Below are 56,103 nucleotides of genomic sequence, written 5' to 3' on the forward strand. Positions count from 1 at the left end.
TCGGCAGATATGGTCACAGACCGGTAACTTAGCCCCATGCGGCCTCGGCTGCCGGTCACCATCGTCAGTAGGGGCCGTTGCTGCGGCCGTGGCTGCGCACAGCGAGGAGGCGGCGTGACCGAGCTGTGGAATTGGAAGATCGACGACCGTATGACGGTCGCGGAGGTCAGTACCGCGCTTGCCGACGTACTCGGCCTGGCGGTGGTGTCGATGGGCGCGGCCGATCCGGCCCGGTTGCCACTCGACGCGGTGGTGTGCGACGTCTGGCTCCGGCCCGGCGAGTTCCCCACCTCGGTGGACTGTTACGGGATCCCGGACGGGGTGCCCGAGGTCGGGGTGATCGCGGCGTTCGCCCGACGGCTCGGTCGGCCGTGTCTGTTCGTGGACGACACGCTCGACCCCGGGCGGCACCTGCTGGTCGGATCGGACGGCACCATCCGTCCGGTGCACCTCGACGTGACTGAGGACGACGACGGGGACGTCCTGAGCAACCTGCGACTGTGCAGCACGCACAGCCCTCGGTGCCGGGCCTGGTCGCAGTGTCACCAGTCGCAGTGGGCACCGGATTCGGTCGTGCCGGCGCTCGCCGCGGCCTGATCAGCCGCCCTGGCGAGCGCCGGGGGCGCCGTCGGGCCGTGCCGAGGGATGGCGGCGGGCCCGCGCCAACCGGCGTGGGCGGGTGCGTCGACCGGTGGTGGTCGGTGCGCGCCGGGCCGGTTGCCGGCCGGCGGCAGCTGCCCGACCGGCGTCGGATGGCGGCCGGGGTTGGAAACCGGCCGGGGTCAGCTGGCGGCCGGGGCAATCCCGGCACTGCGGTCGCCGACCGCGGGTGAAGCGCCGGCCGCGGCCGAAGCCGGGCCACCGCCCCGGACCACGAGCTGATCCAACAGGGTCTGGGTAGCCTCCGCCACGGCTGCGACCGCGGCGTGGAAGGCCGCCGAGTTGTGCGCCGCAGGCGTACGGAATCCGGAGATCTTCCGTACGTACTGCAACGCGGCCGCCTCGACATCGGCCGGCGTCACCTCCTCGGCGTACGGCTCACGAAGGGTCTTGATGCTGCGGCACATGATTCCTCCTGGTCCGGGCGCTGGCAGCCGGTAGACGACCGCCGCTTCGGCGCCTACTCTGCCACCGGGTCGGCGCTGTCGCCGTCCCCACACGGTCGATCGCTGACGGGTCGACCCGGCCCCGGCTCACCGCTGGCCCACCCGGCCCGGACGGGGCTGGGCAGACGGCTACGCTTGGTGGCCGTGGGAGAGGGGCTTGCGACAGTGTCGAAGAGCTACAAGGTCGTGACCTACGGCTGCCAGATGAACGTGCACGACTCGGAGCGGATCTCCGGCCTGCTGGAGCAGGCCGGTTACGTACGCGCCGCCGAGGTCGACGATCCGGACGTGGTGGTCTTCAACACCTGTGCCGTACGCGAAAACGCCGACAACCGGCTCTACGGGAATCTCGGTCATCTCCGCCCGGTCAAGGACAAGCGTCCCGGCATGCAGATCGCGGTCGGCGGGTGCCTGGCGCAAAAGGACCGCAGCGAGATCGTCCGCAAGGCGCCCTGGGTCGACGTGGTCTTCGGCACCCACAACATCGGCTCGCTGCCGGTGCTGCTGGAGCGGGCCCGGCACAACTCCAGCGCCGAGGTGGAGATCCTCGAATCCCTCGACGTCTTCCCGTCCACCCTGCCGACCCGGCGCGAGTCGACCTACGCCGGCTGGGTGTCGATCTCGGTCGGCTGCAACAACACCTGCACGTTCTGCATCGTGCCCTCGCTGCGCGGCAAGGAGAAGGACCGCCGCCCCGGCGACGTGCTGGCCGAGGTGCGCGCGCTGGTCGCCGAGGGCGTCCTCGAGGTGACCCTGCTCGGGCAGAACGTCAACTCGTACGGCGTCGAGTTCGGTGACCGGCTCGCCTTCGGCAAGCTGCTGCGCGCCACCGGCGAGATCGAGGGGCTGGAACGGGTCCGTTTCACCAGCCCGCATCCGAAGGACTTCACCGACGACGTGATCGCGGCGATGGCCGAGACGCCGAACGTCTGCCACTCGCTGCACATGCCGTTGCAGTCCGGCTCGGACGACGTACTGAAGGCCATGCGCCGCTCCTACCGGTCCGACCGCTACCTGGGGATCATCGAGAAGGTCCGGGCGGCGATGCCGGACGCGGCGATCACCACCGACATCATCGTGGGCTTCCCCGGCGAGACCGACGCCGACTTCGAACGCACCCTGGACGTGGTTCGTGAGGCCCGGTTCTCCTCCGCGTTCACGTTCCAGTACTCGAAGCGTCCCGGCACCCCGGCCGCGACCATGGACGGCCAACTGCCGAAGCAGGTCGTGCAGGAGCGCTACGAGCGGCTGATCGCCGCCGTCGAGGAGATCACCTGGGCGGAGAACAAGAAGCTGGTTGGCGAACCGGTCGAGGTGCTGGTCGCGGTCGGCGAGGGGCGTAAGGACGAGCGGACCGGGCGGATGTCCGGCCGGGCCCGCGACGGCCGGCTGGTGCACTTCGACGGTGGTCCCGACGCCGGCTCGATCCGACCTGGCGACATCGTGCACACCGTGGTCACGTACGCCGCGCCGCACCACCTCAACGCCGACGGGGCGCCCCAGGCCCACCGTCGGACCCGGGCCGGCGACGCGTACGAGGCGGGGCGCGTTCCGCGTACCTCCGCCGTCTCGCTCGGCCTGCCCACCCTCGGCGCGCCCCTCTCCATCCCCACCGCCGCCGCCTGCGACCGCTGAAGCGAAAGGAAGGGCCCCTTGTTAACGCCTCGGGTTCTGGGGATCGTTGCAACGCCTGAGTGTTTCAGGGGTTGCAGTGTTCGAGAGCCGTTCGGATCGTCGGTCGCAGGGTCGTAAGCAACTCCGTGCCGAACGTCAGGCATATTTGGATCTTGTGGCGCGGGGTGTGGGTACGAGTGAGGCGTGTCGCCTGGTGGGGGTCAACCGGAGGACCGGTCACCGCTGGCGGTATGGCAGGGAAAGCCAGACGAAGGCCGGGTGGCAGAGCGATCGAGGCTCCGCCGTCCGGCCTTCGTCTGGGTCGGCCCGCTACTTGTCGCAGGACGAGAGGATCGTGATCGCGGACCGGCTTCGTGAGGGTGCGTCGCAGGCGGCGATCGCGGTGGAGTTGGGGCGTCCGGCCTGCACGATCAGCCGGGAGATACGCCGTAATCGTCATCCGGGTAGTGGTGTTTACCGGCCCTACGCCGCGCAGGAGCGTGCTGACAGTCGGCGTCCACGTCCGAAGCCCGGCAAGATCGCCGCCCACCCCGAGCTACGCGCCCTGGTGCAGGGAAGGCTGGATCTCAGACACAGTCCCGAGCAGATCAGCCGTCGGCTCCGCAGGGACTTCCCCGAGCGAAGCGAGTTGCACGTGTCTCACGAGACGATTTACCAGGCGCTCTACGTCCAGGGCCGTGGCGAGTTACGCCGAGAACTCACCGCGGCCCTGCGGACCGGACGCGCCGTGCGCCGACCCCGCCGGCAGCCAGGGCAACGTCAGACCCGCTTCGTCGCACCGATGCTCATGATCAGTGACCGGCCGGCCGAGGTCGAGGACCGGGCCGTGCCCGGACACTGGGAAGGCGACCTGATCATCGGCAAGGACAGTGCCTCCGCGATCGGCACCCTCGTCGAACGCGCCACCCGCTACGTCCTGCTCGTGCACCTGGGCCACGACCGGACCGCCGACCACGTCCGCGACGGCCTACTCGCCACGATGAACACCCTGCCCACCCACCTGAAACGCTCCCTGACCTGGGACCAGGGCGGCGAGATGGCACTACACCACGAGTTCACCATGGCCACCGACATGCCGGTCTACTTCTGTGACCCGCACTCACCCTGGCAACGCGGCTCGAACGAGAACACCAACGGACTACTCCGCCAGTACTTCCCCAAAGGCACCGACCTGTCCACCCACAGCCCGGAACACCTCGCCGCCGTCGCCGCCGAACTCAACGGCCGACCACGCAAAACGCTCGGCTGGGACACCCCAGCCGAGCGTCTCGCTAAGCTCCTAGCCGTCACCGGCTAGCCATCGTGTTGCAACGACCCCTGGAATCCGCCCGCTATGCGTTAACAAGGGGCCCTTCCTTTCCCGCGTTACGGGCTGATGCGGTCGCGCGCCCCGTCAACGGGAAGGGGCCCTGGCCACGGCGAAGGGCCTCCTGTCACCGGTGACGGTGGCAGGAGGCCCTTCGCGTTACTGCCGTTGGGTCAGCTCGCCTGCTCGGCGAGCTGGAGGAACTGACGCTTGGCGGCGAGCGCCGACTCGGCCTCGCGGATCCGCTTCGCGTCCCCGGACGCCTGCGCCCGAGCCAGTCGCTGCTCGGCCTCGGCCACCTGGTCACGCATCTGCACCAGCAGCGGGTTCGCCGACGGCTCGGTACGCCGCCAGGCCGAGTCCATCGCCTGGCGAACCTTCTCGTCGATCACCCGCATCCGGCGGTCCAGACCGGCCGCTGCCTCGCGAGGCACCCGACCCGCGTCGTGCCACTGGCCCTGGATCTCGCGCAGTTTGGCCTGTGCCGACCGGGGGTCGGCCTCCACGTCCAGCGCCTCGGCCTCGGCCAGCAGTGCCTGCTTGCGCTCCAGGTTGCCGCGCTGCTCGTTGTCCCGGGCGGAGAAGACCTCGCTCCGACGGGAGAAGAAGGCGTCCTGCGCGGCCCGGAACCGGTCCCACAGCTTCTGCTCGGCCTCCTTCGAGGCGCGCGGAGCGGCCTTCCACTCCGTCATCAGGTCCTTGAGCCGGTTCGCCGTGGCCGCCCAGTCGGTCGACTCGGCGAGCGACTCGGCCTCGGCGACCAACTCCTCCTTGGCTCCCTGCGCCTGCTTGCGCTGGGCGTCCAGAGTGGCGAAGTGGGCGCCCCGACGGCGGGTGAAGCCGTCCCGCGCCGCGGCGAACCGCTTCCAGAGTTCACCGTCGGTCTTCTTGTCGACCCCCCGGATCGTCTTCCACTCGTCGAGGATCTCCTTGAGTCGGTCACCGGCGGTCTTCCAGCCGGTCGACTCGGCGGCCAGCTTCTCGGCCTCCTCCACCAGCGCGGTCTTGCGCGCCAGTGCCTCGGTCCGAGCCGTCTCGCGGGCCGCTCGGGCCTCGCCCGCCTTCTCCTCGGCGACCCCTGCCAGCTTCTCCAGCCGGCTGGCGAGCGCGTCGATGTCACCGACCACGTGTGCCTCGGCCAGGGTGCTGCGGAGTCGCCGTACGCTCGCCAGCGAGTGTGCCGCGTCGGCGGCGCCGGAGTTGAGCCGCGCCTCGATCAGGTCCACCTCGGTGACCAGGTCGGCGAAGCGGCGGGCGAAGTGCGCCAGCCCCTCCTCCGGTGCACCAGCCTGCCAGGAACCGACCACCCGCTCGCCCTCGGCCGTCTTGACGTAGACCGTGCCGTCCGCGTCCACCCGTCCGAAGGCCGTCCAGTCGCTCATGTGCCCATCCTCGTTCTCCCGGCGCCGCCGAAGAGAAGGATCCCCCGGGGTCGCCGCCACGGCGCAGTCATATATTGCAGCGAAGTTTCTCCCGGCATTGTCACAGGTCCAACCCGGTCCGCGTCGAGCGCCTGTGGCCGACCGTGACCATACGGTGTCCTTGACCATGGCCGATCGGTGTGCAAGCGGGTGTAAGGTCCGAACCCGGCTACGGTGGTGGCGTGTCTCTGGTCGCCGCCGCCATCTGCCCGAATCCGCCGCTGATCGTGCCCGAGATCGCCGGTGCGGACGCCGCCGAACTCGACGAGATGCGGACAGCCGTCGATGCCGCGATCGTCAGGTTACTTTCCGTCAGGGCGGATGCGGTGCTGGTGGTCGGTGGCGGCACCCGGACGGAACGGTTCACCTATCCGTACGCGGGTAGTTTCTCTCCGTGGGGAGTGTCGAGCGGTTTCGTGCTCGGTCAGTTGCCGACCGGTGGCCAGCCGACCGGTGGCCAGCCGGCCGGTCGCCAGCCGGCCGGTACGCCGGTCACCCCGCTGAGCCTGCTCGTCGGTGGCTGGCTGCTGAGCCGGCACGACCTCGGTGACCGGGCCCTGATGCTGGACGCCGTCGCCACCGACGCCCCCGCCGCCGACTGCGCCGGTCACGGAGTCGAGTCGAGCGGACGCCGTCCCCGGATCGCCATGCTGGTGCTCGGCGACGGCTCGGCCTGCCGGGGCGAGAAGTCGCCCGGCTACGACGACCCGCGCGCGGACGCGTACGACGAAGGGGTTGCCTCCGCCCTGGGTGACGCGGACTCCGACGCCCTCCTCGGCCTGGATCCGTCGCTCTCGGCCGACCTGCGGGTGGCCGGCCGGGCGGCCTGGCAGGTCCTGGCCGGTGCCGCCTCGGCCGCCGGAGCCGGGTGGACCGGCGAGCTCTCGTACTGTGGGGCGCCGTACGGTGTCGGCTACTTCGTGGCCAACTGGGAGCGGGAGGGAACGCGATGAGCCTCGTGGTCGCCGTCGTCGGGCCGACCGCCGCCGGAAAGTCGGACCTGAGCATCGGCCTGGCCGAGGCGCTCGGTGGGGAGGTGGTCAACGCCGACTCGATGCAGCTCTACCGGGGGATGGACATCGGCACCGCCAAGCTCACCGTGGCCGAGCGGGCCGGGGTGCCGCACCACCTGCTGGACATCTGGGACGTCACCGAGCCGGCGAGCGTCGCGGAGTACCAGCGGCTGGCCCGGCGGGCTGTCGACGACATCCTGGCCCGGGGGCGGGTGCCGTTGCTGGTCGGCGGCTCGGGTCTGTACATCCGGGCGGTGCTGGAGGAGTTCGAGTTTCCCGGCACCGACCCGGTGCTGCGCGCCCGGCTGGAGGCCGAACTGGCCGAGGTGGGGCCGGCGCCGCTCCACGCCCGGCTGCGCGAGGTCGACCCGGAGGCGGCGGCGAGCATCCTGCCGGGCAACGGGCGGCGGATCGTCCGTGCGCTGGAGGTGATCGAACTCACCGGCGGCCCGTTCACCGCCGCGCTGCCGGACCCGAAACCCTGGTACGAATCGGTGCAACTCGGCGTGGACCGGGACAACGCGTCGCTGGATGAGCGGATCGCCACCCGGGTCGACCGGATGTGGGCGGCGGGGCTGGTCGACGAGGTACGCGGGCTGGTCACCCAGGGCCTGCGGGAGGGGCGTACGGCCGGCCTGGCCCTCGGCTACCAGCAGGTGCTGCGCATGCTCGACGGGGAGTTGACCGAGGCGGAGGCGCACGCCGAGACGGTTCGCAAGACCCGGCGGTTCGTCCGCCGCCAGCGCACCTGGTTCCGCCGCGATCCCCGCATCCAGTGGCTGGACGCGGCCCGCCCCGACCTGCTCGAGGCCGGCCTCGACGTGGTCCGGTCGGTCCGCCGCGACTGAGGCGGACCCGCGCCTACCGGCCCGCGGGATGATTCCACCGCGGATCGGGAATGATGGGTTGGTGCAGTTCACCAAGGGTCATGGCACCGGCAACGACTTTGTCATCCTCGCCGATCCGGACGGCGAGCTCCCGCTCACCCCGGCCACGGTCGCCGCGCTCTGCGACCGTCGTCGAGGGATCGGCGCGGACGGCGTGCTCCGGGTGATCCGGGCGGCGAAACACCCGGACGGTGCGGCGTACGCGGCCGAGGCCGAGTGGTTCATGGACTACTGGAACGCGGACGGCTCCATCGCCGAGATGTGCGGCAACGGGACCCGGGTCTTCACCCGCTACCTGCTGACCAGCGGACTGGCCGAGCCGGTCCAGGGCGGGCTGCCGATCGCCACCCGGTCCGGAGTGGTCCGGGCCGTGGTCGGTCCGGCCACCGCCGGACTCGCGGTCGTCGCGGACGAGGAGATCTCCGTCGACCTCGGCGCCCCCCGGCTGTACGGCGAGAGCACGGCCACCGTCGACGGGCTGGCCCTGGCCGGGACCGTGGTGGACTGCGGCAACCCGCACCTGGTCTGCCCGGTGCCGGCCGGGGTGGAGCTGTCCGGGCTGGACCTGACCCGGGCACCCGGATTCGACCCGGCGGTCTTCCCCGCCGGGGTCAACGTCGAGTTCGTCGCCCCGGCCGAGCCGGTTTCCGGCACCGACCTGCACGTGCTGATGCGGGTGTACGAGCGCGGTTCCGGGGAGACGCTCTCCTGCGGCTCCGGTGCGGTGGCGGTGGCCGCGACGGCCCTGCGCGCGGCAGGGCTGCGCGCCGGTGTGGTCGCGGTCGACGTACCGGGTGGCCGCCTCACCATCAGCGTGGACAGCGAGAGCGCCTGGCTGGGCGGGCCCGCCGTACTGGTGGCCGAGGGTGACACGCTCCGCTGACCGGAGTCCGGCCGGGGCGACCCGCCGGAGCTGATCATGAAGGTGGCGCGGATCCCGAGACCGGAATCCGCGCCAACTTCATGATCGACGCCCCCGCTGCGGCGGGGTGGGATCAGTTGCCGGCGGCGAGCGGGGCCACCGGGGCGGCGGCGGAGGCCGCGATCTCGGGCAGGTCGGCGGGACCGGGGTCGGCGGCGGGCGCCGGGGCGGGCCGCTGGGCCGCGGCACGTACGGCCGCGGCGACCGCGGTGGCCACCCGCGAGTCGAAGACGCTGGGCACGATCACCGTCGGGTTGATCTTGTCTTCGCCTACCACGTCCGCGATGGCCCGAGCCGCCGCGAGCGCCATCTCCTCGGTGAACTCCTCGGCGTGCGCGTCGAGCATGCCGCGGAACACGCCGGGGAAGGCCAGCACGTTGTTGATCTGGTTCGGCTGGTCGGAACGGCCGGTGGCGACCACGGCCGCGTACTTGCGGGCCTCCCGGGGGTCCACCTCCGGATCGGGGTTGGCCAGCGCGAAGACGATCGAGTCCGGCGCCATGGCCGCGATGTCGTCGCCGGTGAGCAGGTTCGGTGCGCTCACCCCGATGAAGACGTCCGCGCCGCGGATCGCCCCCGGCAGGTCGCCGCTGTAGTTCTCCTTGTTGGTGTTCTGGGCCAGCCACTGCCAGGCCGGGTTGGTGTCGGTCAACCCACGGTGCAGGGCACCGGCCCGGTCGTACGCGATGATGTCGCCGACGCCCTGGCGCAGCAGCAGCTTCATGATCGCCGTACCGGCGGCTCCTGCCCCGGAGACGACCACCTTGACGTCGGCGAGCCGCTTGCCCACGACGCGCAGCGCGTTGGTGAGCGCGGCGAGCACGACGATCGCGGTTCCGTGCTGGTCGTCGTGGAAGACCGGGATGTCGAGCAGGTCCCGCAGCTTCGCCTCGATCTCGAAGCAGCGTGGCGCGGCGATGTCCTCCAGATTGATTCCGCCGTACGCGGGCGCGATGGCGCGCACGATCGAGACGATCTCGTCGACGTCCTGGGTGTCGAGCACCACCGGCCAGGCGTCCACCCCGCCGAAGCGCTTGAACAGCGCTGCCTTGCCCTCCATCACCGGCAGCGACGCGGCCGGCCCGAGGTTGCCCAGCCCGAGCACGGCCGAGCCGTCGGTGACCACCGCGACGGTGTTGCGCTTGATGGTGAGCCGGCGGGCGTCGGCCGGGTTCTCCGCGATGGCGAGGCAGACCCGGGCCACCCCCGGTGTGTACGCGCGCGACAGCTCATCCCGGTTGCGCAGCGCGACCTTGGGGCTGACTTCGATCTTCCCACCCAGGTGCAGCAGGAACGTACGGTCGGAGACCTTGCGGACGTCCACGCCCTCGAGTGCGGTCAGCGACTTGACCACGTGGTCGGCGTGGTTGGCGTCGGCGGTGTCGCAGGTGAGGTCGACCAGGACCGTGGTCGGGTCGGAGTCGACCACGTCGAGTGCGGTGACGATGGCGCCGGCTTCGCCGACGCAGGTCGTGAGCCGGCCGATGGCCGAGGCGTCAGCGGTGACGCCGATCCGGATCGTTATCGAGAATCCGGCGCTCGGCAGGCGGGTGGTGGTCACGGGGTCCCTCCGTCGTTGGTGGGCACGGCCGGTCGGCCGCCGCTTCGCATTCTTACCCGCTGCGCGCCGGCCGCCTTCAGCGCATCCCCCACGGGTGCCATAACCGACGCGAATCGACGCCGGACGGCCCTCTCCGTCGAGGTGCCGGATTATGGCGGTGCGATCGGCGGCGCGGCGTGTCACGATTGAAGCCCAGGGATCAAACGGACAGGAGACCCGCTTGCGAAATCAGGAAAGCTTCGCTCCGCTGACCGACCAGGACCTCGACGCCCTGCTCGGCGCGGAGGTCACCACCGGCGAGCTGGAGCGGGAGGACCGCGCGGCACTGCGCCGGGTGGCCGGCCTCTCCACCGAGCTCACCGACGTCACCGAGGTCGAGTACCGGCAACTCCGGTTGGAGCGGGTGGTCCTGGTCGGGGTCTGGACCGAGGGCACCGCCACCGACGCCGAGAACTCCCTCACCGAGCTGGCGGCTCTCGCCGAGACCGCCGGTTCCGAGGTGCTCGAAGGGCTCATCCAGCGCCGTTCCCGGCCCGACCCGGCCACGTACATCGGTCGCGGCAAGGTCGACGATCTGGCCGCCGAGGTGCTCGCCTCCGGCGCCGACACGGTGATCTGCGACGGAGAGCTCTCTCCGTCCCAATTGCGTAACCTCGAGCAGCGCACCAAGGTCAAGGTCGTCGACCGGACCGCGCTGATCCTGGACATCTTCGCCCAGCACGCGAAGAGCAAGGAAGGTAAGGCCCAGGTCGAGCTGGCCCAGCTGGAATACCTGCTACCCCGGCTGCGTGGTTGGGGCGAGAGCCTGTCGCGGCAGGCCGGTGGCAGCGGCCGCGGCGGTGGCGCCGGTGGCGGTGTCGGCACCCGTGGCCCGGGTGAGACCAAGCTCGAGACGGACCGGCGCCGGATCCGGCACCGCATCGCCAAGCTGCGGCGCGAGATCAAGAGCATGCGGGTGGTCCGGCAGACCAAGCGCGCCCGGCGTGGCCGCAACGCCGTCCCGGCCGTTGCCATCGCGGGCTACACCAACGCGGGCAAGTCCAGCATCCTGAACCGGCTCACCGGTGCGGGCGTGCTGGTCGAGGACGCGCTCTTCGCGACCCTGGACCCGACCACCCGGCGGACGGACACCTCCGACGGTCGGATCTACACCCTCTCCGACACGGTCGGGTTCGTCCGGCACCTCCCGCACCAGATCGTCGAGGCGTTCCGCTCGACGCTCGAGGAGGTGGCCGAGGCCGACCTTGTCGTACACGTGGTGGACGGGGCACACCCGGACCCCGAGGAGCAGGTCCGAGCGGTGCACGAGGTGCTCGCCGAGGTGGGCGCCGACAAGCTGCCCGAGTTGCTGGTGGTGAACAAGACCGACGTCGCCGACGAGGAGACGTTGCTCCGGCTCAAGCGGGAGTGGCCGGACGCCGTCTTCGTCTCCGCCCACGCCGGGCGGGGCATCGACGAGTTGCGCGCCACCATCGAGCAGCGGCTGCCCCGACCGGCCGTGGAACTCCGCGCGGTGCTGCCGTACGCCCGGGGTGACCTGGTCGCCCGGGTGCATCGGCGCGGGGAGGTGCTCGGCACCACACACCTCGCCGAGGGGACCCTGCTGCACGTGCGGGTCGATGAGGCACTAGCGGCCGAATTGACCCCATATCTGGCCAACGAGGAGTAGCTTGAAACTGCCCGAACGGCAGCTTCGGGACGAAGGATCACGGCCCGCCCGGCGTCCGTCTGCGACGTGCGACACTTGGCCGATGCGGCGTGTCCTCTCCTCGGTCGTGGTTATCGGTGGTGTGGTCGGCGCGAGCCTGGGGTTGGCGGCAACCCCGGCGCTCGCTGCCCCGGCCAAGGTCTGCACCATCGACGACGACCGCACGAACGAGCTCTCCGGCTTGGTCGCCACCAAGACCGGCTACGTCGCGATCAACGACGGCACCGACGTCGAGAGCCACGATCGGGTCTTCTTCCTGAGCAGCAAGTGCAAGGTGACCAAGTCGGTGCCGTACGTCAACCGGGCGGCCGCCGACCCGGAGGACCTGGCGCTCTCGGCGGACGGCAAGACGATCTGGATCGCGGACATCGGTGACAACCCCGACGCCGCGACCCGCCGTCGCAGCGTGGTGCTCTGGAGCCTGCCGGCGGACGGCTCCGGCAAGACCACCCTGCACCGGCTGGCCTACCCGGGCAACAAGCCGCACGACGCCGAGGCGCTGCTGATGGGGGCGGACGGCACCCCGTACATCATCACCAAGACCGGCGCCGAGAAGAGCGAGATCTACCGCCCCACCGCCCCGCTGCAGAAGGACAACGCCGAGGGCGTGCCGATGGAGCTGGCCGGCGAGATCACCCTTCCCAAGAGCACGACCGAGAACCTGCTCACCGCGACCGGCCGACTGATGGTCACCGGGGCGGCGACCTCCCCGGACGGCAAGCGGATCGTGTTGCGCACCTATGCCGACGCGTTCGAGTGGGACGTACCCGACGGTGACATCGTCAAGGCGCTGACCACGAGCAAGCCCCGGATGACCCCGCTGGCGGACGCCTTCGGGGAGGCGATCGCGTACACCCCGGACGGCAAGTCGTTCGTGACCGTCTCCGATGTCGGCAGTCTCGCCGACGACACCGATGTCGTGATCCAGAGTTACGTGCCGTCGACGAAGGTCGCCGAGGTCGCCGCGGCGGCGGACGGGGACGGGGCCAAGAGCGAGAGCGGCAAATCCTGGACGGCCGACCTGACGCTGACGGACATCACGTACCTGATCGCGGCGGTGGGCGTCTTCGGCGCTCTCCTGGTCGGCCTGGGGATCTTCGGCATCGTCCGGGCCCGTAAGGCACGGGCCGGCGGCGCCGCAGAGCCCGCGAATCCGGCCGGCGACCCGGACGGGCCGCGCAATGGGGCCCAGTCGCCCGGCGAAGACTCGTTCGAGTCCCCACCGCCGCCGAGGGGCACCACCTACGGCGGGGGAGGGCAGGGCGCGGGCCCCGGTGGTTACCGTCCCGGTGGCGAGTACGAACCGCCCGGCCGCCCGCCGGCCGGGGTTTACGGAGGCCAGCCCGCCGGTGGAGCGGTCTACGGCGGTAACGCCCCGGCGGGCCCTCGCCCGCCGGCCGGCGGTGCGGGCGTGTACGGCGGTGGACCCGGTAGGCCCGGCAGTCCCGGTCAGGGCCCGGTCTACGGTGCCGGACGGGGTGGCTATCCGGCCCCCGCCGACCCGCGTGGTGCGACCGAGAACCGCCAGCACGGCCAGCCGGCGAACGGCTACGGCCCGGGTCAGCCGGCGAACGGCTACGGCCCCGGTCAGCCGGCGAACGGCTACGGCCCCGGTCAGCCGGCGAACGGCTACGGCCGACCGCAGCAGGGCGGACAGTACGGGCAGCCGCAGCCCCAGCCGCAGCCCCAGCCGCGTCCCGGCCAGAATGGCTATCCGGAGCGCGGTTATCCCGACCAGGGCTATCCCGAGCAGGGGCACCGCTGATCCGGTGACGACAAGCGCCAGCGGTGGATCCCCGAGCTGTCGGGAGGATCCACCGCTGGTGAGTCTGTGCAGCATCCGTTGCCGGTCGGGCCGGCGGCCGGGTGAGATCCGGCGGAGGGTTCAGATCCGGCGGAGGACGGCCACCACGCGACCCATGATCGACGCACTGTCGCCGGGGATGGGATCGAAGGCCGAGTTGGCCGGCATCAGCCAGACGTGACCATCGCGCTGGCGGTAGGTCTTCACCGTCGCCTCGCCGTCGAGCATCGCCGCGACGATCTCGCCCGAGTTGGCGGTCGGCTGCTGCCGGACCACGACCCAGTCGCCGTCGCAGATCGCCGCGTCGAGCATCGAGTCGCCCTTGACCTTGAGCATGAAGACCTCGCCCTCACCCACCAGCTCGCGGGGGAGCGGGAAGATGTCCTCGACGGCCTGTTCGGCCAGGATCGGCCCACCGGCCGCGATCCGGCCGAGCATCGGCACGTAGGCCGGCGCCGGGCGCTGTGCCCGTGCGGCCTCGTCGTCCAGTAGGTCGTTGGGGGGGCGTACGTCCACTGCCCGGGGGCGGTTGGGGTCGCGGCGGAGAAAGCCCTTACGTTCCAGCTCCTTGAGCTGGTAGGCGACGCTCGACGGGGAGACCAGGCCGACCGCCTCGCCGATCTCGCGCACGCTCGGCGGGTAGCCGTAGCGCTCCACCCAGTCCCGGATGAACTCGAGGATCCGCCGTTGCCGGGCGGTCAGGTCGGCGCTGACCAGATCGGGGAAGTGGCTCACCACCGGAGTGACGGACCGCAGGGTCGGCTCGCCGGTACGGGCGCGGGCGGCGCCGCGACGGCGGGCCGCGGTGGCGCCGGAATCGGCGACGGCTTTCTGCGGATGGTGCTGCCCGTTCGTCCGGTCGTCGGTCGACACGTCCGTCCTCCCTGCTCGGCGGGGGTGCCTGGGTGGCACGTGGTGCGCATGGGACCGATCCGCCGTGGCGTCGCTGCGCCGGTCGGGTTCGGTTGTTCACGACCGTATAGGTGAGATCAGACAGTTTCAAACATCTGTACGACGTGGCGTCGGCGTGTCGTGTCCGCAAGCTCGACATCCGTACGCCTGTTCTGATACACCATCGTACGTCTGTTCTATCGAACTGGCGTTCGATCTTGGAGGTCAGCGTGGGTGCACCGGAGATGTACCGGCCCTCGCGGGGCGCTCGGCTCCGCTTGACGCGGCGAGGTCGGGCGGTGCTGCTCGGCCTTTATGTGATCGTGGCGATCGGGCTGGCGCTGGTGTTGGCGCCCTCCTCTCGGGCGGCCGATCCGCCCGGTCCCACGCCGACCGCGGTGGTGTTGCCCGGGGACACGCTCTGGTCGGTTGCCGAACGGCACCGGCCGAGTCGCCAGCCGTTCCGGGTGATTGATGAGATTCGACGGCTCAACGGGATCGACGGTTACACGATCCATGCCGGGCAGCGGTTGACCCTGCCTCGCGATGAGTGACTATCCAGATTGATTCGGTCACTGGTGGTGATTGTCTGACCGTCTGTCGGGAACCGGTAACCCGGGGGCGACCGGCGATGTTGGGAAGATAACGGCGACGCGCGCGACCCGCCTGCCAACTTGACCCCGGCCGCTCTGCGGCATACGGTCGACCCCTAGATGTAGTAGTGACAAGGGTGTAAGTCGTCCACAGGTTGGGTTCGACTACCCATCGCTCCCCGCTCAGCAGCACGGCGACGGCCACCTCATGGTGGCCCCCGCCGGCTGTTCGAATGTCCGGGAGATGGCGGGCGCCCCACGTGGTGGTGAAAGGAGGTCGGCTATGCGGTGTCCATACTGCCGGCACGCCGACTCCAGGGTCGTCGACTCGCGCGAGGCCGACGACGGCCAACTGATCCGCCGTCGGCGGTCCTGCCCGGAGTGCGGAAAGCGGTTTACCACTGTCGAGGAGGCGGTGCTCGCCGTCGTCAAGCGCAGCGGTGTGACCGAGCCGTTCAGCCGTACGAAGATCATCGGTGGGGTGCGCAAGGCGTGCCAGGGCCGCCCGGTCGACGAGGATTCGATCGCACTGCTCGCGCAGCGGGTCGAGGAGACCATCCGGGCCAAGGGCGCCGCCGAGATACCGAGCAACGAGGTGGGACTGGCCATCCTCGGACCGCTGCGGGAGCTGGACGAGGTGGCGTACCTCCGCTTCGCCAGCGTCTACCGCTCGTTCGACTCCCTGGGGGACTTCGAGCGGGAGATCGAGGCCCTGCGCGCCACCGCGGCCGCCCGAACGGCGGCGCGGGACGGTGCGGCGCAGCAGCCTCCGGCACCCGGCACGGATCCGCTGACGGCGGAGCCGGCCGGCGGCCGTACCAGCTAGCTTTTCTAGTTTTTGATCATTTTGGTGGCACGGCGGCGGACCGTGCCGGTTAGGGGGCGGATGAGATGGCGGGGGAAGGCATGACAGCGAACAAGAGCCGGTCACGGGCGACCACCACGACCGGACTGAAGGTCGAGCGGGTCTGGACGACCGAGGGGGTGCACCCCTACGACGAGGTGACCTGGGAGCGTCGGGACGTCGTCATGACGAACTGGCGCGACGGCTCGATCAACTTTGAGCAGCGTGGGGTCGAGTACCCCGAGTCGTGGAGCGTCAACGCGGCCAACATCGTGACCACCAAGTACTTCCGGGGTGCCGTCGGCACGCCGGAGCGGGAGTGGTCGCTCAAGCAGATCATCGACCGGGTGGTGAAGACCTACCGCGCCGCTGGCGAGCAGCACTCCTACTTCGCCAGCCCGGCGGATGCCGAGATCTTCGAGCACGAGCTGACCTGGATGCTCCTGCACCAGGTGTTCAGCTTCAACTCGCCGGTCTGGTTCAACGTCGGCACCGCGTCGCCGCAGCAGGTCAGCGCCTGCTTCATCCTCGCCGTCGACGACTCGATGGACTCGATCCTCGACTGGTACAAGGAAGAGGGGCTGATCTTCAAGGGGGGCTCGGGCTCCGGGGTCAACCTCTCCCGGATCCGCTCCTCGCGGGAGCTGCTCTCCAGCGGCGGCACCGCCTCCGGCCCGGTCAGCTTCATGCGCGGCGCCGACGCCAGCGCCGGCACCATCAAGTCCGGTGGCGCCACCCGGCGGGCGGCCAAGATGGTCATCCTCGACGTGGACCACCCGGACATCGAGGAGTTCGTCACCACCAAGGCGCGCGAGGAGCACAAGATCCGCGCGCTCCGCGACGCCGGTTTCGACATGGACCTCGGCGGCTCCGACATCGTCAGCGTGCAGTACCAGAACGCCAACAACTCGGTCCGGGTCACCGACGAGTTCATGCGCGCGGTCGAGGAGAGCGGCACCTTCGACCTGCGCGGCCGGCTCGACGGTGCCGTGATCGACACCGTCGACGCCAAGGGGCTGTTCCGGACCATCGCCCAGGCTGCCTGGGAGTGCGCCGACCCCGGCCTGCAGTACGACGACACGATCAACGACTGGCACACCAGCCCGGAGACCGGGCGGATCACCGCGTCGAACCCGTGCTCGGAGTACCTGCACCTGGACAACTCCTCGTGCAACCTGGCCTCGCTCAACCTGATGAAGTTCCTCCGCGCCGACGGTGGCTTCGAGGTGGAGAAGTTCGTCCGCTCGGTCGAGTTCGTGATCACCGCGATGGACATCTCGATCTGCTTCGCCGACTTCCCGACCGAGAAGATCGGTGAGACCACCCGGGCCTACCGGCAGCTCGGCATCGGCTACGCCAACCTCGGCGCGCTGCTGATGGCGACCGGTCACCCGTACGACTCGGAGACCGGGCGCTCGGTTGCCGCCGCGATCACCTCGCTGATGACCGGCACCGCGTACCGCCGCTCGGCGGAGCTGGCCGGTGTGGTCGGCGCGTACGACGGCTACGCCCGCAACGCCGAAGGGCACAAGCGGGTGATGCGCAAGCACGCCGCGGCCAACGACGAGATCAAGCCCACCGGTGCGGTCGCCACCGCGATCGTCCGCGAGGCCACCAAGCAGTGGACCGAGGGGAACAAGGTCGGCGAGCGCAACGGCTGGCGCAACGCCCAGGCGTCGGTGCTCGCGCCGACCGGCACCATCGGCCTGATGATGGACTGCGACACCACCGGGGTCGAGCCCGACCTGGCGCTGGTCAAGTTCAAGAAGCTGGTCGGCGGCGGCTCGATGCAGATCGTCAACCAGACCGTTCCGCGTGCCCTGCGCAGCCTCGGTTACCCGGAGGAGCAGGTCGAGGCGATCGTCGAGCACATCGCCGACCACGGGCACGTGGTCGACGCCCCCGGCCTCAAGCCGGAGCACTACGCGGTCTTCGACTGCGCCATGGGCGAGCGGTCGATCGCCCCGATGGGTCACGTACGGATGATGGCCGCGGTGCAGCCGTTCATCTCGGGCGCGATCTCGAAGACGGTCAACATGCCGGAGGCGGCCACCGTCGCCGACGTCGAGGAGATCTACTTCGAGGGCTGGAAGCTCGGCCTGAAGGCGCTGGCGATCTACCGGGACAACTGCAAGGTCGGTCAGCCGCTCTCGGTGGCCAAGCCGGCGAAGACGACCGAGTCGGCCCCGGCCGAGGTGGCGCCGGCCAGCGCGGAGCGGGCCGTCGAGAAGGTCATCGAGTACCGCCCGGTGCGCAAGCGCCTGCCGAAGAAGCGCCCGTCGGAGACGGTCTCCTTCTCGGTCGGCGGCGCCGAGGGGTACCTCACCGCCTCCTCGTACCCGGACGACGGTCTCGGCGAGGTCTTCCTGAAGATGTCCAAGCAGGGCTCGACCCTCGCCGGGGTGATGGACGCCTTCTCCGTCGCGATCTCGATCGGCCTGCAGTACGGCGTCCCGCTGGAGACGTACGTCAGCAAGTTCACCAACATGCGGTTCGAGCCGGCCGGGATGACCGACGATCCGGACATCCGGATGGCTGCCTCGGTGATGGACTACATCTTCCGGCGGCTCGCCCTGGACTTCCTGCCGTACGAGCGTCGGGCCGAACTCGGCATCTTCACCGCCAGCGAGCGGGCCGCGCAACTGCGGGCCGAGGCGGAGGCGGAGAACAACCTGGAGTTGACCGTGATGGCCTCTTCGGCGCCGGTGACGGCTCCGGCCGAGGCGAAGCCGGAACCGGCGGCAGCCCCCGCCGCCCCGGCCGCCACCGTGTCGGCCGAGCCGGAGGTCGCCAAGCAGTTGGGCGTACGGGTGGGTTCCTCGACCGAGCTGCTGGAGGCGGTGCTCGGCAAGGCGGCCGACGCCCCGCTCTGCTTCACCTGCGGCACGAAGATGCGCCCTGCGGGTAGCTGCTACGTCTGCGAGGGTTGCGGCTCCACCTCGGGTTGCAGCTGAGACCGGGCGGATTGCATCTGATCCGACATTCGACAGAGCGAGTCGAATGCTGAAAGTTCGGTAGGGCGCAAGGGGAGCCGGGCATTGCCCGGCTCCCCTTGCGCAGCCCCGGGCAAGGTTCGGGCGGCAGGAGCCGCGGGTCAACTGTCACCGGCTCGTCCCGCTCTCGTGGACCGTCAGGTCGCCGGGAGGTCCCGCATCTTCCGTAGCGGCGAGAAGACGACAAAGAGCGCGGCACTCCAGGTGCCGAGCACGCAGATCCAGAGTGCCGTACGTAGCCCCAGTTGGCTGCCGAGCGTGCCGCCGACGAGCGCGCCGAGGGGAATGACCCCGTAGCAGATCCAGAGGAAGGTGGCGTTGACCCGGCCGAGGATCTCGGGCGGGGTGATCCGCTGCCGGTACGACATCGCGGCGATGTTGAACAGCACCGCGTTCCCGGAGAAAGCGGCGAGGCCGACACCGTAGAGCAGTACGCCCCAGCCGGGCTGTGCCAGCGGCATGAGCAGGTAGAGCGGTCCGGGCGCGGCCATGGCGACCCAGATCACCCGGGCGGTGCCGATCCGGTTGGTCAACCGGTTCGCGAAGATCCCGAGGGTCAGGCCGCCGATGGCGCTGACGGAGAAGACGAGGCCGACCATCACCGATGAGGCGTGCAGTTCCCGCAGCATGAAGGTGACCTCGATGGAGCCCGAGGCCATGACGAAGAAGTTGGATGTCGTGGTGCAGGCGAGGATCTTCAGCAGGATCGGTTGACGGCGGACGAAGGCGAGCCCTTCGGTCATCGCGGTGCGTGGCGACACCCGGTCCCGGCTCGACGCCGGCGTTGCCCGCTGTTCCGGCGTCTCCCGGATCAGCCAGAGCGTCACCGCGCTGACCAGGAAGGCGATCGCGTTGCCGAAGAAGGTACGGGCGGCGCCGACGAGTCCGATCAGGACGCCACCGATGGTCGGCCCGACGAGTTCGGCGGCGTCCTGGCTCAGCACGAGCTTCGCGTTGCCGTCCACCAACTGGTCGGCCTCCACCAGGCGGGGGAACCGGCTCCGGTAGGCGACGGTGAATCCGACGGTCAGGACGCCGGAGAGCCCGACGACGACGTACAGGAATGTGAGTGTCAGCCGCCCGGCGATCGCGACCAGGGGGAGCGACAGCATCAGGGCCATCCGTCCGAGATCGCAGAGGATCATCAATTTCCGCTGGTCGACCCGGTCGGCCAGGGCGCCGGCGGGGAGCGAGAAGAGCAGGTACGGCAGCCAGGCGAGGAAGGTCAGCAGCGAGACCTGGAAGATGCTCGCGCCGAGGGCGTCCGCCGCGACCACCGGTACCGCGACGTGGGAGATCCGGGTGCCCAGCTCGCTGACCGTCTGGCCGCCCCAGAGCAGCAGGAAGTTCCGGCTGCGCCAGAGAGAGGGGCGCGAGGGTGTGCGGCGCGCCGGTCCCGCTGCGGTCAACTGCTGTGTCACGGATAGCACCTGCCTGTACGGGGACTGCGCGAGACATCTGGCGGCCGGGAGGCGCTCGGCACCTTACCGGCGCTGTCACCGGCACGAAATGTATTTGTCCGGCCGACCGGACCGGTTCCGACCGGCCGCCGCCGCCGGCGGCGGCGGTACGGCCGGCTGCCGTGGCGCGGGCTGTCGGAAACCTCACTTGACAACAGGCGGCCTTGGTTACATGGTTAGTTACATGAGTAATGAACCAGCCAACCTTGGTTGGCTCGGCCGTCCCGGCGTGACAGCGGGCGGGTGCGGGTGATGGAGGAGGGTCGGCCGATCTTCCTCCAGGTCGCGGAGCTGCTCCAGACCGCGATCATCGACGGCACTCTCGCCGAGGAGACCCAGGTCCCCTCGACGAACGAACTGGCCGCCTTCCACCGGATCAACCCGGCCACCGCCGCGAAGGGCGTCAACCAACTTGTCGACGACGGCGTGCTGTACAAGAAACGAGGAATCGGGATGTTCGTCGCCACCGGCGCCCGCGCCAAGCTGCGGGAACGACGCCGTGAAGAGTTCGCCAACCAGTACGTCCGCCCCCTGCTCGCCGAAGCCCGCAAACTCGGCATCGGTGCCGACGAGCTCAAGTCGATGATCGACCTCCGGGAGGGGGAGCGATGAGTCCGGTCGTCACCGCCAGTGGGGTGACCAAGCGATTCGGTCGGACCACCGCCCTGGACGAGGTCAGCTTCACCCTGACCGAGAACACCATCCACGGTCTGCTAGGCCGCAACGGTGCCGGCAAGACGACGCTGATGCAGATCCTCACCGGACAGAACCACGCCACCTCCGGAGACCTGTCGGTGTTCGGTCAGCACCCGTACGAGAACGCCGAGGTGCTGACCAGGGTCTGCTTCATCAAGGAGAGCCAGACCTACCCCCAGGTCTTCCAGGTACGGCACGCGCTGGAAGCGGCCCGGCTGCTCTTCCCGAACTGGGACGAGGACTTCGCCGCGGCCCTCGTCGAGGACTTCCAACTGCCGCTCCGGCGCCAGGTGCGCAAGCTCTCGCGTGGCATGCTCTCCGCGCTCGGCGTGATCATCGGGCTCGCCGCCCGGGCCGAGCTCACCTTCTTCGACGAGCCGTACCTGGGGCTGGACGCCACCGCGCGACAGACCTTCTACGACCGTCTGCTCGCCGACTACGCGGAGCACCCCCGCACCATCGTGCTCTCCACCCACCTCATCGACGAGGTGGCCAACCTGATCGAGCACGTACTGCTGCTCGACCGGGGGCGGATTCTGCTGGACGAGAGCGCGGAGGAACTCCGCGCCGAACTGGTCACCGTCTCAGGACCGCTGGCCGCGGTGGAGCAGTGGCGCAACGGTGCCGAGGAACTGCACCGCGAACGCATGGGGAACCTGGTTCGGGCCACGCTCCGTGGTCCGTTCGAACCGTCCGATCGTCACCGTGCCAGCTCGCTCGGGCTGGAGGTGGCCCCGGTCTCGTTGCAGGAGCTGGTGGTCCGACTCACCGGTACGACGAGCGGTGCCCGTACGGCCGACAAGGGGGAGCTCCGATGAGCCGCGTGATCGCCGCCACCCGGATCCAACTGATCAGCTGGCTGGCACTGGTGGGCTGGCCCTGGGGCATCCTGATCTCCAGCTTCATGATCAACCTGGCCGTCTTCGCCGTGATCGCCGACGAGATGCCGAACGATCCCACCACCGGTGGGCTGCTCAGCATCTACGTCGTCACGATGATCGGCGCCGCTCAGGCGATCACCCAGTTCTTTCCGTTCTCGCTCGGACTGAGCCTGACCCGGCGGACCTTCTACGCCGCCACCTCACTGTTGCTGGTCGCCGAGTCCCTGGTCTTCGGGGTGCTGCTGTACCTCTGCTCGCTGGTGGAGCGGGCGACCGACGGATGGGGCATGTCCCTGCATTTCTTCGTCATGCCGTTCATGCACAGCGACAACCCGCTCGCCCAGATCGTGATCCTCACAGTCCCGTTCATCGTGCTCGGTTACATCGGGATCTGCGCCGCGCTGGTCCTGAAGCGATGGGGTGTCGGTGGTCTCTACCTGCTGAGTGTCGTGCTGCTGCTCCTGCTGGGTCTGCTCGCCGTACTCATCACCTGGCAGCACTGGTGGCTGGCGGTGGGGCGGTGGTTCGCCGACCAGTCCCCACTGGCCCTCTTCGCCGGCTGGCCGGCCCTGCTCGCCCTGCTACTGGCCGGCGCCGGACTGCTAGCCATCCGGCGGGCCACGGCCTGACGCGCGGCCGAGGGAAGCGCCGCATTTTGATCATGGAGGGTTCGGCTCGCACGGGGGAGTCGAACCCTCCACGATCAATCCGCCCAGGGTGCCGCTCCGATCGCGCCGTTCACGGCTGACGTAACCTCGCGGGATGGGTGACGGCGGGCGGGAGCGGCGGTTGCCGTTGGCGCCGAGGCCGTTGACGCAGCCGCACCCGTCCCGGCTGGCGGCGGACCACCCGGGGCGACCGGCGATCGTCGCCGCGCACGCGGCGGCCCTTGCCGCCGGGCAGGCCGGGTACCAGGACCCGGCGACCGGTCTCTTCGTCCTCACCGCCGGCTTCCTGGCCCGGCGGGGCACCTGCTGCGGACGGGGATGCCGGCACTGTCCGTATGTCGACGACGAGCCGACCGGTGACCCGGCTCCCATCGACGACCCGGGCAGGTAGCGTCTGCGCCCATGGCGAGGTACGTGGTCATCGGTGGCGGCATCGTCGGGCTGGCAACGGCGCACCGGATCACGCTGGACCGGCCCGGCGCCGAGGTCACCGTGCTGGAGAAGGAGCCCCGACTGGCGGCCCACCAGACCGGCCACAACTCCGGTGTGATCCACGCCGGGGTCTACTACCGGCCGGGCAGTCTCAAGGCCGAACTGTGCCGGGCCGGCAGCCGTTCCATGGTGGAGTTCTGTGCCGAGAACGGCATACCGGTGCAGCGGTGCGGCAAGCTGATCGTCGCCACCGACGAGGCGGAACTGCCCCGGCTGCGGGCCCTGCACGAGCGCGCGCTCGCCAACCGGCTACCGGTACGGCTGCTCACCCCGGCCGAGGCGGCCGAGTACGAGCCGGCGATGCGCTGCGTCGAGGCACTGCGGGTCGAGTCCACCGGGATCGTCGACTTCACCGAGGTCTGCGTCGCGCTCGCCGCGCTGGCGGAGAAGTCCGGTGCGCGGATCCGACTCGGCGCCCGGGTCACCGGGATCGCGAGCCGACGGAGTGGTCCGGCCGGCGCCCCGGAGCTCGTGGTGAACAGCACCGCCGGTGAGGTGGTGGCGGACGTACTGGTCAACTGCGCCGGGCTGCACGCCGACCGGGTGGCCCGGCTCGCCGGTGTCGTGCCACCCGCCCGGATCATCCCCTTCCGGGGTGAGTACTACGAACTGCGGCCGGAGCGACGGGACCTGGTCCGGGGGTTGATCTACCCGGTCCCCGATCCGCAGTTCCCGTTCCTGGGCGTACACCTGACCCGGATGATCGACGGCAGCGTGCACGCGGGTCCGAACGCGGTGCTCGCGCTGGCCCGGGAGGGCTATTCGTGGGGCCGGATCAACCCGAGGGAGGTGGCCGACCTGGTCGGCTACCCGGGGCTCTGGCGGCTGGCCCGCCGTCACGGGCGGTACGGCCTGACCGAGGTACGCCGTTCACTGTCCCGCCGCCGGTTCGCGTCCAGCCTGGCCCGGCTGGTGCCCGAGCTGACCGAGCGGGACCTCGTCCCGAGCGCGGCCGGCGTACGGGCCCAGGCGATCGCCCCGGACGGCTCACTGGTGGACGACTTCCTCATCGTGGACGCCGACCGGCAGGTGCACGTCCTCAACGCGCCGTCACCGGCGGCAACCAGCTCACTGGAGATCGCGAAGCACATCGTGGCCCGGCTGCCCCGGTAGTGACCGGAGCAGCGACGACGAGCGGGTCGGGGCAGCCCTACGGCAACGCCGGAAAGGCTCGACCGGGCGGGGGCTTTCGCCCCTGCCGCCCGAACCCGTACGGTGTCCGACGGACTCACCGGCCGCCCCCGGCCGGGCCGAGCGGGAGGTCATCGTGCGAGGGCGGCTCTTACTGATCGGCGCCGGGTTACTGGTGCTTTCCGGCTGCGGCGAGCCAGCCGCGACGAGGAGCGAACCACTGCCGATCCCCCCGGTCGTCAAGCTGCCGGCGGCGGCAGCCGGCGGGGTTTGCCAGGTGCTGGACTACTCGGCGATCGAGAAGGCCGTCGGCACCACGTTCGACGTTTCGGCCGCGACCTCGCAGGGCGAGACGAGTAGCTGCGTACTCCAGGCGGAGCAGGCGAGTCTTCCCGATCTGGCGCTGGCGATGACGCCGACCTCGGCCGACGCGTCGGTCTTCAACGACGAGGCGCCGGACGGGGGGCAGTCGGTCAAGGGGCTGGGCAAGGCCGCGTACCGGTTGATCGTCGCCGCCGGCAAGGATCACGGCGCCGGGGTGGAGGTGTGCTGGCTCGCCTCGGACGGGCAGATGATCAGCCTCCGCTACACCCTCCCGGCGGGTGAGGGTAAGCCGGCGGCGGAGGCCATCGCGGGCAAGCTCGTCACGCTGGCCAAGCAGATCGACGCCGCCGAGCGCTGACACCCGCCCCGTCCGGCCCGGCCGCCGTTTCGGGCGGCCGGCGCGGCGGCGTGGTCCTGGTCGGAGCCGGCTCGGTGTCGTTCCGGACGGGCGGTGAGGACGGTTCCGGCGGTGACGGGGCCGCTCAGGAAGCGGCGACGAAGACGCGCGAGGCGACCTCGCGGGGCAACCTGATCTTGTCGCCGGAACGGTCGATGGTGACGCCGTCCCGTTCCTGTGCCACCGTCACGGTCGCACCCGGGTCGACCCCGGCCGCGTGCAGTTGACGCAGTACGTCACCGTCGGTCTGCACGCTCTCGCAGATCCGCCGGACCACCACCGGACCGGTCAGGCCGGGGAAGGCGAGATTGCGTTCCGCATCCGGGCTCTCCGCGGCCGGCGACCCGTGCTCGCTGCCGAGCGCCTCCAGCCCCGGGATCGGGTTGCCGTACGGCGAACGGGTCGGACGGTTCAGCAGGTCGTAAACCTTCTGCTCCACCGCGTCGCTCATCACGTGTTCCCACCGGCAGGCTTCCTCGTGGGCTTCCTCATAGGGCATCCCGATCACGTTGACCAGCAGCAACTCGGCCAACCGGTGCTTGCGCATCACGGCGATCGCGAGACCCCGGCCGGCGGCGGTGAGTCGTAGGTGCCGGTCGTCCTCGAGGGTCAACAGCCCGTCGCGTTCCATCCGGGCCACGGTCTGGCTGACGGTCGGTCCGCTCTGGTGCAGCCGCTCGGCGATCCGCGCGCGCAGCGCCGGCACACCTTCCTCTTCCAATTCGAGAATGGTGCGCAGGTACATCTCAGTCGTATCGACAAGGTCGTTCACGTCAGCCGCCCTCCCGGTAGGCAATGCTACCCCGCGTCACCGACATGAAGCCGTAGCCCGGACGGGGCGTCTGGCGTTGATGGCGACCAGTTTCGATGGTGTTGACTGGGGCACATGTCCGTCACAGATGATCTTCTGGTCGACGTTGCCGCCCTCGCCGTCGAACTGGCTGGCGCGGAGCCCGCCGCACCTACCGTACTGGACGTGCGTTGGCGCCTTAACGGCCCGCCCGGCCGGGCCGACTACGACGCCGGACATCTGCCCGGAGCGGCCTTCGTCGATCTCGACACGGAGCTGTGCGGCGTACCCGGTGCCGGCGGTCGCCACCCGCTGCCGGACCCGGAGACCCTGCAACGGGCACTGCGCGCCGCCGGAGTCCGGGCCGGTCACCCGGTGGTGGTCTACGACGGGGGAGACGGGCTCGCCGCCACCCGCGCCTGGTGGACCCTGCGCTGGGCGGGTCACCACGCGGTCCGGGTGCTCGACGGCGGTTACCCGGCCTGGGTCGCCGCCGGGCATCCGGTCACGGCGGCGGTCCCCACCCCGGTCCCCGGAGACCTGACGGTCCGCCCCGGCGGGCTACCGGTGCTCGCCGCCGAGGACGCCGCCGCGCTCGCCGCCGGTGACGGCGTACTGCTCGACGTCCGGGCCGCCGCCCGCTACCTGGGCGAGACCGAGCCGATCGACCCGGTCGCCGGGCACGTCCCCGGAGCGGTCAACCTGCCGACCACCGAGCACATCGGCGCCGACGGCCGGCTGCGGGCCGCCGACGCGCTCCGGTCGCGGTTCGCCGAGGCCGGCGTCGAGCCCGGCGTACGCGTGGGTGCGTACTGCGGGTCCGGGGTGACCGCCGCGCACACGGTGTTCGCCCTGCACCTGGCGGGACGTGGCGACGCCGCCCTCTACGTCGGCTCGTGGAGCCACTGGCTCACCGACCCGGACCGCCCCGTCGCCACCGGCTCCGGCACCTGATCCGGCGCCGCCGCCATGCCCCGGTGTGCACCTGGGAGGCGGCGTCCAGGCATGCGACGATGGCGCCATGTCGGATGACACGGTGGTGATGTGGGACGAATCCCTGCTCGCCTACGACCTGGGCGAGCACCCGCTCGACCCGGTCCGGGTCGAGCTGACCGTCGCGCTGGCGCGAGAACTCGGGGTCCTCGACCGGGCCGGGGTCCGGGTGGTGGCCCCCACCCCGGCCGACGAGTCGGCCCTGACCCGGGTACACCGGCCCGACTACCTCGACGCGGTACGGGCCGCACCGAACGACCCGTTCTTCTCCGGGTACGGCCTGAACACCCCCGACAACCCGGTCTTCGACAACATGCACGAGTCCAGCGCACTGGTCGCCGGGGCGAGTCTCGCCGCGGCGGAGATGGTCTGGCGCGGCGAGGCCCGGCGTGCCGTCAACGTCGCCGGTGGCCTGCACCACGCCATGGCCGGACGGGCCGCCGGATTCTGTGTCTACAACGATCCCGCGGTGGCCATCGCCCGGCTGCTCGACCTCGGTGCCGAGCGGGTCGGTTACGTGGACGTCGACGTGCACCACGGCGACGGGGTGCAGGAGATCTTCGTCGACGACCCCCGGGTGCTCACCATCAGCCTGCACGAGAGCCCGCTCGCGCTCTTCCCCGGCACCGGATTCCCGGACGAGACCGGTGGTCCGGCAGCCAAGGGCAGCGCGGTCAACGTGCCGCTGCCGCCCGGCACCGGTGACGCCGGCTGGTTGCGGGCCTTCCACGCGGTGGTCCCGTCGGTGCTGCGCGCCTTCCAACCGCAGATCCTGGTCACCCAGTGCGGCGCGGACAGCCACCGGCTCGACCCCCTCGCCGACCTGCGGCTCTCCGTGGACGGGCAGCGGGCCAGCTACCTGGCGCTGCGGGCCCTCGCCGACGAACTCTGCGAGGGCCGCTGGGTCGCCACCGGCGGAGGCGGGTACGCCCTGGTCGAGGTGGTGCCGCGAGCCTGGACGCACCTGCTCGCGATCGCCACCGGGGATCCGATCGCACCGGCCACGCTGACCCCGCCGGCCTGGCGCAAACTGGCGCGGGAACGCCGCCCGGAGCGGGACGTGCCGTTGCGGATGACCGACGACGTCGACCCGGCGTACGAGCCGTGGCAGCCGACCGGGGAGCCGGACGGGGTGGACCGTTCCATCCTGGCGACCCGCAAGGCGGTCTTCCCGTTGCACGGGCTGGACCCGTACGACCCGAGGGACTGAACGGAGGCGAGCCGAGCGTGGTCGACGGCCCAGCGGACCGTTCGGCGGACGTGTTGCTGAGCGACGGCACGACCGTCCATCTGCGACCGATCCGCACCGAGGACGCGGCCGGGATCGTCGCCATGCATTCGCGGTTCTCCGAGCGCACCCGCTACCTGCGCTACTTCTCGCCGTACCCGAGGATCCCCGACCGGGACCTGAGACGTTTCGTCACCGTCGACCACCACGACCGGGAGGCGTTCGTGGTGCTCTCCGGCGAGCGGATCCTGGCCGTCGGCCGGTTCGACCGACTCGGGCCGGAGGCGGGCGACGCCGAGGTCGCCTTCGTGGTCGAGGACGCCCACCAGGGCCGGGGCATCGGACCGGTGCTGCTGGAACACCTGGCCGAGGCGGCCCGCCGGGAGGGGATCAGCCGGTTCGTCGCCGAGGTGCTCCCGTCCAACGGGACCATGCTGCGGGTCTTCGCCGACTTCGGCTACCAGGTGCAGCGCCGGTACGCCGACGGTGTGGTCCACCTCAGCTTCCCGATCGCCCCCACCGAGGAGTCGTTGCGGGTGCAGTGGGGTCGGGAGCACCGGACCGAGGCGCGCTCGATCGCCCGCCTGCTCGCCCCGACCGGTGTCGCCGTGTACGGCGCCAGCGCCACCGGCCAGGGAATCGGCGCCGCCATTCTGGGGCATCTGCGCGATGGCGGCTTTACCGGACATCTCGTACCGGTGCACCCGAGCGCCGCCCGGGTCGGCGGTCTGTCCGCGTACCCGTCGGCGGCCGATGCCTCCGTGCCGCTGGACCTGGCCGTGGTCGCGGTGCCGCCGGAGGCTGTCCCCGGGGTGGTGGCCGACGCGGCCCGCGCCGGCCTGCACGCGCTGGTGGTGGTATCGGCCGGGTTCGCCGAGTCCGGTGCCGACGGTGCCGCCGCCCAGCGGGAGTTGATCCGGGCGGCCCGTGCGGCCGGGATGCGGGTGGTCGGCCCGAACTGCCTCGGCATCGCCAACACCGACCAGCGGGTACGCCTCAACGCCACCCTCGCGCCCCGGCTGCCGGTGGCCGGCCGGGTCGGCTTCTTCAGCCAGTCCGGTGTGCTCGGGGTGGCGCTGCTCGCCGAGGCGGAGCGGCGCGGGCTGGGGTTGTCGAGCTTCGTCTCGGCCGGCAACCGGGTCGACGTCTCCGGCAACGACCTGCTCCAGTACTGGCAGGACGATCCGGGCACCGACGTCATCCTGCTCTACCTGGAGACCTTCGGGAACCCGCGCAAGTTCGCCCGGCTGGCGCGGCGGATCGGCCGTACGAAACCGGTGGTCGCCCTCGCTTCCTCCGCCCGCCTCCCCGCCGGCCCGGACCCGGACCCGGGCCCGAGGGGTCCGGACGGCACCGCGCTCACCGCGCTCTACGCCCAGTCCGGGGTGATCCGGGTGGAGACGGTGGCGGAACTCTTCGACGTCGGGATGCTCCTGGCCCACCAGCCGCTGCCGGCCGGTCGGCGGGTCGGCATCGTGGGGAACTCCACCGCTCTGGCCGACCTGGCCGCCATCGCCTGCCGGTCCCACGGGCTGCCCGTCGCCGACGGCTACCCGGTCAACGTCGGGCCGCAGGCCACCGCGCACGACTTCGCCGACGCGCTGGCCGACGCCGCCGTGGATCCCGGGGCCGACGCCCTGCTCGTGCACTTCGCCCCGCCGCTGCCCGGACAACTGGTCGGTGAGGACGCCGACTTCACCTCAGCGGTGGCGAGTGTGGCGCTCGCCGGTGACCGGCCGACGGTGGCGACGTTCCCGGTCGGGCCGCCGCCGGTTGGCGTGCCCTCCTATCCGACAGTGGAGGAGGCGGTCCGGGCCCTGGCTCGGGTGATCGGTTACGCCGACTGGCTGCGCCAGCCGGTCGGTGAGTTGACCGAGTTGGCCGGAACCGCCCCGGACATCGCCGCTGCCGTACTCGCCACCTTGGGGGAGCAGGGCAGTGCCGTCTCGTCGGACGAGAGGGTCGGACCGTCCGGCAACACATCCGTCACGGTCGACTCCAATTCCGAAGCGGCGAACGGCGGGCCGGGACTGGTCGAGCGGCTGCTCGCCGCGTACGGCATCCCGGTCGTACCGTCCACGGTGGTCGACTCCGCCGACGCGGCGGTGACGATGGCACGGCACTGGGGCTCCGCGGTGGTGCTCAAGGCGGCCCGGGAAGGGCTGCGGCACCGTCTCGACCTGGGTGCCGTACGGCTGGATCAGTTCGGTGACGACGCGGTACGCCGGGCGTACCAGGAGATCGCCGATTCGTTCGGCCCCCGGGTGCTGGTCCAGCCGATGGTGCCGCCGGGGGTGGCCTGTGTGGTCGAGGCGGTCGAGGATCCCGCCTTCGGTCCGGTGGTCGGATTCGGCCTGGGCGGCGTGGCGACCGACCTTCTCGGCGACCGGGCCTGGCGGGTCGCGCCGTTGACCGACCGGGACGCCTCCGCCCTGATCGAGGAGCCACGGGCGGCACCGTTGCTGTACGGCTACCGGGGCGCCGAGCCGGTGGACCGGGCCGCGCTGGCGGAGCTCTTGCAGCGGGTCGGCCGATTGGTGGACGAGCAGCCACGGGTACGGCTCCTGCGCCTCAATCCCGTCCTCGCCCGCCCCGACGGCCTGGCGGTCCTGCACGCCGAACTCCACCTCGGCCCGTCCGCCCCCCGCCCCGACACCGGCCCCCGCCGCCTCTGACCCGTAAGGAAGGGCCCCTTGTTATCGGATTCGGTGGTACAGGGGGCCCTTCCTAACCGATCGCCCGGCCGTCGGTGTCGCTCTGGAGACGCCACAGGGCGAAGCGGTTGGCGGCGGCGAGTACGGCCAGCACGCCACCGAGGACGGGGTGGCCGGCGAGCACGAGGACGGCGGTCGCCGCGCCGAAGACCACCCATTCCGGGATGAGTCGCAGTGGGTCAGCCAGCTTCCGGTCCGATCGTGGCGCGACCCATCGACCCCAGATCAGCGCCGCGGCGAGCGGGGCCAGTACGGCGAGCAGTACGCGCTGCCAGAGGTGTGGGCCGCCGGCCAGCCAGCCGCCGTACGCAAGTGCGGTCAACGCGCAGAGCTCCAGCAGGAATCGCAGGCCGAGGTTGGCGATTCTCATCCCCGAACTCTCTCATCCCGTACCGGGTGGCCCTGGTCGGTCGCGGAAAGCACCGGTCGGTTCGGGAAAGCGCCGGCAGCCCGCGCGGGGGGCGGGAAGCAGGCGGCGGGGAGCGGAGAGCGGTACAGGGAAAGGCCCCCGCTCGACGCGAACCGCTGTCGACGGGGGCCTTTCTCGCGGCCGTGAGCTGGTCAGCTCGCGTACGACTCCAGCCGGTCAGCGCGGGACGGGTGACGGAGCTTGAGCAGGGTCACCTTCTCGATCTGCCGGATCCGCTCCCGGGAGAGGCCGAACTCGCGACCCACCTCGTCCAGGGTGCGCTGCCGACCGTCGTCCAGTCCGAACCGGAGTCGGATGACGGCCTCCTCGCGCTGGGACAGCGTGGCGAGCACGATCTCCACCTCGTTGCGCAGCATGCCCCGGGAGACCGCGTCACCGGGTTCCTCGCGCGGGTCCACCGCGGCGACGAAGTCGCCGAGCGCGCTTTCGCCGTCCTCGCCGACGGCCTGGTCCAGGCTGACCGGCTCCCGGTCGTACGAGATCAGTTCGATCACCTGGAATTCCGGTACGCCGAGCGCGACGGCCACCTCCGCCACGGTCGGTTCGCGGCCGAGGGTGGTGGCGAGGTCACGCCGGGCCCGGACCATCCGGTTGACCTGCTCGACCATGTGCACCGGGATGCGGATGGTGCGGGCCTGGTCGGCCATGGCGCGGGTGATGGCCTGGCGGATCCACCAGGTGGCGTAGGTGGAGAACTTGTAGCCCTTGGTGTAGTCGAACTTCTCGACTGCCCGGATGAGGCCGAGGTTGCCCTCCTGGATGAGGTCGAGGAAGGCCATGCCACGACCGGTGTACCGCTTCGCGATGCTGACCACCAGGCGAAGGTTCGCCTCCAGCAGGTGGTTCTTCGCGAGTCGACCCTGCTCGGCGACGATCTCCAGGTCACGTCGGAGCGCGGCGGACGGGCCACCGGCCAGCTTCTCCTCGGCGTACAGGCCGGCCTCGATCCGCTTGGCCAGCTCGACCTCCTGGACCGCGGTGAGCAGCTTGGTCCGCCCGATGCCGTTGAGGTAGGCCCGGACCAGGTCGGCCGAGACACCGCGCTCGTCGGTGGCGTCGAGGTCGGCCAGGTTGTCGGTGGTGTTCTCCGTCGGCGCGGCGTTGCTCGGGACGAGCTTCGCGTCGCTGCCGGCAAGTCGGTTGCTATCGGGCCCGATGATGGCGGCCGGGTGAAGTTCGTTCTGAGTCATCTGTAGGACCATCTTCAGTCGCCTCCCCGCGTCGACTAAGTGGTGCGTACCGGCAGCCGTGTGGCGCCGATAGGAAACAGCTTGGCCGGTAGGGCGTTAAGCGGAGGTGAGGCGATCGTCGAGGTGGCATGAAACCGGTAGCTTGGTTGCGCCGGCGTACCCGTTTTGACGCCTTCCGTCGGTAATGTTCTTGGGGCTCGTGTCCGACGCGGGGCTTGCCAGGACCGAATACTGTGCCACCGATCGGCCATGCGGCCAGCGACGCACCCGGCCGCCAACGACAGCCAACGAGTGCCAACGGAGGACGGCGTGGTCTTCAAGAGACTGATGCAGGCGATGGGCGTGGGGGGTCCATCGGTGGAAACCGTGCTCAACAATCCGAACTGCCGCCCCGGTGGGCAACTGGAGGGCCGGATCCAGGTCGCCGGTGGAGACCACCCGGTCGACATCGAGTACATCGCCCTCGGTCTGGTCACCCGGGTCGAGGTGGAGAGCGGCGACGGAGAGTACGACACCACGCAGGAGTTCCAGCGCCAGCGGGCCACCGGCGCCTTCCGACTGGAGAGCGGGCAGCGGCAGGAGATCCCGTTCCGGTTCGAGGTCCCCTGGGAGACCCCCATCACCGAGGTCTACGGCCAGCACCTGCACGGCATGACGATGGGGCTACGGACCGAACTCGAAGTGGCCCGCGCGGTCGACAAGGGTGACCTTGACGCGGTCGCGGTACATCCGCTCCCGGCCCAGGAGCGCATCCTGGACGCGCTGCTCCGGCTCGGTTTCCGCTTCACCCGCGCCGACGTCGAGCGGGGCCGGATCTACGGCGTGCAGCAGACGCTCCCGTTCTACCAGGAGATCGAGTTCTATCCCGCCCCCCAGTACGCCCGCGCGATCAACCAGCTGGAGCTGACCTTCGTCGGCACCGCCCAGCACCTCCAGGTGGTGTTGGAGGTCGACAAGCGGGGCGGTGTCTTCACCGAGGGCCGTGACGCCTTCGGCCGGTTCACCGTCGACTACGCCACCGCCGACCAGACCGACTGGGGTGCGCAGCTCGACGGCTGGCTGCGCCAGTCGATGCGCCAGCGCGGCCTCTTCTTCTAGGCCGCTCGACCTGGAAGAACGGGCCTGGGTCACCCGGCCCGCCCCGCCTGGAACCGGATCACCGGGCGGGGCGGCGCGGGTCAGAGATCGAGCAGGATCGTCCGTGGACCCACGTTGACGCTCTCGACCAGCATGTGGGTCCGGAACCGCCCGGTCTCCACCTTCACCCCACGCGCCCGCAGCGCATCGCCGAACGCGGTCACCAGGGGTTCGGCCAGCTCCGCCGGAGCAGCCGCCCCCCAACTCGGCCGCCGTCCCTTGCGGGCGTCGCCGTAGAGGGTGAACTGGCTGACCACCAGCACCGGTGCCCCGACCTCGGCGGCTGACCGTTCGTCATCCAGGATCCGCAGCTCGTGCACCTTCCGCGCCATGGTCTCCGCAGTTGCCGTCGTGTCGCTGTGGGTGATGCCGAGCAGCACCAACAGTCCGTCGGAGATCTCGCCCACGACCTCCCCGTCGACCGTGACACTGGCCCGGCTGACCGTCTGGATCAGCGCCCGCACCGGCTCAGTCCGTCTCGGGGGTGATCAGACCGCGTTCGACGAGATGGGCGACGATCGGGCCGGCAGCCTCCGCCAGATCCTCCACCGGCACCTCGTGTGCGACCGCCAGCACCTCCAACTGGTCACCGAGTGGCAACTGCCCGTCAGCGCCACTGACCAGGGCCAGCACCAACGGGTCGACCTCCTCGCTCCAGCGCAGTCCGTGCGGCATGGCGAGCACCTGACGGTCCACCGCCCAGCCCTCCGGGCCCATGGTCGCCTCCTGGCGCAGTTTCAGACCCTCCGCCATCCGGTAACGGCTCGCCAGCAGCGCCTCGGTGTCGCGTACCCGCAGCCAGTCCTGGCGGTCGAACCAGGCGGCGATCTGATCGCCCATCGGCGGCTGCACCGGCTGGCGGAGATCCTCCACCCGGACCACCGGCTGGTCATGACCGGAGCGGCGCAGGTTGATCACACCGAAGCCGACCGCCTCCACCTTCTGCGCGTCGAACCAGTCCAGCCAGGCCGCGATCCGGTACGGGTCGGCCGCCTCGCTCGCGTCGGCCAGCCAGAGGTCGACGTACGCCATCGGGTCGGCCACCTCGCGTTGGATCACCCAGGCGTCCAGACCCGTGCCGGCGAACCAGCCGGCCACCCGCTCGCCCCAGTCCTCACCGGCGATGTGTACCCAGTTCGCCAGGTACTGCATGGTTCCGCCCTCGGTGAGAAGGTCCGGTGCGGCCGCCGCCAACTCGGCGGCGATCCCGTCACCGACCCGCCCCGAGTCACGGTAGCTGTGCGTGGTGGTTCCCGGCCCCACCACGAACGGCGGGTTGCTCACCACCAGGTCGAACCGGCGACCCGCGACCGGCGCGGTCATGTCGCCGGAGAGCAGCTCCCAGCTCTGGCCGTTCAGGGCGGCGGTGGTGGCGGCGAAGCGTAGCGAACGGGCCGACACGTCGGTGGCCGTCACCCGGCGCGCGTGGGTGGCCAGGTGCAGCGCCTGCACGCCGGAACCGGTGCCGAGGTCGAGTGCGGTCTCGACCGGCCGCCGGATGGTGGCACCGACCAGCGTGGTGGACGCCCCGCCGATGCCGAGCACATGGTCGGCGGCGAGCGGACGGCCCGGCCGGGCGCTCCCCGGCACATCGGAGAGCGCCCACCAGGCGTCCCCGTACGGCTCGAGGTCGATGCCCTGGCGCAGGCCACCGTCGGCGGCTTCGACGATGCCGGCGGCGAGCGCGTCAGCGAGCGGGAGAGGCGCGAGGGCCGCCGCGACCGCCGACTCCGGTTCGGTCTGGGCGCAGACGAAGAGGCGGATCAGCGTGCCGAGCGGGTCCCGGTCGGCGGTGGCCCGCAGCGCGGCCCGGAAGTCGTTGCGGGCCATCCCGCTCGTCGCCTGCGGACCGAGCCGTTCGGCGATGCCGCTCGACGTGTAACCGGCGTTGGTCAGCGCGGTGCGTAGCTGGTCGACGCCGGCCGGGGAGAGGAGCATGTCGTTTTCGTCCACCCCGCCATCCTGCCCGGTGGTTCCGGGCCGCCCGGCGCAACCCCGGCAGAAACGCCCGGAGCGCGCCGCGGGCGCCGCGCCAATGGGCCGGTGCGGCGCTCAGCGCAGCTGGAAGTCCGCGAAATCGAAGCCGGGCGCCACCACACAGCTCACCAGCACCGGCTGGTCACCGGCCGGCACCGCGGCCTGCCACACCCCGCCGGGGATCAGCACCTGGGGCCGCTCGCCGGCAGCCACGTCGGCGCCGAGCACCACCTCGACCGGGTCGGCGTCCGGTTCCGTCCCGGTGCCGCCGAAGCGCAGCGTCAGCGGGCCGCCGGAGTGCCAGAACCAGAGTTCGTCCGAGCGGACCAGGTGCCAGCGGGACTCCTCCCCGGGGGCGAGCAGGAAGTGGATCGCGGTGGCCGCGTTGCGCTTGCCGGCGTACCCCTGGGGTTCGAAGGTGTGCGCGGACCGCCAGGTCTCGCGGAACCAGCCGCCCTCGGGGTGGGGGGCAAGGTCGAGCTGGGCGGCCAGGTCGGGCCGGGGCGGCGTGGTCACGGGTGGCGCTCCTTCCGGGTACGGCTACCGTCCGCCACACCGAGGCCGCCGCTCACCGACCTACGGGTCGGGTGGTGACCGTTCGGCCTGGCGACGGCGGAACGAGGTGAGGTTAACTGGCGCCGGTCGCGGCGGGTCCGTCCACCGGTGCTACGGGGCAGGCGGCAGGATGGAGAGCATGACGTTGTCGCTGCCCATCGACGCCGAGGCCAACGAACTGCTCCAGCGCAACCCGCTGGCACTGCTTCTCGGCATGACCCTGGACCAGCAGATCCCCATGGAGCGGGCGTTCGCCGCCCCGTACGACCTGGTGCGTCGGCTCGGCCACGAGCCGGACGCCGCCGAGTTGGCCGGGTACGACCCGGAGGCGCTCACCGCCGTGTTCGCCGAGCGGCCCGCGCTGCACCGGTTCCCGAAGGCGATGGCCGCACGGGTCCAGGAGCTCTGCCGGGTGCTGGTGGAGCGGTACGACGGCGACCCGGCGAAGATCTGGACCGAGGCGCCTGACGGCCGGACCGCGTTCAAGCGGATCAACGAGTTGCCGGGGTTCGGCAAGCAGAAGTCACAGATCTTCCTGGCCCTGCTCGGCAAGCGGTTCGACGTGCGGCCGACGGGCTGGCAGGAGGCCGCCGGTCAGTACGGCGACGCGGACGCCCACTACTCGGTCGCCGACATCACCGATCCCGAGTCACTGCTCAAGGTGCGTGAACACAAGCAGCGGATGAAGGCCGCCGCGAAGGCCTGACCCTCCGCCGACCGGTACGGCTCAGGCGGCGGTCGGGTGGGCGAGCGCGGCCAGCGCCCGGCGTACGTCGGCCAGGGAGACGGTCGCCGAGTCGTCCAGGTCGGCGAGGCCGGCCTCGATCCACTGCCGCATCAGGGTGGTGACCCCGATGCCGCGGGCGTCGGCGGCGGCCCGGACCCGTTCGTACGTCTCCACCGGCAGCCGCACCGAGCGGCTGACCATCGGCACGTCGGTGTCGGGCGTGGGCAACTCGACCGGCGCATTGTCGTCGATCAGGTCCGCGAGCCGGTCGCCGCCCTCGTGGAAGTGCTTGGTCGCGTCGTGTCGGTTCATCGTCACCGCCTCCTCATCGTCGCCATCCCCGGATGGCCTCCTCGTAGCGCTTGGACTCGGTGTCGCTGAGGTCACGCGCGGAGAGGATGTCCCAGTCGTTGTCGGCATGGTCGGCCTCGGCCAGCAGTATCGCCAGCCGCCGTCCCCGCCGCGCGGTCGCGTACATGACCATCACGTCGTCGCCGAGGTGCCGGATGACCCGCCGCGCGCTGTGCAGGGCCTCCCAGACCTCGCCGGGGGTGACGTCGTAGACCCTCAGGTTGTCCAACGCCTCGTCGGTGAAGCCGAACCTGCTGCCCACGTCGGGAGCGTACCACGCACGTAACACGGATGTCCCTGGTCAGCTCGGCGGCGGCACCCCGCTCAAGGTGCGAGGATGGAGCGGCACCCCGAGGAGGACCGTGTGAAGCACCAGGCGTACCAGCCGATTTTGATCACCGACGCCTCACGGAGCCAGCCGGACCAGTTGCACAGCCGTCAGGTGCGGTACGTCGTGATGATGTCCATCCGGATCGTCTGCATCATCGCCGGTGCCGTCCTGGTGGGCGTCAAGGCACCCCTGCTCTGGCTCTGGTTGCCGCTCTGCGCCGTCGGCATGGTCCTCGTACCCTGGCTGGCCGTGTTGCTCGCCAACGACCGCCCGCCGAAGGACCAGCACCGGCTTGCTCGTTTCCGTCAGCGCAACCTCGACGACGCCCCGCCCCGCAGCCTCACGGCCGAGGAGCGTCCACACCCGGTCATCGACGCCGAACCCTGAGCCCACCGGGTGCCGGCGAACGTACGCCAGCCGACCCGCCCCGGACAGAAAAACGGACCGTGAAAAAGCCGGGCCCCGTGCGGGGGCCCGGCTTTTCGCACGTGTTGTTCAATCCGCAATTACTTGGTCCAGACGTCCTGGACGATGTGGGCGGCCTGGTTCTCCCACTGCGCGTACGCGTCCGGGAACGCCGACACCTGAACCTTCTGCGCCGCCACCGTCAGCGGCAGATCCTGCCAACCATCAACCTGCTTCAGGTTGCTCAGGAACGCCGTCGCCGCGTACGTCGGGTCCGTGATCTGCTCCGGAGTACCCCAGCCACTACTCGGACGCTGCTGGAACAGGCCCAGGGAGTCGTGGTCGTTCATGTCACCCAGGTGACCCAGGTTCTCCAACTTCGACTCCTGCATCGAGGTAGCGACCGCGATCACCGCACCACGCTCACCCATACCCAACTTCTTGGCCGTGTCAGTAATGGCCTTGGCGTTAGCGAGCTGGTCCTTGCTCAACGAGATCTCCGACTGGGCACCCTGGGTGCCGTGCGGCACGAGCTTGTCCATGGCCGGCTTGGCCGTGGTCACAGCGGCAACCGTGGTCATCGCCGGGGCGGTGTGCACGGCCGGCGACGCGAACGCATGGCTCACGGGGCCGGCGACAGCGCCACCAACAAAGGCGAGGCCAGCAACACCAAGAGCGGTCTTACGAACAAACGAAGCTTCAGTAACAGCGGTGAAAGTCGTCTTCACGATGGTTCACCTTCCAATCGGGGGTACCGAGGCGCACACAAGTAAAGGGGGAAACAGGTGCGTCACTCGGGAAGAAGTACGAGGCCACAGGCCCTATGAGGCGGGGAGAGAACACTGCCTCGGCGCTGCTCCGGTCGTACGCGATGTATAACGACCCCACCCCCGCCAACATTCCGCCGACCACGCCCCGGACCAAGTTGATCAAGCCAAAAACCTCGCACCGGAGACACCCGGAACAATCGGCAACATTCGCCCGGCAAAACGCGGACCAGCACCCGCCTTCAGGCCGAGCCATACGCGCAAACGTCACCCCGCTGCGCATGTGGGGGCGGCGTGCCCCGCGACGGGATCAAGCCTGACAGTGAGGATGTAAGGGCGGGTCACCCGGTTGGTCTGACCCAAAGCCTGACCGACGATCACTGTCCTTGGGCGGATTCGTCGACCGGTCCGGGTGACCCGCTACCGCACTCACCACCTGGGCGGATGTGACCTGATAGGAGCCTGTGCGAGAGGCACCCATCACTGTCTTGTCCACCGTCGCGGCGGTGCGTGCCGACCCTTGTCCGGTGCGAGCGAACGGGACGACACCCCAGCATGACAGCCAAGAAGCGTCAGATCACCGGTGGAATCGACACCCACGGCAGAACCCACCACGCCGCCGTGGTCGACCAGACCGGCCGGGTACTCAACGACCAGCAGTTCCCCGCCACCGCAGCCGGCTACCACGACCTCCTGGCCTGGCTCCGATCACACGGCCGGGTAACCAAGGTTGGTATCGAGGGCACCGGCGCCTACGGCGCCGGCCTGGCCCGCTACCTGACCAGCCAGAACATCACCCTGGTCGAAGTCGACCGACCCGACCGCAAAACCCGCCGCACGAAGGGCAAGTCCGACCCGATCGACGCGATCGCCGCCGCCCGAGCCGCCCTGTCCGGACAAGCCAACGGCACCCCCAAGACCCGCACCGGCCCCGTCGAAGCGATCCGCACCCTACGAGTCGCCCGCAGCGGCGCAGTCAAGGCCCGCACCGCCGCACTCAACCAACTCCACGGCCTCATCGCCTCCGCCCCCGAAGAACTCCGCGCCAACCTCACCGGCCTGCACGGCCAGGCCCTGATCACCGCCTGCACCACCCTGACCACCGACGACACCCCGACAAGTGATCCGATCCAGGCCACCCGAGCGGCACTCCACTCGATCGCCACCCGGGTCCAGACCCTGACCACCGAGATCACCCAACTCGAACACCGACTCCACCCCATCGTGGCCACCACCGCCCCACGCCTGAACGCGCTCCTCGGCGTCGGCCCCGACGTCGCCGGGCAACTCCTAGCCACCGCCGGAGACAACCCCGACCGGCTCCACAGCGAAGCCGCCCTAGCCCACCTCTGCGGCGCCGCACCCATCCCCGCCAGCTCCGGACGCACCAACCGGCACCGACTCAACCGAGGCGGGGACCGCGCCGCAAACAAAGCGCTCTACACCATCGCGCTCTGCCGCCTACGCCACGATCCCCGCACCCGCGCCTACACCGAACGACGCACCACCCAAGGCCTCAGCAAAAAAGAGATCATCCGCTGCCTCAAGCGCTACATCATCCGAGAAGTCCACACCGCCCTACTCGCAGACCTCGCCGCACTCACCACTTGACACTCCATAGGAGCATCCGCCCAGAGCGGGGTACGCCGCCCCCACAACCGCCCCCAAACCCCCAGACCCAACCGGTCGGGCACCCACCACAGACACCGCCACCGCCCCCAGTTCACTGCCGAGCGCCAGCGCCGCATCCGGCGCCGCGCCCTCGACCCAGGCGCTGAGCAGTCCGGCCGCGAAGGCGTCACCCGCGCCGGTCGCGTCCCGTACCGGCATCCGTCGGGTTACCGCCTCGATGGTCGCGCCGTCGCGTGATGCCCAGAGCGCACCATCTCCGCCCAGTTTGACCACTGCGTTGCGTACCGCGCCGGTCAACATTTCGGCCTGTGCGCGGGCACTTCCCGCCCCGGTGAGTGCCTCTGCCTCGTCCGCGTTCGCCAGGAGCAGGTCGACGTCGCGTACCCAGTCCAGGAACGCCACCGGACCGACCTGCCGCAGCGGCTCGGCGGAGGCCGCGTCGACGCTGGTGGTGAGCCCGCGTTCGCGGGCGGCGGCGAGCGCGCGGCGGCCGGCGGCGCGCGACCCGGGGTCGAGCAGGGTGTACGCGGACAGGTGCAGGTGCCGTGCGTCGGTCGCTCGGGTCAGCGCCGATTCCACGTCGGCCGGGGCGAGTCGCAGGTTGGCGCCCCGGTCGTTGACCATCGTCCGTTCCCCGTCACGGGCGAGCACGATGACGGTGCCGGTCGGTGCGTCCGGGCAGTGGCGGACCGCGCAGTCGACGCCGTGTGCGGTCAGTTCGGCCAGCCGTGACCGTCCCGGCTCGTCGTCGCCGACCACCGCGACCAGGGTCACCGGCACGTTCCGCCACGCCAGCCAGGCCGCGGTGTTCGCGGCCTGGCCGCCTCCGGTGAGCCGGATGCCCGCCGGGGTGTCCGATCCGGTGGCGAGCGGCCCGGAGAGCACCGCGAGTACGTCGGTGACGATGTCGCCGACCGCGATGATCCGCGCCGCGCCGCTCATCCGGCGGTGATGCCGTTACGGGCCGCTGACGCGACCGCGATCTGGCCGGCCAGGGTGGCGTTGCGCAGGATGATCCGTACGTTCACGGCCAGGCTCGCGCCGCTGGTGGAGGCGTGGAAGTGGGAGAGCAGGAACGGGGTCACCGCCTTGCCCGTCACCCCGTTGCCGGCCATCAGGGCCAGCCCGTCGGCGAGGGTGCGGTCGTGCAGTTCCGGATCGAGTTGCTCGTCGAGCGGGAGCGGGTTGGCCACGATCACACCGCCGGGCTGCACGCCCTGTTCCGCCCGCGCGGCGAGCATCGCGGCGATCTGCTCGGGTGTCTCCAGCGCCCAGTCCAGCTCGAAGCCGCTGTCGCTGATGAAGAAGCCGGGGAAGCGGCGGGTGCGGTAGCCGACGACGGTCACGCCGAGCGTCTCCAGCCGTTCCAGCGTCGCACCGACGTCGAGGATCGACTTCACGCCGGCGCAGACCACCGCGATCGGGGTCCGGGCCAGGGCGGTCAGGTCGGCCGACTCGTCGAAGGTCTGTGCCGCCTCGCGGTGCACACCGCCGAGGCCGCCGGTGGCGAAGACCCCGATGCCGGCGGCGGCGGCGACCGTGCTGGTCGCGGCGACGGTGGTGGCACCGTCCGCGCCGGTCGCGGCGGCAACTGCGAGATCGCGTACGGAGAGCTTCGCCACGCCGTCCGTACTGGCCAGGCGGGTCAGTTGGGCGTCGTCGAGGCCGACCACGAGCGCGCCCTCGACCATGCCTATGGTGGCGGGTACAGCGCCGGTGGCCCGGACCGCCTGTTCGATTTCCCGGGCGACCCGCAGGTTGTCGGGCCGGGGCAGCCCGTGCGAGACGATGGTGCTCTCCAGCGCCACGATGGGGCGCCCGCCGCGTCGGGCGTCGGCCACTTCGGCACCGTACCGGATGTTGAAGTTGGTCACATGATCACGGTACGGGGCCGGCTGGTGGGCGTTCCGGTGGACCCTGCGCCGGTGACCTGCCAAACTGGAAAGTTGCGGGGTCATTCTGGGAGGTATTACCGACGTGAGCACTGAGGTTCTCGAGCGTCCGGAGTTGAAGGACGCAGACACCGGGCCCGAGATGTTTCATTATGTCCGGAAAGAGAAGATCGCCGAGAGTGCGGTCATGGGAACCTTCGTGATCGCCCTCTGTGGCGAGACGTTCCCCGTCACCAAGGCGGCCAAACCGGGGTCACCGGTCTGCCCCCGGTGCAAGGAGATCTACGACTCGATGCGTGACTGAGTCGTCGCCCCCTCCTGCCCGGGCGCGTAACCTTCTGCGGTGACCACCTCGACCGCCCTGCTCCTGGCTGACCTGCTGGGTGTGGCCGTGTTCGCCGCGTCCGGCGCGTCGGCCGCGGTGGTGAAGCGGCTCGACATCTTCGGCGTGGTCTTCGTCGGCTTCGTCGCCGCCCTGGGCGGCGGGATCTTCCGGGACCTGGTGATCGACGAGGTCCCGCCGCTGGCGTTCGCCGACTGGCGGTACGCGGTCACCGCCGCGGTCACCGCGGGCGCGGTCTTCTGGTTGCACCCCCAGCTGGCCCGGTTGCGTACCGCGGTCCTGGTCCTCGACGCGGCCGGTCTGGGCCTGTTCACCGTCACCGGCACGCTCAAGGCGCTCGACGCCGACGTGCCCCCGGTGGGCGCGGTGCTGATCGGCATGCTCAGCGGCATCGGTGGCGGGCTCGGTCGGGACCTGCTCACCGGCGAGATCCCGGTGATGCTGCGTCGGGAGATCTACGCGTTGGCCGCCCTGGCCGGCGCGATCGTGGTGGTGTCACTCGGCTTCGCCGGTGTGACCGGACCGCTGCCGCTGGTCGGCGCGATGGTGCTCGTCTTCGGCCTGCGTCTGGTGGCGCTGCGCCGGCGCTGGTCCGCCCCGGTCGCGGTCATTCCGGAGCGGGCCGCCGGGACCACGCCCGCCGCCGGCCCGCCGGCCCGCCGCCGCCTCTGGGGTCGCGCCGACCGGACCGGTGGTGGAACGGCTCGGGCAGGTGCCGCCGGGCCGGCCGGCGACCCGACTCCAGGTGACGATGCCGCCCACAGCGACAGCGTCGCCTCGGCGGAAGGTGCCGCTCCGGGCGGCGGCGTCGCCCCGGGCGGCGCCAAGGCGCCCGGCGGGGTGGGCGGGCACCGAAGAGTGTGACCGCTGGGGCAGTGGTGTCGCCTGGGCGCTCCCGCGCCGGCTGGTTATGCTGGGACGGCCTTCGCGCGCCACCTGCGACGCGGGGGCGTTTTCATGGTCCGCCGTTACCGCTACCACCGGCGCACCGCAGTCCGGCGGTCCGCGACCGGGTCGTTCCGGTAGCCGGAGGGGAGTTTTCGCGTGGGTGCCCGACTGCCGGCGATCGACACCTTTCCGCCGCTGCGGGACTGGCAGCGCAAGGCACTGGTCGGATATCTACGCCGACCGTCCGAGGACTTCATGGCGGTCGCCACCCCCGGCGCCGGCAAGACCACCTTCGCCCTGCGGATCGCCGCCGAGCTGCTCTGTGACGGCACGGTCGAGGCGGTCACCGTGGTCGCCCCGACGGAGCACCTGAAGACCCAGTGGGCGCTGGCAGCGGCCCGGGTCGGCATCCAGCTCGACTCCGCGTTCCGTAACGCCGACCTGCACTCCTCCGCCGACTTCCACGGCGCCGTGGTCACGTACGCGCAGGTGGGCATGGCACCGCAGGTGCACCGCCGGCGCACGATGACCCGACGGACCCTGGTGATCCTGGACGAGGTGCACCACGCCGGTGACTCGCGTACCTGGGGGGACGGAGTCAAGGCGGCCTTCGAACCGGCCGTACGCCGACTGATGCTGACCGGTACGCCGTTCCGCTCCGACGACAACCCGATCCCCTTCGTCACCTACGAGCGTGGCGGTGACGGGCTGCCCCGCTCGCGAGCGGACTCGACCTACGGGTACGCCGACGCGCTCCGTGACGGGGTGGTCCGGCCGGTCATCTTCCTCGCCTACTCCGGCGAGACACGGTGGCGTACGAGCGCCGGCGACGAGTTGGCCGCCCGGCTCGGCGACCCGATGACCCCGGACCTGATCGCCCAGGCGTGGCGGACGGTGCTGGACCCGGCCGGCGACTGGATGCCGCAGGTGCTGCGGGCCGCCGACGCTCGGTTGCAGGTGCTGCGGGCCGGCGGGATGACCGACGCCGGTGGTCTGGTGATCGCCACCGACCAGCAGGCGGCGCGGGCGTACGCCCGGTTGATCGAGCGGCACACCGGTGAGAAGGCCGTGGTGGTGCTCTCCGACGACGTGGGCTCGTCCGCTCGGATCGCCGCGTTCGCCGGCTCGGAGCAGCGCTGGATGGTCGCGGTCCGGATGGTTTCCGAGGGAGTCGACATTCCTCGGCTCGCGGTCGGTGTCTACGCCACCAGCGCCTCGACCCCGCTCTACTTCGCCCAGGCGATCGGTCGTTTCGTCCGGGCCCGTCGGCAGGGGGAGACCGCCTCGGTCTTCCTGCCGAGCGTGCCGCACCTGCTGGGGCTGGCGAGCGAGCTGGAGGCGGAGCGCGACCACGTACTCGGCGAGCCGAAGAAGCGGGAGGGCTTCGAGGACGACCTGCTCGAGCGGGCGCAGCGCGAGGAGAAGGCCAGCGGCGAGCTGGAGAAGCGGTTCGAGGTCCTCGAGGCGACCGCGCACCTGGATCAGGTGATCTTCGACGGTGCCTCGTTCGGCACCACCGCCCAGGCCGGTACGCCCGAGGAGGAGGAGTACCTGGGTCTGCCCGGCCTGCTCACCGCCGACCAGGTGTCGGTGCTGCTGAACAAGCGCCAGGCGGAACAGTTGGCCGCGAAGCGGCGTCGGGCGGCCGAGGAGCCGGTGCCGGCGCCCCGGGAGCCGACAACCGTGCCGCGCAGCGCCGCCGAGCGCCGGGTCGCGCTGCGCCGCCAGCTCAACACGCTCGTGGCGGCCCACCACCATCGGACGGGACTACCGCACGGAAAGATCCACGCGGAGCTGCGTCGCCTCTGCGGTGGCCCGCCCAGTGCCCAGGCCACGATCGAGCAGCTGGAAGAGCGGATCGCCACGGTCCAGACCCTCTGACCGCGCCGTCTGTGCCCGTACGTCCGGACTGTTCCGGTGCGGGCACAACCTGTCCGGTGCCAGGGGTTGTCTTCCCCTCCGTGCCGGCCGGCCTGGATGGCTGGCCCGGCCGGAGGCGGAGATAGTTAACCGGAGGCACCCGTCTGGGTACCTCCGGTCAGCTATCTAGGGTTTCGTATCAGTTCGCCATCAGATCGGCGCCACGCCACGTGAATTCCGGGTCAGCAGCGAACCGGACCGTGATCTTTACAAGATCCTCGGCGTACTTGTTCGCGTGATGCCCACAGAACACCAGTTCGCTCCCACCCGCGAGGGTGATCCGGAGCTTGCCGGCGGCGTTGCAGCGGTCGCACCGTTCATCGGCGGCTGGGGGAGCCACCGTCTCGGGCGGCGGCGTGAGGGTCGGGGTCATCGCCTTCCTCCTCGGGTCGTCACCGATGAACACTCTCTTCGGTCGTTGCTCACCTATCCTGCAACACCCTGGCGGGGTGTGGCCTTCCCAGTGTGCCCGCGGGGGACCGAGGTCACACGTGGTAGAGACAGTGTGCCGTGCACCAAGGGTGCCACGTCAACGATCACAACCGGGAAACCGGCCGATCGCTATCGTGTGTTGTACACCTGGTGATCAAAGCGACACAACTGGTTGACGTTTCGGATCAGTCAAGATAGTCCCGCAGTACCTGGGAACGGGACGGATGGCGCAGTTTCGACATCGTCTTCGACTCGATCTGCCGGATCCGCTCGCGGGTCACCCCGTACACCTGGCCGATCTCGTCGAGGGTGCGCGGCTGCCCGTCGGTGAGCCCGAAACGCAGCCGGACGACGCCAGCCTCCCGCTCAGAGAGGGTCTGGAGCACCTGCTGGAGCTGATCCTGCAGGAGCGAGAAGGAGACCGCGTCAACCGCGACGACCGCCTCGGAGTCCTCGATGAAGTCGCCGAGCTGGCTGTCGCCCTCGTCACCGATGGTCTGGTCGAGCGAGATCGGCTCTCGGGCGTACTGCTGGATCTCCAACACCTTTTCAGGTGTGATGTCCATCTCCTTGGCCAGCTCCTCCGGGGTGGGCTCGCGACCCAGGTCCTGGAGCAGCTCGCGTTGGATCCGGCCGAGCTTGTTGATCACCTCGACCATGTGCACCGGGATGCGGATGGTGCGGGCCTGGTCGGCCATGGCACGGGTGATGGCCTGGCGGATCCACCAGGTGGCGTAGGTGGAGAACTTGTAGCCCTTGGTGTAGTCGAACTTCTCGACTGCCCGGATGAGGCCGAGGTTGCCCTCCTGGATCAGGTCGAGGAAGGCCATGCCACGACCGGTGTACCGCTTGGCCAGCGACACCACCAGGCGGAGGTTCGCCTCCAGCAGGTGGTTCTTCGCCCGTTCCCCGTCCCGCGAGATCCAGCCGAGATCGCGGGCCATCTGGATGACGAGCTTCTCCTCGCCCTCCTCGGCGGCCCGGATCCGCTCGGCGGCGTAGAGGCCGGCCTCGATCCGCTTGGCCAGCTCGACCTCCTGCTCCGCGTTGAGCAGCGGGACCTTACCGATCTGCTTGAGGTAGGCCCGGACCGAGTCGGCGGAGGCAGTCAGCTCGGCGTCACGACGCGCCTGCTTCAGCGCCTCGGACTCCTCGTCGTCCCACTCGAAGTCGTTGTCGGTGGCGGAGTTGGCCGCATCCGTCTCGGCCGCCTGGGTCAGCTCGGCCGGCTCCTCGACGACGACGTCCTCGATCTCGGCGGCGAGCTCCTCGGGATCGATCTCGCCGTCGACCCCCGGGCCCTCGCCGGGCTTGGTCTTGACCGCCGTCTTGGCGGCCTTCACGGCCCCGGTGGCGCCGGAACCGACGCCGGCCGCCTTGGTGGCCCGGGTGGTCCGGGTCGCGGCTCTGGTGGCCGTCTCAGCGGGTTTCCCCGCCTCGCCGGCGGCGCGGGGGGCGGCCGCCTTGCGGGCCGGGGTGGCCTCGTCGGCGGCGGGCGCCTGCTTCGGGGCCGGCGACGCCTTCTTGGCGGTCGCCTTGGCGGTGGTGGCCCTGGAGGCGGGAGTCGCTGACCGGGCGGCGGCAACCCGGCGGCGGGTGCTCGCGGAGCCGTCGACGACGACGGTCACGCCCGCGTCGGACAGCGCCCGTAGGATCTTCTTGGCCTGGGCCGGGGTCACCTCGGCGGACTCGACCGTGCGCGCCAGCTCAGCCGACGTGAGCTGGCCGCCGGCGTTTTGCGCGTGGGCGATCAGGGTGTCGGTGAGGGAGCGTACGTCGGCGCCGGTGTGGCGGGGTTCTGTCACGAATGACCTTCCGGAGGCGATGAGCGAGCACGGCCGGGTCGGCCAGCGCAGCGCTAGGCGTCGTGCCGGACCGATGTGGTTGAGGGACCCCCGAGTCCCGGGCCGGCCGGTGTCGGCGGTCCGTGGCGCGTGGGTAGGCGTGAATTGTAACGCCGTCTGCGGGGATCATCCCCCGCCGCACGCCGAAACGGCGGCTGGAGGCCGCCGACTCGGAGCGCATGTGGACTTTGTAAGGATGATACCCGCGTGCGGCGCGGACGTCGCAGCCGTGCGAGAAGGGGACGTCATGGTCAGCAGTCAGCCCAGCGCCGACGAACTGCTGGAACTCGCCGTCAGGGTGGCCCGGGGGGCCGCTGACACGGCCCGGCGGATGCGCGCCGAAGGAGTGTCGGCGGTGGCGACCAAGAGCACCGTCACGGACGTGGTGACCGCCGCCGACCGGGCGGTGGAAATGCAGGTCATCGCCGCACTCCGCGAGGTACGACCGGATGACGCCGTGCTCGGCGAGGAGTACGGCGCCGCGGCCGGCGGGGTCGCTTCCGGTCCCGGCTCCGTACGGTGGATCCTCGATCCGATCGATGGCACCGTGAACTACCTGTACGGCCTGCCCCAGTACGCCGTTTCGCTGGCCGCCGAGGTCGACGGCGTAGTCGTCGCCGGGGTCGTGCGCAACGCCGCGACCGGCGACGAGTGGACCGCCACCCGGGGCGGCGGGGCGTGGCGCGACGGACGCCGACTCGCCGGCTCGACCGAAACCGATCTCGGTCAGGCGCTGGTCGCCACCGGATTCGGGTACGACCCCGCCCGTCGCTCCCACCAGGCCGGCGTGGTGGCCGGACTCATCGCGCACGTACGCGACATCCGCCGGTTCGGGGCGGCGGCGCTGGACCTGTGCCTGGCGGCCGAGGGGCGGGTGGACGCCTACTACGAGAAGGGCCTCAACGCCTGGGACCAAGCCGCCGGTGGCCTGGTCGCCACCGAGGCCGGGCTCGTGTTCAGCGGGCTGGACGGTGCCCCGCCCGGGCCGGACCTGGTCATCGCCGCACCGCCGGCGCTCTTCGCGCCGCTGCACGAACGGTTGGCCAAGCTCGACGCCGCCGGCGGGCCGTAGCCACTGGCCCGCCCCGGGGCGGGCGCCGGAGTCCGCCCGCTGGACGGCGCTGGCCCGCCCGGAGCCCGGGACGCCGGAGCCCGGGACGCCGGAGCCCGGGACGCCGGTGGCGGGGGCCGGTGGCGGGGGTGTGGGCCGCCGTCGGCGGGACCGTAAGCCGAAGGGTGGATCGATCCCATCCCTTCAGATGACATCGATCCACCCTTCGGTGGAAATCCTCGTCGGCGTACCGGTGGGTCGGGAGAGCCGGCCCACCGACGCCGCGCGGTGCTAGTTGTCGCCCTCCTTGGCGGCGCAGGTGCCCGGCGGGGGCGTCGGCGCGCCAGCGGCACTCAGTGCCTGGTTGACCTCGGTGCTGGTGGCGAGCTGGGTGTAGCTGCTACCGATCACCACGTCGACCATCTCGTCGTCACGGTTCGGGTCGTACTCCGGCGTGGCCTCGTTGAGGAAGTAGGCCATGAGCAGGTGCGCCGAGGCCACCCCCTTCGGGCCGAACCGCAGGACCGCGACCTCCTCGACCCGCTTCTTGTCGTTGCCCTGCTTGACCACCTGGAACTTGCGGTTCTTGAAGTCCGTGGCGACCCCGTTCGCCAGGCCGACGGTGTCTGTCGCGTTGAAGACGTTGATCTTGACGTCCTTGGGCTCACGCAACGCCACATTGGCCCGCTTGAACCCCGCCGGACAGGTGTCGCCGGAAGCGGAGCCGCGCTGGGTGTCGCGTAGCAGCGCCGCGGTGACGAACGCCAGGGCGAGGACCGCCAGCACCCCGACGACGACAAGCGCGCGCACCCGGGCAAAACTCATCTGGTTGGCTCCCCGTACAGGTCTGGTTCGGCGGTGCCGGACGGCGGGCCAGACCGGGCTGCCGTCGGCTACCGAGTATGCCGCTGAGGCTAGCTGTTGTCCGGCCCGGCGCGGAAACCGGCGAACATGCCGGCGTGCCGACGCCGTTCGGACTACCGCTACCCCTATCTTCGTGTCGCCTGAGTCACATTGGGAACAACTCTGGCCGCTCGGGCGTACAAGCATGCCGCGAGGGCGGTATACATGCCTCGCCCGATGGGGGGTAAGGTACCGCGCTCGCCGGGGGTGTTCCCCAGGCGGCCGTGGCCCGGGCACCTAGCCGGGGTCGGGGACCGGAAAAAGATGACCGGCCAGCGGGAACCGAAAGAGTGTCTTCCGGCGTTACAACCGGAAGCGACTATATCGATATAGGAGAGTGAAACCGATGGCCACCGACTACGACGCCCCGCGTCGCGACGAGGTCGACCTCGGCGAGGACAGCCTGGAAGAGCTGAAGGCCCGGCGCGTCGACTCACAGTCGGGCGCCGTGGACGTCGACGAGGCCGAAGTTGCCGAAAGCTTCGAGCTGCCCGGTGCCGACCTGGCCGACGAAGAGCTCACGGTGAAGGTGCTGCCGATGCAGTCGGACGAGTTCCGCTGCGCCCGCTGTTTCCTCGTACACCACCGCAGCCAGTTGGCGGTGGAGCGCAACGGTGAGCTGATCTGCCGCGAGTGCGCCTGAGTTCTCACCGACGCCGGGGGCGGCGTGGGTGAGGCGCGGCTGGTGGGTCGAGGATCGATTCGAGGTGCGCGGATGGCACCGACCTGCTTGACTCGATCCGACTAACTCGACGTTGGACGGATCGGCACGGCTGGAGGTCAGCGCATGGCCCGCTCCGAGCAGGCGCCGGAAACCCCTGCGGGGGTGCCGGCGCCGACTGGGGGGACCGGCCCGGTGGATTCACCACCGGATGCGGAGGCGGCAAGCGCCGAGGGCAACCTTGGCGCGACCATCGCCGCGTTGACCGAGGACGACCTCGAGCCGGCGCGGCGGACCAGGTTACTGGGCCGGCTCGTCGGCCAGGTCCGCGCCCGTGGCCTGGGCGACCTGTTCCGGCCCAGGGCGGCGATCCGCTGGATGAGCGACGTGGTCGGCGAGGTGGTGCCGCACATCCCGATCCGCGACCGGGAGACACTCCGGCGGCACTACGGCGGCCTCGACGGCGACGCGCTCGCCGAGCGGTTGATCCGTAACGCGGCTCGCGCCACCGCCGGGGTCGGGGCGGCCGGCGGCGGGGTGGCGGCGGTCGAGTGGGCGGTGACGCCGTCCCTGCTCTCCGCGCCGGTGCTGCTGGCCGCGGAGACGATCGCGGTGGTGACGATCGAGATCAAGCTGATCGGCGAACTGCACGAGGCGTACGGGGTTCCGGTGCCCGGGAGCACCACCCAACGCGCCGGCGCCATGATCCAGTCATGGGCGAGTCGGCGCGGGGTCAACCCCTTCCTGCCCGGGATGGGGGTCAGCGCCGTACTTGGCGCGCCAGCCCGCAAACAGCTGCGGGACATGCTGCTGCGGCGGTTCGGCCGCAACCTGACCACACTCGGTCCGCTGCTCACCGGTGCGGCGGTGGCGGGCTACCTGAACCGGCGCGCGACCCTCGGGTTGGGCGACGCGATCCGTACCGACCTGCGCAAGCAGTTCCGGGCCATCACCGGACCGCCGCAACAGGGGCACGGTGCCGAACTGGAATGGCGCACGGACGACCGGGACCGCTCCTAACCGGCGCTCGCGGGGGTCGTCGTCCGGGCCACGTCGCGTGCGGCCAGGATCGCCTCGGCGAGCCGGACCGGGTGCCGGGAGCTGACCACCCAGTACGGGGTCGGATCGGCGGGGTCGTCGAGCACCACCTGAACGGCGCCGCCCACCCACGGGCGCTGGACCACGAACGCGAGCGGGTCGGCGCCCACACCGAGCACCTCCCGCCGGCCCTCGGCATCCAGTGCGATGGCGTCGGCCACGAAGCCGACCGGCAGCCGGGCGTCGTCGACGAGCAGTTCGCCGTCGCGTACCCGGACCATGATCCGACCCAGCCACCAGAGCCCCAGCGCCGTCGCGGGCAGCAGCACGGCGAACGGCAGCCAGGCGCGTACGCCGCCTGAGCCGAGCCAGACCTCCATCGCCAGCAGCGACGCCGCCACCTCCCCGGCCAGCCACCACCACCAGGGCAGGCGTAGCCGTTCGTGGTAGCCGTCGGCGCCGGACCCGACCGGGCCGGCGGCAGAACTGAGACGAGTTGGTGCCACAGTGTGAGGGTACGGCGCGGCGCGGCGGGGTGACCCGGCAGGATAGAGGCGACCCGCCCACGGACCAACGGATCGGAAGAGTGAGACCGTGACCCAAGCCGTGCCCGTACCCGTCCGTCAACTGGACCCCGACCTGCCCCTGCCGGCGTACGCCCATCCCGGCGACGCGGGCGCCGATCTGCTGGCCGCGCAGGACGTGGAACTGGCGCCGGGGGAGCGCGCCCTGGTCCGTACGGGGATCGCGATCGCCCTGCCGGAGGGATTCGTCGGCCTGGTCCACCCGCGTTCCGGGCTGGCGGCCAGGCTCGGTGTGACGGTGCTGAACGCGCCCGGTACGGTCGACGCCGGCTACCGCGGCGAGATCATGGTGAACCTGATCAACCATGACCGGGTGAATCCTGCGAAGATCTGTCGCGGCGACCGGATCGCGCAACTGGTGGTGCAGCGGGTGGAACGTGCCCGCTTCCATCCTGTCGACGAACTGCCGACCACCCAGCGGGGCGAGGGCGGGCACGGTTCGACGGGCGGGCACGCGGGCCTGGTCACGCCGCGCGACGCAAGCGAGCACCACAACGAAAGGTCGGCACGGTGATCTTTTCTCGAGGACGTGGTGGACGGCACGCCCGGGACGAGCGGGCCGGTCGGTCCGGGCGTTCGGCGCCCGACCAGCCGGACGTCGACTCCTCGCCCGACGTCCCGACCCGAGACCGGGGCCCGTACGACGTCACGGAGGCCCCCGCCGGGGTGGAGCGTCTCGACCTGGGCAGCCTGCGGATTCCCGCCGTGGCCGACGTCGAGATCCGGGTCCAGGCGGACCCCGACGGCTCGGTCCAGCAGGTGGTCCTGCTGCATGGGGAGAACGCCCTGCAACTCGGCGTCTTCGCCGCGCCCCGGTCCGAGGGGATCTGGGACGAGGTGCGCCAGGAGATCCGGGAGTCCCTGTTCAAGGAGGGGACCGCGGCGGAGGAGAGCGACGGCGAGTACGGCGTCGAGCTGCGCGCCCGGGTGCGTACCCCGGACGGCCAGCTGACCGACCTGCGGTTCGTCGGCATCGACGGGCCGCGCTGGATGGTCCGTGGGGTCTACCAGGGTCGGGTGGCGAGCGACCCGGGTGTGGGCGGCCCGCTCGTCGAATGCCTGCACGGCCTGGTGGTCGACCGTGGCCAGGAGGCCAAGCCGGTCCGGGAACCGCTGCCCCTGCGCCTGCCCCGGGAGATCGCCGAGCGGCAGGCGGCGGAGGCGGCCGCGGCGGGTACCCAGCCGGGCGGCGAGACTGTGATCTCGTCGGACGGCGGTGGCCCGAACGGTTCCGGCGCGGCGCCCCGGATCAACGGCGCCTCCGACCAGGGACCGGGGCGGGGCAAGCCGTCGCCGCGTCCGCGCGGCTCGGTCTGAGCACCTCCGACCGGTCCGCGTCGCCCCCACCCGGTCGGTTCCACCGGGTCCGCGCCGCGTCGGCTGATCGGCGTACGCTGGCGTAGTTGGTTCCTTTGCGGGGCCGGTGGAGCAGGCCGCGACGGGGTGACCCGGGCGGATCAAGGAGGAACAGAGGTCATGGCGACCGACGAGGGTCGGGGGTCGCTGCGCAACCTCCTGCAGCGGCTGACCGCGAGCGAGGCGGAGATCGAGGCGCAGGAACTGCGTCGGGAGAGCGCGCAGTGTGGCGGTACGCCGGCCGGACTGTGCCGGCGGGGCGAGCAGGTGTCGATCTCCGGGCGGCTCCGTACGGTGGTCTACACCCCGCGGACCAACCTGCCGACCCTGGAGGCGGACCTCTACGACGGCAGCGACGTGGTCACGCTGGTCTGGTTGGGGCGCCGGCACATTATCGGCATCGAGCCGGGTCGGCAATTGACTGTTCGTGGTCGCGTCGCGATCCGCGATGACCGTAAAGTCATCTACAACCCGCACTACGAGTTGGAACTGCCCCGTTGAAGTCCGAAGCCGGGCAGCCGCCCCGAACGGAAGACGCGCAGATGACGACTGGACCACAGCCGGCCGCCGGGGTCGATACCGACCCGGCCGAGGAGGCGCCGCTGCCCAGCATCGCCGAGCAGGTGTCCGAGCAGCTCGGTGGCTGGCGGGGGATGGTCGAGTCGAGCATCCCGGTGCTCGTGTTCGTCCTGGTGAACGTACTCGCCGAGCTGCGTCCGGCGTTGATCTCGTCGCTGGCGGTGGCGCTGGCCATCGCGGCGATCCGGCTGGTGCAGCGGCGGCCGATCCGGCACGCCGTCAACGGGCTCTTCGGCCTCGGCGTCGGCGCCTTCATCGCCTACCGCAGCGGTGACTCCAAGGACTTCTACCTGCCCGGCATCCTCTACGGCATCGCAGTCGGGGTGGCGCTGCTGGTCTCGGCGGCGGTCCGTCAGCCACTGGTCGGCTGGGTCTGGTCGGTCTTCGCCGCTGGCGGCAAGTCCGAGTGGCGCCACGACCCCCGGCTGGTGCGTACGTTCGTCTGGCTGACCGTGCTCTGGGGTGTGGTCTGGCTCGCCAAGGTCGGTGTGCAGGCCGCGCTCTACCTCGCCGACCAGGACACCGCGCTCGGCGTCGCCCGGCTGGCGCTGGGCTACCCGCCGTACCTGTTGCTCCTGGCGATCACGGTCTGGACGGTGCGCCGGGTGACCCGCGACGCGTCGCCGGTGCCGACCACGGCGACCAGCGCGAGCTGACCGTCCCGGCCGGGTCCATGGCGACGCCTCAGCTCTCCGCCCGGGTCCGCTCCACGCTGTCCGCGCCGAGGATGACCGCGCGGACCGCGTCCTCCACCTCGGCGGTGCAGACGAAGATCAGTTCGTCGCCGGCCTCGAGCGGGTCGTCCGGGCTCGGTACCAGCACCCGCCGCCCGCGCAGGATCGCGACCAGGGCGGCGTCGCGGGGCAACGGTACGGCGTGGATCGGGTGCCCGACGTAGGGCGCGGCAGCCGGCAGGGTGATCTCGACCAGGTTCGCCTCGCCCTGTCGGAAGGTCATCAGCCGGACCAGGTCCCCGACGGTCACCGCCTCCTCGACCAGCGCGGCCATCACCCGGGGCTTGCTCACCGCGACGTCGACCCCCCACTGGTCGGTGAAGAGCCACTCGTTCTCCGCGCGGTTCACCCGGGCGACCACCCGCGGCACCGCGAACTCGGTCTTGGCCAGCAACGACACGACCAGGTTGACCTTGTCGTCGCCGGTCGCCGCGACCACCACGTCGCAACTGGCCAGGTCGGCTTCCTCGAGGCTGGCCAGTTCGCACGCGTCGGCGAGCACCCAGTCGGCGGCCGGCACCCGCTCGGGGCGCAGCATCTTCGGCTGCCGTTCCACCAGCATGACCTGGTGGCCGTTGTCGATCAGTTCCTGGGCGATGGACCGGCCCACGTTGCCGGCTCCCGCGATGGCGACCCGCATGTCACTGTCCCCCTTCGGGCGGCTGGCTGGCCGCCGTCGTGACCCCGCCGGCCATGTCGTCGGTGACCAGCATGAAGAGCTGGTCACCCTCCTGTAGGACGCTGGACACGGTGGGCAGCGTGCCGATCCCGAACCGCATCACGTACGCGGCGCGGGCACCGGTCGCTTCCTCGATGGCGCGTACCGGCCGGCCGACCCAGTCCTTGTGTACCGGCACCTCGATGATCGAGACGGTGCTGGTCGGGTCGCGGAAGATCTCCACGTTCCCCTCCGGCACCAGGTGGCGGATCATCCGGTCGGCGGTCCACCGGACGGTGGCCACGGTGGGGATGCCGAGCCGTTCGTAGACCTGTGCCCGCTTCTGGTCGTAGATCCGGGCCGCCACCCGGCTCACCCCGAACGTCTCCCGGGCCAACCGGGCCGAGATGATGTTGGAGTTGTCGCCGCTGGAGACGGCCGCGAAGGCGTCCGCCCGTTCGATGCCGGCCTGACGTAACACGTCGCCGTCGAATCCGACGCCGGTGACCGTGATCCCGCCGAAGTCGGGGCCGAGCCGGCGGAAACTATCCGCGTTCTGGTCGATGACGGCCACCGAGTGACCGCGGGACTCCAGATCGTGGGCGAGCGTCGAGCCGACCCGCCCACACCCCATGATCACGATGTGCACGGTGCATCCTCCTGGCGTGAGCCGTCTGTTCCGCCCGGCAGCCGGGGGACCTCCAGAGCGTGCCATGCCGGTGGCCGTCCACGCCGCCCGACCGTACCGGTAGCGGCTGGGGAGATGTTGATCGCCACCCGGTGTCGACCGGTATCCGCCGGTCGTACTCTTAGCGGTTGTGGCCAGTCCCACCTCTCTGATGAAGCGGCTGCTCCTCGGTCGACCGTTCCGGTCCGACCGGTTGCAGCACACCCTGCTACCCAAACGAATAGCGCTGCCCGTCTTCGCCTCCGACGCGCTCTCCAGCGTGGCGTACGCGCCGGACGAGATCCTGCTGACCCTGTCGATCGCGGGCGCCTCGGCGTTCGTCTTCTCGCCATGGGTGGCGCTCGCCGTGGTTGTGGTGATGCTCACGGTGGTGGCCAGTTACCGACAGAACGTGCACGCCTACCCCTCCGGTGGCGGCGACTACGAGGTGGCGACGGTCAACCTGGGGCCGCGCTTCGGGCTGGGTGTGGCGAGCGCGCTGCTGGTCGACTACGTGCTGACCGTGGCGGTCTCGGTCTCCTCCGGGGTGGCGAACCTGGGCTCGGTGGTGCCCTTCGTGGCCGAGCACAAGG

General features: G+C 70.8%; 55 protein-coding genes and 2 pseudogenes (1 of these 57 running past the window's edge). 35 read left to right on the plus strand and 22 right to left on the minus strand.

Going from position 1 to position 56,103, the window contains the following annotated elements:
- Positions 1-114 precede the first annotated feature (114 nt).
- Positions 115-597 (plus strand): hypothetical protein, encoded by a 483-nt coding sequence (locus BDK92_RS26180; protein WP_121159089.1) that lies wholly within the window; start codon positions 115-117, stop codon positions 595-597.
- 185 nt (positions 598-782) lie between these two features.
- Here BDK92_RS26180 and BDK92_RS26185 read toward each other — a convergent pair whose 3' ends face one another.
- Positions 783-1,067, minus strand: a complete 285-nt coding sequence (locus BDK92_RS26185) for a DUF2277 family protein (protein WP_121159090.1) — start codon at positions 1,065-1,067, stop codon at positions 783-785.
- A gap of 183 nt (positions 1,068-1,250) precedes the next feature.
- Here BDK92_RS26185 and miaB point away from each other — a divergent pair, with 183 nt between their 5' ends.
- Together miaB and BDK92_RS26195 are read left to right on the plus strand one after the other, a co-directional pair.
- Complete coding sequence (gene miaB, locus BDK92_RS26190; protein WP_425462260.1) at positions 1,251-2,741, plus strand: tRNA (N6-isopentenyl adenosine(37)-C2)-methylthiotransferase MiaB; 1,491 nt, start codon at positions 1,251-1,253, stop codon at positions 2,739-2,741.
- A gap of 145 nt (positions 2,742-2,886) precedes the next feature.
- The gene (locus BDK92_RS26195; RefSeq protein ID WP_425462297.1) at positions 2,887-4,038 is read left to right on the plus strand and encodes an IS30 family transposase; all 1,152 of its coding nucleotides are present in this window, start codon (positions 2,887-2,889) and stop codon (positions 4,036-4,038) included.
- 182 nt (positions 4,039-4,220) lie between these two features.
- Here BDK92_RS26195 and BDK92_RS26200 read toward each other — a convergent pair whose 3' ends face one another.
- The gene (locus BDK92_RS26200; protein ID WP_121159092.1) at positions 4,221-5,429 is read right to left on the minus strand and encodes a DUF349 domain-containing protein; all 1,209 of its coding nucleotides are present in this window, start codon (positions 5,427-5,429) and stop codon (positions 4,221-4,223) included.
- 221 nt (positions 5,430-5,650) lie between these two features.
- On the opposite strand from BDK92_RS26200, the gene BDK92_RS26205 reads away from it, so the two are divergent.
- From BDK92_RS26205 to dapF, 3 genes are all read left to right on the plus strand, one after another.
- Positions 5,651-6,421: a class III extradiol ring-cleavage dioxygenase family protein gene (locus BDK92_RS26205; protein ID WP_121159093.1), complete on the plus strand. Its 771-nt coding sequence runs from the start codon at positions 5,651-5,653 to the stop codon at positions 6,419-6,421.
- On the plus strand, positions 6,418-7,329 hold the full coding sequence (gene miaA / locus BDK92_RS26210; RefSeq protein ID WP_121159094.1) for a tRNA (adenosine(37)-N6)-dimethylallyltransferase MiaA: 912 nt from the start codon (positions 6,418-6,420) through the stop codon (positions 7,327-7,329). Before BDK92_RS26205 ends, miaA begins: the two co-directional genes overlap by 4 nt.
- A gap of 61 nt (positions 7,330-7,390) precedes the next feature.
- Positions 7,391-8,251, plus strand: a complete 861-nt coding sequence (gene dapF / locus BDK92_RS26215; RefSeq protein WP_121162593.1) for a diaminopimelate epimerase — start codon at positions 7,391-7,393, stop codon at positions 8,249-8,251.
- 112 nt (positions 8,252-8,363) lie between these two features.
- Here the strand turns inward: dapF and BDK92_RS26220 are convergent, their stop codons facing one another.
- Positions 8,364-9,851: an NAD-dependent malic enzyme gene (locus tag BDK92_RS26220; protein ID WP_121159095.1), complete on the minus strand. Its 1,488-nt coding sequence runs from the start codon at positions 9,849-9,851 to the stop codon at positions 8,364-8,366.
- A gap of 220 nt (positions 9,852-10,071) precedes the next feature.
- Here BDK92_RS26220 and hflX point away from each other — a divergent pair, with 220 nt between their 5' ends.
- Positions 10,072-11,520 carry a GTPase HflX gene (hflX, locus tag BDK92_RS26225; protein WP_425462261.1) on the plus strand — a complete coding sequence of 483 codons (1,449 nt, stop codon included), beginning with the start codon at positions 10,072-10,074 and terminating at the stop codon, positions 11,518-11,520.
- An 82-nt stretch (positions 11,521-11,602) separates the two neighbouring features.
- Positions 11,603-13,324: a hypothetical protein gene (locus BDK92_RS26230; protein WP_121159097.1), complete on the plus strand. Its 1,722-nt coding sequence runs from the start codon at positions 11,603-11,605 to the stop codon at positions 13,322-13,324.
- Positions 13,325-13,444: 120 nt separating this feature from the next.
- Here the strand turns inward: BDK92_RS26230 and lexA are convergent, their stop codons facing one another.
- Positions 13,445-14,236, minus strand: coding sequence for a transcriptional repressor LexA (gene lexA / locus BDK92_RS26235; RefSeq protein ID WP_121159098.1), 792 nt, complete (start codon positions 14,234-14,236; stop codon positions 13,445-13,447).
- A gap of 317 nt (positions 14,237-14,553) precedes the next feature.
- On the opposite strand from lexA, the gene BDK92_RS26240 reads away from it, so the two are divergent.
- The 3 genes from BDK92_RS26240 (at position 14,554) to BDK92_RS26250 (ending at position 18,645) form a co-directional block, all read left to right on the plus strand.
- Entirely contained in the window at positions 14,554-14,808 is a 255-nt protein-coding gene (locus BDK92_RS26240) for a LysM peptidoglycan-binding domain-containing protein (protein WP_246017250.1), read from the plus strand.
- A gap of 322 nt (positions 14,809-15,130) precedes the next feature.
- Entirely contained in the window at positions 15,131-15,673 is a 543-nt protein-coding gene (nrdR, locus tag BDK92_RS26245) for a transcriptional regulator NrdR (protein ID WP_121159100.1), read from the plus strand.
- A gap of 65 nt (positions 15,674-15,738) precedes the next feature.
- Complete coding sequence (locus BDK92_RS26250; protein ID WP_121159101.1) at positions 15,739-18,645, plus strand: vitamin B12-dependent ribonucleotide reductase; 2,907 nt, start codon at positions 15,739-15,741, stop codon at positions 18,643-18,645.
- A gap of 176 nt (positions 18,646-18,821) precedes the next feature.
- On the opposite strand, the gene BDK92_RS26255 is transcribed toward BDK92_RS26250, so the two are convergent.
- Positions 18,822-20,105, minus strand: coding sequence for an MFS transporter (locus BDK92_RS26255; protein WP_211349372.1), 1,284 nt, complete (start codon positions 20,103-20,105; stop codon positions 18,822-18,824).
- 291 nt (positions 20,106-20,396) lie between these two features.
- On the opposite strand from BDK92_RS26255, the gene BDK92_RS26260 reads away from it, so the two are divergent.
- From BDK92_RS26260 to BDK92_RS26285, 6 genes are all read left to right on the plus strand, one after another.
- The gene (locus tag BDK92_RS26260) at positions 20,397-20,756 is read left to right on the plus strand and encodes a GntR family transcriptional regulator (protein WP_121162595.1); all 360 of its coding nucleotides are present in this window, start codon (positions 20,397-20,399) and stop codon (positions 20,754-20,756) included.
- Complete coding sequence (locus BDK92_RS26265) at positions 20,753-21,658, plus strand: ABC transporter ATP-binding protein (RefSeq protein WP_121159102.1); 906 nt, start codon at positions 20,753-20,755, stop codon at positions 21,656-21,658. The genes BDK92_RS26260 and BDK92_RS26265 overlap by 4 nt, the downstream gene beginning before the upstream one ends.
- Complete coding sequence (locus tag BDK92_RS26270) at positions 21,655-22,350, plus strand: hypothetical protein (protein ID WP_121159103.1); 696 nt, start codon at positions 21,655-21,657, stop codon at positions 22,348-22,350. Before BDK92_RS26265 ends, BDK92_RS26270 begins: the two co-directional genes overlap by 4 nt.
- 133 nt (positions 22,351-22,483) lie before the next feature.
- Positions 22,484-22,780: a DUF5522 domain-containing protein gene (locus BDK92_RS26275; protein WP_121159104.1), complete on the plus strand. Its 297-nt coding sequence runs from the start codon at positions 22,484-22,486 to the stop codon at positions 22,778-22,780.
- 11 nt (positions 22,781-22,791) lie between these two features.
- Entirely contained in the window at positions 22,792-23,994 is a 1,203-nt protein-coding gene (gene lhgO / locus BDK92_RS26280; protein WP_121159105.1) for an L-2-hydroxyglutarate oxidase, read from the plus strand.
- A 154-nt stretch (positions 23,995-24,148) separates the two neighbouring features.
- Positions 24,149-24,694, plus strand: a complete 546-nt coding sequence (locus tag BDK92_RS26285; protein WP_147457117.1) for a hypothetical protein — start codon at positions 24,149-24,151, stop codon at positions 24,692-24,694.
- A gap of 124 nt (positions 24,695-24,818) precedes the next feature.
- Here the strand turns inward: BDK92_RS26285 and BDK92_RS26290 are convergent, their stop codons facing one another.
- Positions 24,819-25,505 (minus strand): iron-dependent transcriptional repressor DtxR, encoded by a 687-nt coding sequence (locus BDK92_RS26290; RefSeq protein WP_121159107.1) that lies wholly within the window; start codon positions 25,503-25,505, stop codon positions 24,819-24,821.
- 114 nt (positions 25,506-25,619) lie between these two features.
- On the opposite strand from BDK92_RS26290, the gene BDK92_RS26295 reads away from it, so the two are divergent.
- The 3 genes from BDK92_RS26295 (at position 25,620) to BDK92_RS26305 (ending at position 30,419) form a co-directional block, all read left to right on the plus strand.
- Positions 25,620-26,477 carry a sulfurtransferase gene (locus BDK92_RS26295; RefSeq protein ID WP_121159108.1) on the plus strand — a complete coding sequence of 286 codons (858 nt, stop codon included), beginning with the start codon at positions 25,620-25,622 and terminating at the stop codon, positions 26,475-26,477.
- A gap of 67 nt (positions 26,478-26,544) precedes the next feature.
- Positions 26,545-27,726: an acetoin utilization protein AcuC gene (locus tag BDK92_RS26300; RefSeq protein ID WP_121159109.1), complete on the plus strand. Its 1,182-nt coding sequence runs from the start codon at positions 26,545-26,547 to the stop codon at positions 27,724-27,726.
- A 17-nt stretch (positions 27,727-27,743) separates the two neighbouring features.
- Positions 27,744-30,419: a bifunctional acetate--CoA ligase family protein/GNAT family N-acetyltransferase gene (locus BDK92_RS26305; protein WP_246017251.1), complete on the plus strand. Its 2,676-nt coding sequence runs from the start codon at positions 27,744-27,746 to the stop codon at positions 30,417-30,419.
- Positions 30,420-30,471: 52 nt separating this feature from the next.
- Here the strand turns inward: BDK92_RS26305 and BDK92_RS26310 are convergent, their stop codons facing one another.
- Together BDK92_RS26310 and sigB are read right to left on the minus strand one after the other, a co-directional pair.
- Entirely contained in the window at positions 30,472-30,828 is a 357-nt protein-coding gene (locus BDK92_RS26310) for a YrdB family protein (protein ID WP_121159110.1), read from the minus strand.
- A gap of 191 nt (positions 30,829-31,019) precedes the next feature.
- Positions 31,020-32,078: an RNA polymerase sigma factor SigB gene (sigB, locus tag BDK92_RS26315; protein ID WP_121162597.1), complete on the minus strand. Its 1,059-nt coding sequence runs from the start codon at positions 32,076-32,078 to the stop codon at positions 31,020-31,022.
- A 309-nt stretch (positions 32,079-32,387) separates the two neighbouring features.
- On the opposite strand from sigB, the gene BDK92_RS26320 reads away from it, so the two are divergent.
- Positions 32,388-33,176 (plus strand): sporulation protein, encoded by a 789-nt coding sequence (locus BDK92_RS26320; protein WP_121162598.1) that lies wholly within the window; start codon positions 32,388-32,390, stop codon positions 33,174-33,176.
- A gap of 80 nt (positions 33,177-33,256) precedes the next feature.
- Here the strand turns inward: BDK92_RS26320 and dtd are convergent, their stop codons facing one another.
- The 3 genes from dtd to BDK92_RS26335 form a co-directional block, all read right to left on the minus strand.
- The gene (gene dtd, locus BDK92_RS26325) at positions 33,257-33,679 is read right to left on the minus strand and encodes a D-aminoacyl-tRNA deacylase (RefSeq protein ID WP_121159111.1); all 423 of its coding nucleotides are present in this window, start codon (positions 33,677-33,679) and stop codon (positions 33,257-33,259) included.
- Between the two features lie 4 nt (positions 33,680-33,683).
- Positions 33,684-35,168: a DUF7782 domain-containing protein gene (locus BDK92_RS26330; protein WP_211349373.1), complete on the minus strand. Its 1,485-nt coding sequence runs from the start codon at positions 35,166-35,168 to the stop codon at positions 33,684-33,686.
- Between the two features lie 99 nt (positions 35,169-35,267).
- On the minus strand, positions 35,268-35,708 hold the full coding sequence (locus BDK92_RS26335) for a cupin domain-containing protein (RefSeq protein WP_121159112.1): 441 nt from the start codon (positions 35,706-35,708) through the stop codon (positions 35,268-35,270).
- 169 nt (positions 35,709-35,877) lie between these two features.
- Here BDK92_RS26335 and BDK92_RS26340 point away from each other — a divergent pair, with 169 nt between their 5' ends.
- A complete protein-coding gene (locus tag BDK92_RS26340) occupies positions 35,878-36,453 on the plus strand; it encodes an HhH-GPD-type base excision DNA repair protein (protein ID WP_121159113.1) in 576 nt (191 codons plus the stop codon).
- A gap of 21 nt (positions 36,454-36,474) precedes the next feature.
- On the opposite strand, the gene BDK92_RS26345 is transcribed toward BDK92_RS26340, so the two are convergent.
- Both BDK92_RS26345 and BDK92_RS26350 read right to left on the minus strand, forming a co-directional pair.
- Positions 36,475-36,786 (minus strand): hypothetical protein, encoded by a 312-nt coding sequence (locus BDK92_RS26345; RefSeq protein WP_121159114.1) that lies wholly within the window; start codon positions 36,784-36,786, stop codon positions 36,475-36,477.
- 13 nt (positions 36,787-36,799) lie between these two features.
- Complete coding sequence (locus tag BDK92_RS26350; RefSeq protein ID WP_246017252.1) at positions 36,800-37,087, minus strand: hypothetical protein; 288 nt, start codon at positions 37,085-37,087, stop codon at positions 36,800-36,802.
- A 102-nt stretch (positions 37,088-37,189) separates the two neighbouring features.
- Between BDK92_RS26350 and BDK92_RS26355 the strand changes: the two genes are divergently transcribed.
- Positions 37,190-37,543: a DUF3099 domain-containing protein gene (locus BDK92_RS26355; protein WP_121162600.1), complete on the plus strand. Its 354-nt coding sequence runs from the start codon at positions 37,190-37,192 to the stop codon at positions 37,541-37,543.
- Between the two features lie 119 nt (positions 37,544-37,662).
- Here the strand turns inward: BDK92_RS26355 and BDK92_RS26360 are convergent, their stop codons facing one another.
- On the minus strand, positions 37,663-38,289 hold the full coding sequence (locus BDK92_RS26360; protein WP_121159116.1) for a hypothetical protein: 627 nt from the start codon (positions 38,287-38,289) through the stop codon (positions 37,663-37,665).
- A 594-nt stretch (positions 38,290-38,883) separates the two neighbouring features.
- Here BDK92_RS26360 and BDK92_RS26365 point away from each other — a divergent pair.
- Complete coding sequence (locus BDK92_RS26365; RefSeq protein WP_121155887.1) at positions 38,884-39,939, plus strand: IS110 family RNA-guided transposase; 1,056 nt, start codon at positions 38,884-38,886, stop codon at positions 39,937-39,939.
- A gap of 72 nt (positions 39,940-40,011) precedes the next feature.
- On the opposite strand, the pseudogene BDK92_RS26370 reads toward BDK92_RS26365, so the two are convergent.
- Positions 40,012-40,902 (minus strand): annotated as a pseudogene (locus BDK92_RS26370) (carbohydrate kinase family protein); the annotation flags it as partial.
- Positions 40,899-41,834, minus strand: a complete 936-nt coding sequence (locus BDK92_RS26375) for a pseudouridine-5'-phosphate glycosidase (RefSeq protein ID WP_121159118.1) — start codon at positions 41,832-41,834, stop codon at positions 40,899-40,901. The gene BDK92_RS26375 and the pseudogene BDK92_RS26370, both read right to left, overlap by 4 nt.
- 103 nt (positions 41,835-41,937) lie before the next feature.
- On the opposite strand from BDK92_RS26375, the gene BDK92_RS26380 reads away from it, so the two are divergent.
- The 3 genes and pseudogenes from BDK92_RS26380 (at position 41,938) to BDK92_RS26390 (ending at position 44,964) form a co-directional block, all read left to right on the plus strand.
- On the plus strand, positions 41,938-42,156 hold the full coding sequence (locus tag BDK92_RS26380) for a DUF3039 domain-containing protein (RefSeq protein WP_121159119.1): 219 nt from the start codon (positions 41,938-41,940) through the stop codon (positions 42,154-42,156).
- A gap of 39 nt (positions 42,157-42,195) precedes the next feature.
- A pseudogene (locus BDK92_RS26385) lies at positions 42,196-42,828 on the plus strand (trimeric intracellular cation channel family protein); the annotation flags it as partial.
- A 411-nt stretch (positions 42,829-43,239) separates the two neighbouring features.
- Positions 43,240-44,964: a DEAD/DEAH box helicase gene (locus tag BDK92_RS26390; RefSeq protein WP_121159120.1), complete on the plus strand. Its 1,725-nt coding sequence runs from the start codon at positions 43,240-43,242 to the stop codon at positions 44,962-44,964.
- A 178-nt stretch (positions 44,965-45,142) separates the two neighbouring features.
- Here BDK92_RS26390 and BDK92_RS26395 read toward each other — a convergent pair whose 3' ends face one another.
- Together BDK92_RS26395 and BDK92_RS26400 are read right to left on the minus strand one after the other, a co-directional pair.
- Complete coding sequence (locus BDK92_RS26395; RefSeq protein ID WP_121162601.1) at positions 45,143-45,376, minus strand: DUF7455 domain-containing protein; 234 nt, start codon at positions 45,374-45,376, stop codon at positions 45,143-45,145.
- 244 nt (positions 45,377-45,620) lie between these two features.
- The gene (locus BDK92_RS26400; RefSeq protein WP_121159121.1) at positions 45,621-47,240 is read right to left on the minus strand and encodes an RNA polymerase sigma factor; all 1,620 of its coding nucleotides are present in this window, start codon (positions 47,238-47,240) and stop codon (positions 45,621-45,623) included.
- A 286-nt stretch (positions 47,241-47,526) separates the two neighbouring features.
- Here BDK92_RS26400 and BDK92_RS26405 point away from each other — a divergent pair, with 286 nt between their 5' ends.
- The gene (locus BDK92_RS26405) at positions 47,527-48,351 is read left to right on the plus strand and encodes an inositol monophosphatase family protein (RefSeq protein ID WP_121159122.1); all 825 of its coding nucleotides are present in this window, start codon (positions 47,527-47,529) and stop codon (positions 48,349-48,351) included.
- Positions 48,352-48,621: 270 nt separating this feature from the next.
- Here the strand turns inward: BDK92_RS26405 and BDK92_RS26410 are convergent, their stop codons facing one another.
- Positions 48,622-49,140 carry a LytR C-terminal domain-containing protein gene (locus tag BDK92_RS26410; protein WP_211349667.1) on the minus strand — a complete coding sequence of 173 codons (519 nt, stop codon included), beginning with the start codon at positions 49,138-49,140 and terminating at the stop codon, positions 48,622-48,624.
- A gap of 439 nt (positions 49,141-49,579) precedes the next feature.
- Here BDK92_RS26410 and BDK92_RS26415 point away from each other — a divergent pair, with 439 nt between their 5' ends.
- On the plus strand, positions 49,580-49,876 hold the full coding sequence (locus BDK92_RS26415) for a DUF4193 domain-containing protein (protein WP_121159124.1): 297 nt from the start codon (positions 49,580-49,582) through the stop codon (positions 49,874-49,876).
- Positions 49,877-50,020: 144 nt separating this feature from the next.
- Positions 50,021-50,914 (plus strand): hypothetical protein, encoded by an 894-nt coding sequence (locus BDK92_RS26420; protein WP_425462262.1) that lies wholly within the window; start codon positions 50,021-50,023, stop codon positions 50,912-50,914.
- Here BDK92_RS26420 and BDK92_RS26425 read toward each other — a convergent pair.
- On the minus strand, positions 50,911-51,438 hold the full coding sequence (locus tag BDK92_RS26425) for a DUF3093 domain-containing protein (protein WP_121159126.1): 528 nt from the start codon (positions 51,436-51,438) through the stop codon (positions 50,911-50,913). The two genes, BDK92_RS26420 and BDK92_RS26425, sit on opposite strands and share 4 nt — an antisense overlap.
- An 88-nt stretch (positions 51,439-51,526) precedes the next feature.
- Between BDK92_RS26425 and dut the strand changes: the two genes are divergently transcribed.
- From dut to BDK92_RS26445, 4 genes are all read left to right on the plus strand, one after another.
- Entirely contained in the window at positions 51,527-52,030 is a 504-nt protein-coding gene (gene dut / locus BDK92_RS26430) for a dUTP diphosphatase (RefSeq protein ID WP_121159127.1), read from the plus strand.
- On the plus strand, positions 52,027-52,833 hold the full coding sequence (locus BDK92_RS26435; protein WP_121159128.1) for a DUF3710 domain-containing protein: 807 nt from the start codon (positions 52,027-52,029) through the stop codon (positions 52,831-52,833). The genes dut and BDK92_RS26435 overlap by 4 nt, the downstream gene beginning before the upstream one ends.
- Before the next feature lie 159 nt (positions 52,834-52,992).
- Entirely contained in the window at positions 52,993-53,373 is a 381-nt protein-coding gene (locus tag BDK92_RS26440; RefSeq protein ID WP_121159129.1) for an OB-fold nucleic acid binding domain-containing protein, read from the plus strand.
- A gap of 41 nt (positions 53,374-53,414) precedes the next feature.
- Positions 53,415-54,107 (plus strand): DUF3159 domain-containing protein, encoded by a 693-nt coding sequence (locus BDK92_RS26445; protein ID WP_121159130.1) that lies wholly within the window; start codon positions 53,415-53,417, stop codon positions 54,105-54,107.
- Between the two features lie 28 nt (positions 54,108-54,135).
- Here BDK92_RS26445 and BDK92_RS26450 read toward each other — a convergent pair whose 3' ends face one another.
- Both BDK92_RS26450 and BDK92_RS26455 read right to left on the minus strand, forming a co-directional pair.
- The gene (locus BDK92_RS26450; RefSeq protein WP_121159131.1) at positions 54,136-54,825 is read right to left on the minus strand and encodes a potassium channel family protein; all 690 of its coding nucleotides are present in this window, start codon (positions 54,823-54,825) and stop codon (positions 54,136-54,138) included.
- 1 nt (position 54,826) lies between these two features.
- Positions 54,827-55,492 carry a potassium channel family protein gene (locus BDK92_RS26455; RefSeq protein ID WP_121159132.1) on the minus strand — a complete coding sequence of 222 codons (666 nt, stop codon included), beginning with the start codon at positions 55,490-55,492 and terminating at the stop codon, positions 54,827-54,829.
- 169 nt (positions 55,493-55,661) lie between these two features.
- Here BDK92_RS26455 and BDK92_RS26460 point away from each other — a divergent pair, with 169 nt between their 5' ends.
- Positions 55,662-56,103, plus strand: partial view of an APC family permease gene (locus tag BDK92_RS26460; RefSeq protein ID WP_211349374.1) — the 5' end (the start) only. 1,661 nt of this gene lie beyond the right edge of the window; 442 of the gene's 2,103 nt are visible here — the first part of the coding sequence; the start codon lies at positions 55,662-55,664; its stop codon lies off the right edge, out of view.

Origin of the sequence: Micromonospora pisi (assembly GCF_003633685.1) — a bacterium.
Taxonomy (GTDB): Bacteria; Actinomycetota; Actinomycetes; order Mycobacteriales; family Micromonosporaceae; genus Micromonospora_G; species Micromonospora_G pisi.

What these genes read in the sequence shown, in the direction of transcription:
- BDK92_RS26185 (WP_121159090.1), bottom strand. Translation starts at nt 1,067, where the DNA reads ATGTGCCGCAGCATCAAGACCCTTCGTGAGCCGTACGCCGAGGAGGTG.
- BDK92_RS26200 (WP_121159092.1), bottom strand. Translation starts at nt 5,429, where the DNA reads ATGAGCGACTGGACGGCCTTCGGACGGGTGGACGCGGACGGCACGGTC.
- miaA (WP_121159094.1), top strand. Translation starts at nt 6,418, where the DNA reads ATGAGCCTCGTGGTCGCCGTCGTCGGGCCGACCGCCGCCGGAAAGTCG.
- BDK92_RS26230 (WP_121159097.1), top strand. Translation starts at nt 11,603, where the DNA reads ATGCGGCGTGTCCTCTCCTCGGTCGTGGTTATCGGTGGTGTGGTCGGC.
- nrdR (WP_121159100.1), top strand. Translation starts at nt 15,131, where the DNA reads ATGCGGTGTCCATACTGCCGGCACGCCGACTCCAGGGTCGTCGACTCG.
- BDK92_RS26250 (WP_121159101.1), top strand. Translation starts at nt 15,739, where the DNA reads ATGGCGGGGGAAGGCATGACAGCGAACAAGAGCCGGTCACGGGCGACC.
- BDK92_RS26260 (WP_121162595.1), top strand. Translation starts at nt 20,397, where the DNA reads ATGGAGGAGGGTCGGCCGATCTTCCTCCAGGTCGCGGAGCTGCTCCAG.
- BDK92_RS26265 (WP_121159102.1), top strand. Translation starts at nt 20,753, where the DNA reads ATGAGTCCGGTCGTCACCGCCAGTGGGGTGACCAAGCGATTCGGTCGG.
- BDK92_RS26270 (WP_121159103.1), top strand. Translation starts at nt 21,655, where the DNA reads ATGAGCCGCGTGATCGCCGCCACCCGGATCCAACTGATCAGCTGGCTG.
- BDK92_RS26275 (WP_121159104.1), top strand. Translation starts at nt 22,484, where the DNA reads ATGGGTGACGGCGGGCGGGAGCGGCGGTTGCCGTTGGCGCCGAGGCCG.
- lhgO (WP_121159105.1), top strand. Translation starts at nt 22,792, where the DNA reads ATGGCGAGGTACGTGGTCATCGGTGGCGGCATCGTCGGGCTGGCAACG.
- BDK92_RS26295 (WP_121159108.1), top strand. Translation starts at nt 25,620, where the DNA reads ATGTCCGTCACAGATGATCTTCTGGTCGACGTTGCCGCCCTCGCCGTC.
- BDK92_RS26300 (WP_121159109.1), top strand. Translation starts at nt 26,545, where the DNA reads ATGTCGGATGACACGGTGGTGATGTGGGACGAATCCCTGCTCGCCTAC.
- BDK92_RS26310 (WP_121159110.1), bottom strand. Translation starts at nt 30,828, where the DNA reads ATGAGAATCGCCAACCTCGGCCTGCGATTCCTGCTGGAGCTCTGCGCG.
- sigB (WP_121162597.1), bottom strand. Translation starts at nt 32,078, where the DNA reads ATGACTCAGAACGAACTTCACCCGGCCGCCATCATCGGGCCCGATAGC.
- BDK92_RS26340 (WP_121159113.1), top strand. Translation starts at nt 35,878, where the DNA reads ATGGAGAGCATGACGTTGTCGCTGCCCATCGACGCCGAGGCCAACGAA.
- BDK92_RS26345 (WP_121159114.1), bottom strand. Translation starts at nt 36,786, where the DNA reads ATGAACCGACACGACGCGACCAAGCACTTCCACGAGGGCGGCGACCGG.
- BDK92_RS26365 (WP_121155887.1), top strand. Translation starts at nt 38,884, where the DNA reads ATGACAGCCAAGAAGCGTCAGATCACCGGTGGAATCGACACCCACGGC.
- BDK92_RS26395 (WP_121162601.1), bottom strand. Translation starts at nt 45,376, where the DNA reads ATGACCCCGACCCTCACGCCGCCGCCCGAGACGGTGGCTCCCCCAGCC.
- BDK92_RS26405 (WP_121159122.1), top strand. Translation starts at nt 47,527, where the DNA reads ATGGTCAGCAGTCAGCCCAGCGCCGACGAACTGCTGGAACTCGCCGTC.
- BDK92_RS26415 (WP_121159124.1), top strand. Translation starts at nt 49,580, where the DNA reads ATGGCCACCGACTACGACGCCCCGCGTCGCGACGAGGTCGACCTCGGC.
- BDK92_RS26420 (WP_425462262.1), top strand. Translation starts at nt 50,021, where the DNA reads ATGGCCCGCTCCGAGCAGGCGCCGGAAACCCCTGCGGGGGTGCCGGCG.
- BDK92_RS26440 (WP_121159129.1), top strand. Translation starts at nt 52,993, where the DNA reads ATGGCGACCGACGAGGGTCGGGGGTCGCTGCGCAACCTCCTGCAGCGG.
- BDK92_RS26445 (WP_121159130.1), top strand. Translation starts at nt 53,415, where the DNA reads ATGACGACTGGACCACAGCCGGCCGCCGGGGTCGATACCGACCCGGCC.
- BDK92_RS26450 (WP_121159131.1), bottom strand. Translation starts at nt 54,825, where the DNA reads ATGCGGGTCGCCATCGCGGGAGCCGGCAACGTGGGCCGGTCCATCGCC.